General features: G+C 73.7%; 49 protein-coding genes (1 of these 49 cut by a window edge). 24 read left to right on the top strand and 25 right to left on the bottom strand.

Translation table 11 applies throughout. The annotated features are described in order from the left end of the window. The 3 genes from ACWCXH_RS18970 to ACWCXH_RS18960 form a co-directional block, all read left to right on the top strand. The coding region (locus tag ACWCXH_RS18970; RefSeq protein ID WP_449802588.1) for a chaplin at nt 1-117 on the top strand (117 nt) is incomplete at its 5' end. Nucleotides 118-226: 109 nt separating this feature from the next. After that, entirely contained in the window at nt 227-499 is a 273-nt protein-coding gene (locus ACWCXH_RS18965; protein ID WP_449802562.1) for a chaplin, read from the top strand. Between the two features lie 113 nt (nt 500-612). Further along, on the top strand, nt 613-1,002 hold the full coding sequence (locus tag ACWCXH_RS18960) for a hypothetical protein (RefSeq protein ID WP_449802561.1): 390 nt from the start codon (nt 613-615) through the stop codon (nt 1,000-1,002). Between the two features lie 70 nt (nt 1,003-1,072). Here the strand turns inward: ACWCXH_RS18960 and ACWCXH_RS18955 are convergent, their stop codons facing one another. Further along, a complete protein-coding gene (locus ACWCXH_RS18955) occupies nt 1,073-1,729 on the bottom strand; it encodes a hypothetical protein (protein ID WP_449802560.1) in 657 nt (218 codons plus the stop codon). Between the two features lie 315 nt (nt 1,730-2,044). Here ACWCXH_RS18955 and ACWCXH_RS18950 point away from each other — a divergent pair, with 315 nt between their 5' ends. The 3 genes from ACWCXH_RS18950 to ACWCXH_RS18940 all read left to right on the top strand — a co-directional run bounded on the left by ACWCXH_RS18950 (nt 2,045) and on the right by ACWCXH_RS18940 (nt 3,308). Next, entirely contained in the window at nt 2,045-2,389 is a 345-nt protein-coding gene (locus tag ACWCXH_RS18950; RefSeq protein WP_449802559.1) for a rodlet layer protein, read from the top strand. Between the two features lie 87 nt (nt 2,390-2,476). Next, on the top strand, nt 2,477-2,821 hold the full coding sequence (locus tag ACWCXH_RS18945) for a rodlet layer protein (RefSeq protein ID WP_449802558.1): 345 nt from the start codon (nt 2,477-2,479) through the stop codon (nt 2,819-2,821). A gap of 220 nt (nt 2,822-3,041) precedes the next feature. Further along, a complete protein-coding gene (locus tag ACWCXH_RS18940) occupies nt 3,042-3,308 on the top strand; it encodes a hypothetical protein (protein ID WP_449802557.1) in 267 nt (88 codons plus the stop codon). Between the two features lie 65 nt (nt 3,309-3,373). Here the strand turns inward: ACWCXH_RS18940 and hemB are convergent, their stop codons facing one another. From hemB to ACWCXH_RS18905, 7 genes are all read right to left on the bottom strand, one after another. Continuing rightward, entirely contained in the window at nt 3,374-4,354 is a 981-nt protein-coding gene (gene hemB, locus ACWCXH_RS18935) for a porphobilinogen synthase (RefSeq protein ID WP_449802556.1), read from the bottom strand. A gap of 71 nt (nt 4,355-4,425) precedes the next feature. Continuing rightward, on the bottom strand, nt 4,426-6,075 hold the full coding sequence (locus tag ACWCXH_RS18930; RefSeq protein ID WP_449802555.1) for a uroporphyrinogen-III synthase: 1,650 nt from the start codon (nt 6,073-6,075) through the stop codon (nt 4,426-4,428). Continuing rightward, nucleotides 6,072-7,079: a hydroxymethylbilane synthase gene (gene hemC / locus ACWCXH_RS18925; protein ID WP_449802554.1), complete on the bottom strand. Its 1,008-nt coding sequence runs from the start codon at nt 7,077-7,079 to the stop codon at nt 6,072-6,074. Before hemC ends, ACWCXH_RS18930 begins: the two co-directional genes overlap by 4 nt. Before the next feature lie 41 nt (nt 7,080-7,120). Beyond that, nucleotides 7,121-8,461, bottom strand: a complete 1,341-nt coding sequence (locus ACWCXH_RS18920; RefSeq protein ID WP_449802553.1) for a glutamyl-tRNA reductase — start codon at nt 8,459-8,461, stop codon at nt 7,121-7,123. A gap of 49 nt (nt 8,462-8,510) precedes the next feature. Continuing rightward, nucleotides 8,511-9,398, bottom strand: a complete 888-nt coding sequence (locus ACWCXH_RS18915; RefSeq protein ID WP_449802587.1) for a redox-sensing transcriptional repressor Rex — start codon at nt 9,396-9,398, stop codon at nt 8,511-8,513. Nucleotides 9,399-9,505: 107 nt separating this feature from the next. Continuing rightward, nucleotides 9,506-10,276, bottom strand: a complete 771-nt coding sequence (locus ACWCXH_RS18910; protein ID WP_449802552.1) for a 3'-5' exonuclease — start codon at nt 10,274-10,276, stop codon at nt 9,506-9,508. Between the two features lie 190 nt (nt 10,277-10,466). Next, the gene (locus ACWCXH_RS18905) at nt 10,467-10,751 is read right to left on the bottom strand and encodes a glutaredoxin family protein (protein WP_449802551.1); all 285 of its coding nucleotides are present in this window, start codon (nt 10,749-10,751) and stop codon (nt 10,467-10,469) included. A gap of 118 nt (nt 10,752-10,869) precedes the next feature. On the opposite strand from ACWCXH_RS18905, the gene ACWCXH_RS18900 reads away from it, so the two are divergent. The 3 genes from ACWCXH_RS18900 to ACWCXH_RS18890 all read left to right on the top strand — a co-directional run bounded on the left by ACWCXH_RS18900 (nt 10,870) and on the right by ACWCXH_RS18890 (nt 14,847). Continuing rightward, complete coding sequence (locus ACWCXH_RS18900; protein ID WP_449802550.1) at nt 10,870-11,877, top strand: HAD family hydrolase; 1,008 nt, start codon at nt 10,870-10,872, stop codon at nt 11,875-11,877. A 545-nt stretch (nt 11,878-12,422) separates the two neighbouring features. Then, nucleotides 12,423-13,244, top strand: coding sequence for an ECF subfamily RNA polymerase sigma factor, BldN family (locus tag ACWCXH_RS18895; RefSeq protein WP_449802586.1), 822 nt, complete (start codon nt 12,423-12,425; stop codon nt 13,242-13,244). Nucleotides 13,245-13,536: 292 nt separating this feature from the next. After that, entirely contained in the window at nt 13,537-14,847 is a 1,311-nt protein-coding gene (locus ACWCXH_RS18890) for a DUF5667 domain-containing protein (protein ID WP_449802549.1), read from the top strand. A 66-nt stretch (nt 14,848-14,913) separates the two neighbouring features. Here the strand turns inward: ACWCXH_RS18890 and ACWCXH_RS18885 are convergent, their stop codons facing one another. The 6 genes from ACWCXH_RS18885 to ACWCXH_RS18860 all read right to left on the bottom strand — a co-directional run bounded on the left by ACWCXH_RS18885 (nt 14,914) and on the right by ACWCXH_RS18860 (nt 19,541). After that, nucleotides 14,914-15,921 (bottom strand): lysophospholipid acyltransferase family protein, encoded by a 1,008-nt coding sequence (locus ACWCXH_RS18885; protein WP_449802548.1) that lies wholly within the window; start codon nt 15,919-15,921, stop codon nt 14,914-14,916. A 7-nt stretch (nt 15,922-15,928) separates the two neighbouring features. Further along, a complete protein-coding gene (locus ACWCXH_RS18880; protein WP_449802585.1) occupies nt 15,929-17,032 on the bottom strand; it encodes an NAD-dependent epimerase/dehydratase family protein in 1,104 nt (367 codons plus the stop codon). Nucleotides 17,033-17,190: 158 nt separating this feature from the next. Continuing rightward, nucleotides 17,191-17,289, bottom strand: a complete 99-nt coding sequence (locus tag ACWCXH_RS18875) for a 30S ribosomal protein bS22 (RefSeq protein ID WP_003948845.1) — start codon at nt 17,287-17,289, stop codon at nt 17,191-17,193. A gap of 188 nt (nt 17,290-17,477) precedes the next feature. After that, nucleotides 17,478-17,687, bottom strand: coding sequence for a helix-turn-helix domain-containing protein (locus tag ACWCXH_RS18870; protein WP_148644250.1), 210 nt, complete (start codon nt 17,685-17,687; stop codon nt 17,478-17,480). Nucleotides 17,688-17,914: 227 nt separating this feature from the next. Further along, nucleotides 17,915-19,111: an acetoin utilization protein AcuC gene (locus tag ACWCXH_RS18865; protein WP_449802547.1), complete on the bottom strand. Its 1,197-nt coding sequence runs from the start codon at nt 19,109-19,111 to the stop codon at nt 17,915-17,917. Nucleotides 19,112-19,166: 55 nt separating this feature from the next. Then, nucleotides 19,167-19,541, bottom strand: coding sequence for an HGxxPAAW family protein (locus ACWCXH_RS18860; RefSeq protein WP_449802546.1), 375 nt, complete (start codon nt 19,539-19,541; stop codon nt 19,167-19,169). A gap of 102 nt (nt 19,542-19,643) precedes the next feature. On the opposite strand from ACWCXH_RS18860, the gene ACWCXH_RS18855 reads away from it, so the two are divergent. Continuing rightward, entirely contained in the window at nt 19,644-20,123 is a 480-nt protein-coding gene (locus ACWCXH_RS18855; protein WP_449802545.1) for a MarR family transcriptional regulator, read from the top strand. Between the two features lie 6 nt (nt 20,124-20,129). On the opposite strand, the gene ACWCXH_RS18850 is transcribed toward ACWCXH_RS18855, so the two are convergent. The 3 genes from ACWCXH_RS18850 to proC form a co-directional block, all read right to left on the bottom strand. Beyond that, nucleotides 20,130-21,347, bottom strand: coding sequence for an MFS transporter (locus tag ACWCXH_RS18850; RefSeq protein WP_449802544.1), 1,218 nt, complete (start codon nt 21,345-21,347; stop codon nt 20,130-20,132). Nucleotides 21,348-21,455: 108 nt separating this feature from the next. Next, on the bottom strand, nt 21,456-22,109 hold the full coding sequence (locus ACWCXH_RS18845) for an HAD family hydrolase (RefSeq protein ID WP_449802543.1): 654 nt from the start codon (nt 22,107-22,109) through the stop codon (nt 21,456-21,458). A gap of 43 nt (nt 22,110-22,152) precedes the next feature. After that, the gene (proC, locus tag ACWCXH_RS18840; RefSeq protein WP_449802542.1) at nt 22,153-22,980 is read right to left on the bottom strand and encodes a pyrroline-5-carboxylate reductase; all 828 of its coding nucleotides are present in this window, start codon (nt 22,978-22,980) and stop codon (nt 22,153-22,155) included. A 176-nt stretch (nt 22,981-23,156) separates the two neighbouring features. On the opposite strand from proC, the gene ACWCXH_RS18835 reads away from it, so the two are divergent. Further along, nucleotides 23,157-23,606 (top strand): hypothetical protein, encoded by a 450-nt coding sequence (locus ACWCXH_RS18835; RefSeq protein WP_449802541.1) that lies wholly within the window; start codon nt 23,157-23,159, stop codon nt 23,604-23,606. A 122-nt stretch (nt 23,607-23,728) separates the two neighbouring features. Beyond that, nucleotides 23,729-25,078: an SCO2583/SCO2584 N-terminal domain-containing protein gene (locus tag ACWCXH_RS18830; protein ID WP_449802540.1), complete on the top strand. Its 1,350-nt coding sequence runs from the start codon at nt 23,729-23,731 to the stop codon at nt 25,076-25,078. A gap of 4 nt (nt 25,079-25,082) precedes the next feature. On the opposite strand, the gene ACWCXH_RS18825 is transcribed toward ACWCXH_RS18830, so the two are convergent. The 6 genes from ACWCXH_RS18825 to ACWCXH_RS18800 form a co-directional block, all read right to left on the bottom strand. After that, entirely contained in the window at nt 25,083-25,595 is a 513-nt protein-coding gene (locus ACWCXH_RS18825) for a hypothetical protein (protein WP_449802539.1), read from the bottom strand. A 77-nt stretch (nt 25,596-25,672) separates the two neighbouring features. Continuing rightward, on the bottom strand, nt 25,673-27,517 hold the full coding sequence (ilvD, locus tag ACWCXH_RS18820; protein ID WP_449802538.1) for a dihydroxy-acid dehydratase: 1,845 nt from the start codon (nt 27,515-27,517) through the stop codon (nt 25,673-25,675). 171 nt (nt 27,518-27,688) lie between these two features. Then, nucleotides 27,689-28,459, bottom strand: coding sequence for a class I SAM-dependent methyltransferase (locus ACWCXH_RS18815; RefSeq protein ID WP_449802537.1), 771 nt, complete (start codon nt 28,457-28,459; stop codon nt 27,689-27,691). 46 nt (nt 28,460-28,505) lie between these two features. After that, complete coding sequence (locus tag ACWCXH_RS18810; RefSeq protein WP_449802584.1) at nt 28,506-29,309, bottom strand: sugar phosphate isomerase/epimerase family protein; 804 nt, start codon at nt 29,307-29,309, stop codon at nt 28,506-28,508. A gap of 526 nt (nt 29,310-29,835) precedes the next feature. Continuing rightward, complete coding sequence (locus ACWCXH_RS18805; protein ID WP_449802536.1) at nt 29,836-30,798, bottom strand: Ppx/GppA phosphatase family protein; 963 nt, start codon at nt 30,796-30,798, stop codon at nt 29,836-29,838. Nucleotides 30,799-30,931: 133 nt separating this feature from the next. Further along, nucleotides 30,932-31,786: a glycerophosphodiester phosphodiesterase gene (locus tag ACWCXH_RS18800; RefSeq protein ID WP_449802535.1), complete on the bottom strand. Its 855-nt coding sequence runs from the start codon at nt 31,784-31,786 to the stop codon at nt 30,932-30,934. A gap of 140 nt (nt 31,787-31,926) precedes the next feature. On the opposite strand from ACWCXH_RS18800, the gene ACWCXH_RS18795 reads away from it, so the two are divergent. Continuing rightward, entirely contained in the window at nt 31,927-32,808 is an 882-nt protein-coding gene (locus ACWCXH_RS18795; RefSeq protein WP_449802534.1) for a hypothetical protein, read from the top strand. A gap of 48 nt (nt 32,809-32,856) precedes the next feature. Here the strand turns inward: ACWCXH_RS18795 and ACWCXH_RS18790 are convergent, their stop codons facing one another. Beyond that, on the bottom strand, nt 32,857-34,026 hold the full coding sequence (locus ACWCXH_RS18790; protein WP_449802533.1) for an NADH-quinone oxidoreductase subunit D: 1,170 nt from the start codon (nt 34,024-34,026) through the stop codon (nt 32,857-32,859). 46 nt (nt 34,027-34,072) lie between these two features. After that, a complete protein-coding gene (locus tag ACWCXH_RS18785) occupies nt 34,073-35,056 on the bottom strand; it encodes an SAM-dependent methyltransferase (RefSeq protein WP_449802532.1) in 984 nt (327 codons plus the stop codon). Between the two features lie 129 nt (nt 35,057-35,185). On the opposite strand from ACWCXH_RS18785, the gene ACWCXH_RS18780 reads away from it, so the two are divergent. From ACWCXH_RS18780 to ACWCXH_RS18730, 11 genes are all read left to right on the top strand, one after another. Continuing rightward, nucleotides 35,186-36,415 carry a sensor histidine kinase gene (locus tag ACWCXH_RS18780; protein WP_449802531.1) on the top strand — a complete coding sequence of 410 codons (1,230 nt, stop codon included), beginning with the start codon at nt 35,186-35,188 and terminating at the stop codon, nt 36,413-36,415. A gap of 23 nt (nt 36,416-36,438) precedes the next feature. Beyond that, entirely contained in the window at nt 36,439-37,128 is a 690-nt protein-coding gene (locus ACWCXH_RS18775; RefSeq protein ID WP_449802530.1) for a response regulator, read from the top strand. A gap of 182 nt (nt 37,129-37,310) precedes the next feature. Next, nucleotides 37,311-38,288, top strand: coding sequence for a Rossmann-like and DUF2520 domain-containing protein (locus ACWCXH_RS18770; RefSeq protein ID WP_449802529.1), 978 nt, complete (start codon nt 37,311-37,313; stop codon nt 38,286-38,288). A 131-nt stretch (nt 38,289-38,419) separates the two neighbouring features. After that, complete coding sequence (panC, locus tag ACWCXH_RS18765; RefSeq protein WP_449802528.1) at nt 38,420-39,343, top strand: pantoate--beta-alanine ligase; 924 nt, start codon at nt 38,420-38,422, stop codon at nt 39,341-39,343. An 86-nt stretch (nt 39,344-39,429) separates the two neighbouring features. Next, nucleotides 39,430-39,879: an aspartate 1-decarboxylase gene (panD, locus tag ACWCXH_RS18760; protein WP_449802527.1), complete on the top strand. Its 450-nt coding sequence runs from the start codon at nt 39,430-39,432 to the stop codon at nt 39,877-39,879. A 15-nt stretch (nt 39,880-39,894) separates the two neighbouring features. Then, the gene (locus ACWCXH_RS18755; protein ID WP_449802526.1) at nt 39,895-41,568 is read left to right on the top strand and encodes an L-aspartate oxidase; all 1,674 of its coding nucleotides are present in this window, start codon (nt 39,895-39,897) and stop codon (nt 41,566-41,568) included. A 5-nt stretch (nt 41,569-41,573) separates the two neighbouring features. After that, the gene (gene nadC / locus ACWCXH_RS18750) at nt 41,574-42,542 is read left to right on the top strand and encodes a carboxylating nicotinate-nucleotide diphosphorylase (RefSeq protein ID WP_449802525.1); all 969 of its coding nucleotides are present in this window, start codon (nt 41,574-41,576) and stop codon (nt 42,540-42,542) included. A 47-nt stretch (nt 42,543-42,589) separates the two neighbouring features. Beyond that, nucleotides 42,590-43,375 carry a type III pantothenate kinase gene (locus tag ACWCXH_RS18745; protein ID WP_449802524.1) on the top strand — a complete coding sequence of 262 codons (786 nt, stop codon included), beginning with the start codon at nt 42,590-42,592 and terminating at the stop codon, nt 43,373-43,375. An 82-nt stretch (nt 43,376-43,457) separates the two neighbouring features. Further along, a complete protein-coding gene (locus ACWCXH_RS18740; protein ID WP_449802523.1) occupies nt 43,458-44,204 on the top strand; it encodes a hypothetical protein in 747 nt (248 codons plus the stop codon). Between the two features lie 322 nt (nt 44,205-44,526). Continuing rightward, nucleotides 44,527-46,083, top strand: coding sequence for a bifunctional lysylphosphatidylglycerol synthetase/lysine--tRNA ligase LysX (lysX, locus tag ACWCXH_RS18735; RefSeq protein ID WP_449802522.1), 1,557 nt, complete (start codon nt 44,527-44,529; stop codon nt 46,081-46,083). Nucleotides 46,084-46,362: 279 nt separating this feature from the next. Next, on the top strand, nt 46,363-46,773 hold the 5' portion of the coding sequence (locus tag ACWCXH_RS18730; RefSeq protein ID WP_449802521.1) for a BlaI/MecI/CopY family transcriptional regulator. The gene runs 39 nt beyond the window's last position; the window shows 411 of its 450 coding nt (coding positions 1-411); its start codon is at nt 46,363-46,365; its stop codon lies beyond the right edge, outside the window.

Below are 46,773 nucleotides of genomic sequence, written 5' to 3'. Positions count from 1 at the left end.
TCCGGCAACCAGATCCAGATCCCGGTGCACATCCCGCTCAACCTGTGCGGCAACACCCTCGGCGCCACCGGCCTGCTGAACCCGGCCTTCGGCAACCACTGCGCCAACCTCGGCTGACCCGGCGGTCGCCGCTGCGGCGACCGCCGACTCACCGAGCCCGTGCCGCGCTCCGCAGCGCCGGGGCGCGGCACGCTCCACCCGTGTGTGATCGAGGAGATCAACCCCCATGCAGAACGTGAAGAAGGTCGCTGTCCTCTCAACCGCCGCTGCCGGCCTGGTACTGGGCGCGGCGGGCTCCGCCGCCGCCAGCTCGAGCGCGGAGGGCGTGGCCGCCGGCTCCCCCGGTGTCGTTTCCGGCAACCAGATCCAGATCCCGGTGCACATCCCGCTCAACCTGTGCGGCAACACCCTCGGCGCCACCGGCCTGCTGAACCCGGCCTTCGGCAACAGCTGCGCCAACGTGGAGGTGCACCCGAAGCCCGAGGACGACTGCCCCTGATCGGCACACGCTCCGACCGTCCTGCCCCCCGTCCAGCCGGCCGGGGGGCAGTTCGGCATCCCCGGACGGCCGGTGGCCGACCGGGGCCCCGATCCACCGAAGGGTGATTCCACATGGTTTCGATGGTTTCGAAGAAGAGCGGGGCCGGCCTCGTCGCCGCCGTCGGCACCGCGGTGCTGCTCGGCGCGGGCTCGGCGCAGGCCGCGACCACCGCGCACCCGGCGCCCGGGGGCAGCCCCGCCACACTGGCGAAGACCGACGTCGGCCAGGCGCTGAAGGGGACGACCTCCGGCCTCGGCTACGGCGTCGCGCCGATCAAGGGCCTGCGGCTGGACCCGTGGGCGAACTCCTCGGCCGACGTGCTCAACAACGGCGCGACCGTCCAGCCCGACCAGGGCCTCGCACCGGTCGGCACCGGCACGGTGACCAACCCGCTGAGCGCGGGCGGCGGCGTCAAGGACCTCCCGCTGGTCGGCGGGCTGACCGGCGTCCTGCCGGGCTGAGCCCCCGCGGACGAGAGCCCGGCTCCTTCCGTCTCGTACGGGGTGCCGGGCTCTCGTGCGTGCGGGCGGCTCAGAGCTGCGTCAGGCCCGCCAGCCCGGTCTGCTGCACGACGCCGGTGGAGGTGGCCGTGGTGGTCGCGGCCAGGTCCCTCACCTTGTCGGTGACGGAGATCCGGTGGTCCTCGTCGCCGAGGGTGGCCTTGGCGCCCGGCACCGCCTGCACCGCGCCGGTGACCAGCCGCGGGTCCACCTCGTCCACCTTCAGGCGGCCGTCGGCCAGCTGGCCGGTGCCGTCCTGGGCGAGCGACAGCGGCTTGCCGAGGGCCAGCCCCGGGGTGTCGGCGCGCAGCGGCGCGGCCGGGGCGTCCAGGACCATCCTGCCGAGGTCCGTGCTCTCGTCCACCAGCGGGACGGGCAGTTCGGCCTTGGCGCCCGGGCCCACCTCGCCGGTGCGCAGCTCGGGGATCAGCCGGTCCGGGATCAGCTCGGTGCCGGTGGTCCTGCCCGGTGCCGACGGCATGACCAGCGAGGTCGGGATGCCCGCCTTGACGTGGCTGCCGAGCGGAGCGAGCGGGATGTCCGCGGGGACCTCCCGGGTGACCAGCCCGTCCTCCAGGGCCCCGACCTGGTCGAGGCCGACCGGGGCGGCGCAGGCCGACCCCTGGGAGGCGAGCATGCCCGCACCGACCGCCAGCAGCATCGCGCCGGCCCGCTTGGAGAACTTCATGCTTTTCACCGTTCCGCCTGTCCGTCCTGGGAAGCTTCTGAGGGGGGTCGGCTGCGATACCGGGGTGCCGCAGCCGGAAAGCAATCTGTCTCAACGAGTGAGCTGGAGTGCGGATTGCGGAGATTAACCAATTCGGCCTAATAATCCGACCGCAAACCATTCCCGGACGCGCCTCCCGGACTCTTTTCAAAAATCCCCGTAACCTTCCGTGCCGTCATTCTTTGATCTGGACGTCAGTGACTGCAGACCGGGTCTGAGCGTTCTACGCGTTGTGCGCACGGAAACCAAGAGAGAATTTCAGAGAGGGATCTCCCCATGATCCAGAAGTCCTTCGCCGCCGCCGGCCTGGCCGTCGCCGCGCTGGCCGCCGCCGCCGCGCCGGCCGCTGCCATCGGTGACGCGGACGGCGCCGCCGCCTCCATCGAGGGCAACGGCGGCACCAACTTCACCGGCACCGTCGGGAACAACAGCCCGAACTTCCACTTCCTGGACAACGCGAACATCTGCCTGCCCGAGATCCACAACATCGCCGTCAGCGGCGCCGGCATCGCGCTCCCGGTCGAGATCCCGATCGCCAACAGCGGTGGCAGGCAGTACTGCACCCAGGGCCAGGGCACCCAGAGCCACGGCGACGCCGGCGTCTCCCACCTGGTCGGCTGACGCCCCCCAGAACCGCACTCCCCCGCAGGCCCCCTGAACCACCCTTCGAATCGTTCCCCGATTCACCCCTCGAGAGGAAAACCGGAAATGATCAAGAAGTCCCTCGCCGCCGCCGGCCTGGCCGCCGCCGCCATCGCGATGTCCGCCGGCTCGGCCTCCGCCATCGCCGACTCGGACGGCGCCGCCACGACGGTCCAGGGCAACGGCGGCACCAACCAGACCGGCACCCACGGCAACGGCAGCCCGAACTTCCACACCCTGGACAACCCGAACATCTGCCTGCCCGAGATCCACAACATCGCTCTCACCGCCGCCGGCGCCGCGGTTCCGATCGAGGTGCCGATCCTGAACAGCACCCCGAAGCAGATCTGCAACGTCGGCCAGAACACCCAGTCCTCGGGCGACGCGGGTGTCTCGCACCTGATCGGCTGATCCAGGGGCACGGCACGGACGGAGGGCCTGGGGAGGTTGGTCTCCCCGGGCCCTCCGGGCTGTACGGACGAGGTGTCCGGCGGGCCGCCGAACGGGTGCGGTCCGGCCGGGTGAACGGCCGTCCGGTCCGGCGTGTGGGGCGGTGGACCGGACGGCCGGGAGTGATCACGTGTCAGAGGCGGAGCGCCGGCCGAGGCGCTCCCGAAGAGAGGGCAGAACCATGAAGAGCAAGCTGGCCAAGGCCGCGCTGACCGCCACCGCCGCGCTCGCGCTCGCGGGTGCCGCCACCCCGGCGTTCGCGCACGTGGGCCTGGCGGGCGGTCGCGAGGGCATCGCCTCGGCGGACCCGGTGTTCGCGGCCGAGCGGTGGGCGGCCGTCGCCCACACCTCGCACATCGCCACCGGCGGTGAGGGCTGGGGCGCCGCCACCGCCGAGCGCCTGGCCGGCGGCGTGGAGGGCTTCGCCCACATCCACGACTCCGAGTAGGCACAGCGGCCAAAGGCCGGGCCCTCCTCGGTGGAGGGACCCGGCCTTTGGCCGTGCAGCGGTGACTACGTGAGCATCGCGGCGGCCTCGACCGCCCAGTAGGTCAGGATCTGCCCGGCGCCCGCCCGGCGGATCGAGGTGAGCGTCTCCATGATCATCCGCTCCCGGTCGATCCAGCCGTTCGCCGCCGCGGCCTCGACCATCGCGTACTCGCCGGACACCTGGTACGCGGCGACCGGTACCGGGGAGGCGTCGGCGACCTGGCGCAGGATGTCCAGGTAGGCCATGGCGGGCTTGACCATCACCAGGTCGGCGCCCTCGGCGAGGTCCTGCTCCAGCTCGCGCAGCGACTCGCGGGCGTTGGCCGGGTCCTGCTGGTAGGTCTTGCGGTCGCCCTTGAGCGAGGAGCCGACGGCCTCGCGGAACGGGCCGTAGAACGCCGAGGCGTACTTGGCGGTGTAGGCGAGGATGCCCACGTCCTGGTGCCCGGCCTCGTCCAGCGCCCTGCGGACCACCGCGATCTGGCCGTCCATCATCCCGGACGGGCCGACCAGGTGGACGCCGGCGTCGGCCTGCACGCGGGCCATCTCGGCGTACCGCTCCAGAGTGGCGTCGTTGTCCACGCTGCCGTCGGCGGCCAGCACGCCGCAGTGGCCGTGGTCGGTGTACTCGTCCAGGCAAAGGTCGGACATGACCACCAGGGCGTCGCCGACCTCAGAGACCACGTCCCGGATCGCCTGCTGGAGGATGCCGTCCGGGTTGGTGCCCTCGCTGCCGACGGCGTCCTGCGTCGCCGGCACGCCGAACAGCATGACGCCGCCCAGGCCGGCCTCGGCCGCCTCGACCACGGCCTTGCGCAGGGTGTCCCGGGTGTGCTGGACGACGCCCGGCATCGAGGGGACCGGGACGGGCTCGCTGACGCCCTCGCGGACGAACAGCGGCAGGATCAGCTCCGCCGGGTGCAGCCGGGTCTCGGCGACCAGGCGGCGCATCGCCGGGCTCTGGCGCAGCCGGCGGGGGCGAACGTACGGGAATTCAGCGGACACGGCTTCTCTCTCCGAACGGTGGTGCAGCGCCGGGGGCGACTGGATCGTCGCCCCCGGGTCCCGAAAAGGGGTCAGCGGGCCTTGCGGCGCGAGCCCGGACGGCGCTCGCTGGGCCGGTAGACCGGCTCACCGGCGGCGGTCGCGGCATCGCGGCGCCTGGCCCCGAAGTCTGCCAGCGCCTGGGCCAGCGCGGCCGCCGACGGGGCCGGGGCCATCACGTCGACCCGCAGGCCGTGCTCCTCGGCGGTCTTGGCGGTGGCCGGGCCGATGCAGGCGATGACCGTGACGTTGTGCGGCTTGCCGGCGATGCCGACCAGGTTGCGCACGGTCGAGGACGAGGTGAAGAGCACCGCGTCGAAGCCGCCGCCCTTGATCGCCTCGCGGGTCTCGGCCGGCGGCGGCGAGGCGCGCACCGTCCGGTACGCCGTCACGTCGTCGACCTCCCAGCCGAGCTCGACCAGGCCGGCCACCAGGGTCTCGGTGGCGATGTCGGCGCGCGGCAGCAGCACCCGGTCGATCGGGTCGAACACCGGGTCGTAGGGCGGCCAGTCCTCCAGCAGGCCGGCCGCGGACTGCTCCCCGGAGGGCACCAGGTCCGGCTTCACGCCGAAGTCCACCAGGGCCTGCGCGGTGGTCTCGCCGACCGCCGCGACCTTGATGCCGGCGAACGCGCGGGCGTCCAGGCCGTACTCCTCGAACTTCTCCCGGACCGCGCGGACGGCGTTCACCGAGGTGAAGGCGATCCACTCGTAGCGGCCGGTCACCAGGCCCTTGATGGCCCGTTCCATCTGCTGCGGGGTGCGCGGCGGCTCGACCGCGATGGTCGGCACCTCCTGCGGTACCGCGCCGTACGAGCGCAGCTGCTCGGACAGCCCGTGGGCCTGCTCCTTGGTGCGCGGCACGAGGACGTTCCAGCCGAACAGCGGCTTGGTCTCGAACCACGAGTGCGAGGCGCGGTGGACGACCTGCTCGCCCACCACGGCTATCACCGAGGTGGCCGGGTCGACCGGGGCGGAGACCGGCGAGGGCAGCACCCGGGCGGCCTTCAGGTCGGCCGCGATGCCGGACAGCGTCGAGGTGAAGGTGCGCTGGCGCGTGGTGGTGCCGGAGAGCGTCGCGCTCAGCGCCGCCTCCGGCTTGCGGCCGCCCGAGACCAGCGCGCCGGCGGTGGCGGGCAGCTGGCCCAGCGTCGTGCGGACCACCAGGGTGGTCTCCGGCGCGCCCAGGTCGACCGGGCCGCCGGCCAGCAGCGCCGCGCCGTCGACGAAGCGGACGTCCGTACCGGCGGAGCCGCGCAGCGGGACACCGGCGTAGGCCGGCACGCCGACCGACTGGGCGACGCCCGGGACCACCTCGAAGGCGATCCCGTCGCCCGCGCAGTTGAGCATCTCCTCGGCGGCGCAGCCGTCCAGGCCCGGGTCGCCGTCGACGGTGCGGACCACGTGCTTGCCGGCCCGAACGGCCTCGGCGACCAGCTTGGCCAGGTCGAACCCGGCGCCCTCGGCGCCCGGGGTGTGCACCTGCACGCCGGCCGGGCAGTGGCTGCGCACGGCGGCGGCGGTCAGCGGGTCGGCGACCAGGACGTCGGCCGAGGACAGCACCTCGACCGCGCGCAGGGTCAGCAGCCCCGGGTCCCCGGGGCCCGCGCCCAGGAAGGTGCACCGTCCGTCGGCGGACTGGCCGGCCGGGAACGGGGTGTCGGTGGCGGCGGTGGGGCTCATCGGGCTCGCTCCCCCATCAGGGCGGCCGCGCCCGCGTCGAGCAGCCGGGCGGCCAGCGCGCGGCCGAGGGCCGTCGCCTGCTGCTCGGCGGTCTCGTCGAGGACGATCGGACCGTTGGCGGACATCTTCAGCAGGGTGGCGCCGTCGGTGGTGGCGACCACGCCCTCCAGCCGCAGTTCGTTCGGCCGGCCCCAGGTGGCCAGCCCGGCCACCGGCGCCGAGCAGCCGGCCTCCAGGGCGGCCAGCAGCGCGCGCTCGGCGGCCACCGCGACCCGCGTGGGGGCGTGGTCGAGGGCGGCGAGCGCGGCGGTGAGTTCGGTGTTGCCGGTGGTGCACTCGATCGCGAGCGCGCCCTGGCCGGGGGCCGGGATCATCAGCTCGGGGTCGAGGTGCTGGGAAATCTCGGCGCTGCGGCCGAGCCGGTTCAGGCCGGCGGTCGCGAGCACCACGGCGTCCAGCTCGCCGTTGGTGACGTAGCCGATCCGGGTGTCCACGTTGCCGCGGATCGCGACGGTCTCCAGGGCGGCGCCGCGGGCGGCGGCCCAGGCGTTCAGCTGGGCCATCCGGCGCGGGGAGCCGGTGCCGATGCGGGCCGGGCGGCCGGCGCCGGCCAGCTTCTCCACCAGCTCGTCCAGGGCCAGGCCCTCGCGGGCGACCAGGGCGTCGCGGACGTCCTCGCGCTCGGGAACGGCGGCCAGCACCAGGCCCTCGGGCGCGGCGGTGGGCAGGTCCTTCAGCGAGTGCACGGCGAAGTCGATCCGGCCCTCCAGCAGCGCGTCGCGCAGCGCGGAGACGAACACGCCGGTCCCGCCGATCTGGGCCAGTGCCTCGCGCGAGGTGTCGCCGTAGGTGGTGATCTCGACCAGCTCGACAGCGCGCCCGGTGAGCCTGGTCACCTCGCGGGCGACCATGCCCGACTGGGCCATGGCGAGCGCGCTGCGCCGGGTGCCGAGCCGCAGTGCGGTGGCGGCCGGAGCCTGCTCCGTGATCGGTTGACCATTCATGAGGTGATCGTCCCGGTGGTACTCGTGGGATGGCTGACGGTTCATCCGGCGCTCCCGCCCGAGGGCTGGGGCCGGCCGCCGACGGGCGTGCCCGACACGGCGTGCACGGCCGCCGGGTCGAGGTCGAACAGTTCGCGCAGGGCGTCCGCGTAGGAGGCACCGCCGGGCTCGGCGGCGAGCTGCTTGACGCGCACGGTCGGCGCGTGCAGGAGCTTGTCGACGACGCGCCGGACGGTCTGGGTGATCTCCGCGCGCGAGCGCTGGTCCAGGTCCGGCAGCCGGGAGTCCAGCCGGCCGAGCTCGGCGGCGACGACGTCGGAGGCCATCGCCCGCAGCGCGACGACGGTCGGCGCGATCCGGGCGGCCCGCTGGGCGGCGCCGAACGCGCTGACCTCGTCCGCGACGATCCGGGTGACGGCGTCCACGTCGCCCGCGCCGGGGCTGGCGGCGTGCGCGTGCGAGAGGCTCTCCAGGTCGACCAGCAGGGCGCCGGGCAGCTCGTGCACGGCGTGGTCGACGTCGCGCGGCATGGCGAGGTCGAGCAGGGCGAGCGGCTGGTCGGACCGGCGCAGGGCGACCGCGGCGGCGACGTCCTCGGCACGGATCACCACGCCGGCCGCGCCGGTGCAGGAGATCACCAGGTCGACGTCGGCCAGCGCCTGCGGCACCTTGGCCAGGTCCAGGGTGCGGGCCACGGCCGGGCCGAGGATCTCGACCAGGCGCTCGGCGCGCGCGGGCGTCCGGTTGGCGACCAGCAGGTCGGTGACGCCGCAGCGGACCAGGGTCGCGGCGGCCAGCGAGCTCATCGAGCCGGCGCCGACCACCAGGGCCCGCTTGCCGGCGATCTCGCCCGCCCCGGCCGCGACCTGTTCCAGGCCGAAGGTCACCAGCGACTGGCCGGCCTTGTCGATGCCGGTCTCGCTGTGCGCCCGCTTGCCGACCCGCAGCGCCTGCTGGAACAGCTCGTTCAGGCCGCGCCCGGCGGTGTGCTCCTCCTGGGCCTTGGCCAGCGCGTCGCGCAGCTGGCCGAGGATCTGGCCCTCGCCGACGACCATCGAGTCCAGGCCGCAGGCCACCGAGAAGAGGTGGTGGACGGCGCGGTCCTCGTAGTGGACGTACAGGTGGGCGGTCAGCTCCTCCAGGTCCACCCCGCTGTGGTGGGCCAGCAGCAGCGACAGCTCGGCGACGCCGGCGTGGAACTTGTCGACGTCCGCGTACAGCTCGATCCGGTTGCAGGTGTTGAGCAGCGCGGCCTCGGCGACGGTCGCGGTGGCCGCCGCGTCGTGCAGCAGCCGGGTCGGCGCGTCACTGGTCAGCGCGGCGCGCTCCAGCACGCCGACCGGGGCCGTCCGGTGGCTCAGTCCTACGACGAGAAGACTCACGCCCGCCCCCTGGTGCCACGGTTCTCACTGCTCATGGAGACAACGCCGTTCATGCGGGCATCACCGCGGACAGGTCGCCCTCGCCGCCCTTGGCGGTCTTGCCCTTGGCCTGCTCGGCCTGCTCCTTGGCCACGGCCTCGGCACGGCCCTTGCCGTTGCCGCCGGCCGCGCGGCGCAGCTTGGCCGCCGCGGCGCGGACCGGGCCCGGGGCGCGGTCCAGCACCGACTCGGTGCGGTCGGGCTCCTCGCCGGCCTTGCGCTGCTCGTGGAAGGCCAGGATCTGCAGCTCGATGGAGAGGTCCACCTTGCGCACGTCCACGCCGTCCGGCACGGTCAGCACGGTCGGGGCGAAGTTGAGGATACTGGTGACGCCGGCCTCGACCAGGCGGTCGCAGACCTGCTGGGCGGCACCGGGCGGGGTGGTGATGACGCCGATCGAGACGTGCTGGCTCTCGACGATCGACTCCAGCTCGTCCATGTGGCGCACCGGAAGTCCGGCCGCGGTGGAGCCGACGACGTTCGGGTCGGCGTCCAGCAGGGCGGCCACCCGGAAGCCGCGCGAGGCGAAGCCGCCGTAGTTGGCGAGGGCGTGGCCGAGGTTCCCGATGCCGACGATGACGACCGGCCAGTCCTGGGTCAGGCCGAGCTCGCGGGAGATCTGGTAGACGAGGTACTCGACGTCGTAGCCGACGCCGCGGGTGCCGTAGGAGCCGAGGTAGGAGAAGTCCTTGCGCAGCTTGGCCGAGTTGACGCCGGCCGCGGCGGCCAGCTCCTCGGAGGAGACGGTCGGCACCGAGCGCTCGGAGAGCGCGGTGAGGGCTCGCAGGTAGAGGGGCAGGCGGGCGACGGTCGCCTCCGGGATGCCCCGGGCACGCGAGGGTCGGCGCGCGGCGCCCTGCTCGGGCGTCTGCGAACTGCTCTGTGGTGATCGGCCGATTGCCACGGTGCTCCTGTGGGTGAAGCTGGGCTTTGACAGCCAGGCTATGCGTTTGTGAACGTGTGCACAAAGATGGTGTCCGTTTTGTCCCCGCACAGTGATGCGCATCACGCCGTCGAGCCCATAGCACCGCACTCCGTCAGCACCACCGCCGGGGCCGGTACCCCTGGCAGCCACGGGCCGTACGGCGCCTCCCGGCGCAGCAGCGGGACGGCCGCCCCGAACGGGCGGGGGCGGGCCCGGCCCAGCCGCGGCCACGGCACCCGGGCCGCCTCGTGGAGCACCCCCTCCACGTCGTCCGGCGCCCGGTCGTCCGACGGGCGGCCCGGGACGCCCACGCAGTGCCGCAGCAGTTCGGCCGTCACCCGGGCGTCGCCGAGCGCGGTGTGCGCCGGGTACCAGCCGAGACCGGCCGCCTGCACGCAGGCCGCCAGGCCGTGGCCGCGGGCCTCCGGCAGGTGGGCGCGGGCCAACCGCATCGTGCACAACAGCGGGACGGGCGGCAGCGGCACCCCGATGCGGGCGAACTCGCGGTCCAGGAACGCGTGGTCGCAGCTCACGTGGTGCCCCACCAGCACCCGGCCGGCCAGCAGCTCCAGCAGCCGCGGCGCGATCTCCCGGAAGCGCGGGGCGCCCTCGACGTCCGTCTGGCTTATCCGGTGCACGTGGGTCGGGCCGACCGGGCCCAGCGGGTCGAGCAGGGTGGCGAACTCGCCCTCCGGGCGCAGCTCGCCGTCCAGCAGGACCACCGCGATCTCGACCACCCGGTGCCGCCACGGGCTGCGGCCGGTCGCCTCCACGTCCACCACGGCGAAGCCCCTCGGACCCTGCGGGGCCTGCGGGACCTCGGGCGTCCCAGGGGTCGGGCCGGGAAGCATGGCGGCACTCCTCGTGTGCTCAGCCCCCCACGGGCGCAAACGAGTTCGATCGTAAGCCGACGGACACGCTCCGACGCACGCCGGATCGGAGTGCATTTGGCAACGATTCGGTGACTCGCCCCCGCCGGTCGACGGGGCGGGCCGGGAGTCGGTGCGGGGCACCCCCGACGAGTCGCCCGCCGCGCTCGCTTCAGGCGCCCAGAGCGGCGCGCAGGCGGCGCTCGTCGACCCGCCAGAAGTCGTGCTGGCGGCCGTCGATCAGGGTCACCGGGATCTGCTCCCAGTACTTGCGGTACAGCTCCTCGTCCCGGGTGATGTCCTTCTCCTCGAAGGCCGCGCCCAGTTCGCCCGTCACCCGGACGATCACCTCCCGGGCGTCGTCGCACAGGTGGCACCCGGGCTTGCCGACCAGGGTCACGGTACGGTCCGCCGGGGACGGCTTCGGGCTCTTGTCACGTCGCAGCAGTGGGCTCACCCGGCCATTGTGCGCCCCGCCCGCACCGGCCCCGCGCCCGGCCGCGCAGCGCGGTGTTCACCGCACGGGCACGGCGTCGTCACGGCCGCTCCGCGCCCGGCTGGCTATGCTCGATGACATGGCCGTGCTCCGAAGGCTCACCCACGCAAGGCGTTCCACCACCGAGCGGACCGCCCTGGCGGGCGAGGCCGCGGCCGAGGCGGCGGAGGCCGCCCTGCGCGCCGAGCCCGCACCGGCCGGAGCCCTTCCGGGGGCCGTCGCCGGCCCCCCGGGAGCTCCGGCTCCGGCCACCGGCAGACCCGGTAAGGCCCCCAAGGCGCCCGCGGGGAACCACACCCCCGAGCCCGGCGACCCGCACGCCGCCGCCTTCTTCGACTGCGACAACACCATCCTGCGCGGCGCCGCCATCTTCTACCTCGGCGTCGGCCTCTACCGGCACGGTTTCCTCACCCGCCGCGACATCGCCCGCTTCGCCTGGCAGCAGGCCTGGTTCCGGCTGCACGGCGCCGAGGACCCGGACCACATCTCGGACGCCCAGCACACCGCGCTCGGCCTCGTCGCCGGCAAACGGACGGCCGACCTGGAGGCGCTCTGCGAGGAGGTCTTCGAGCACGTCGTCGCCGACAAGATCTGGCCCGGCACCCGCGCCCTGGTCCAGATGCACCTCGACGCCGGCCAACGGGTCTGGCTGGTCACCGCCGCGCCGCTGGAGGTGGCCCGGGTGATCGCCCGGCGGCTCGGCATGACCGGCGCGCTCGGCACCGTCGCCGAGGCCCGCGACGGGCTCTACACCGGCCGCCTGGTCGGCGAGCTGCTGCACGGCCCCGCCAAGGCGGCCGCGGTCTCCGCGCTGGCCCGGCGCGAGCGGCTCGACCTCGACCGCTGCGCCGCCTACAGCGACTCGGCCAACGACATCCCGATGCTCTCGATGGTCGGCCACCCGTACGTGGTGAACCCGGACGGCGCGCTGCGCCGGCACGCGCGCGCCCAGGGCTGGCGGGTGCGGGACTTCCGCACCGGACGGAAGGCGGCCCGGATCGGCCTGCCCGCCGCGGCCGCGCTCGGCGTGCTCGCGGGCGCGACGGCCGCCGGAGTCGCGCTGCACCGGCGCCGCAGCTGCACCTGAGGCGGCGTCCGGCACCTTCCGAACTCCCCCGCACGGCCTTCCCCTTCGCGGGTGACCCGACGTCAACAGGGCCGCAGGTCCGGGCCCCTCGTACGAGCGAACTCCGGCCTGCCGCACGGTCGTTCGGCCCAGCTGTCCGAACTTGCCACCCGCTGACCGGTTCTGATCGTTCGCCAGACCGGGAAAGTCGGCGATTACCGAGCCCCGGGGCAGGGAAACCGCCCGCCAGACCACCGAACCGGTCACCCTGGGCGCCCATTCGGTCACGTTGAGCTGGAAGAACGATGACACGATCGGTCAGTGTCAGCCGAATATGCATGCGAAATGGATCCCAGCCGACCACTTCGACCACAGGGTGTAGCTGTCATTGCACAAAGCGTTATTCTCTCCTGGATGTACGTCACCCGCACGCCTCGCTCGAACGGGCAGCGGAGGCGTGCTCTCCGCGCAGGCGGAGGTGATCCGTCCACAGTTCTGCCTCTGGGAGTCCCGTGTACCCACCCGTCCGGAACGACGCGCCTGCACCCTCCCGCCCGTCGTCCCCCCTGCGCCCCCGCACCGGCCTCCGCGGTCGCCCGGTCACCGCCCGGCAGCTTTCCACCGGCCTCGACCTGTTGCGCAGCCTGCTCCGCAGCCAGCTCACCGCCTCGCCCCAACTCGTCCCGGCCGGCGCGCCGTTCGATCCCCAGCCGGCCCCCGGGCTCGCGCTGCGCACCACCGCGGCCGGCTCGGCCGGCACCGGCTCCCGCGGCCGCACCGGCACCAGCGGCGTCGGCCGCGGCCGGGCCCGCACCGCGCCCAGCCCGGGCTACGAGACCGAGCACAACCCGATCATGGAGCTGGTCGAGCGGGCCCAGGCCGGCGAGAGCGAGGCCTTCGGGCGGCTCTACGACCACTACGCGGACACCGTCTACCGGTACATCTACTACCGGGTCGGCAGCCGGGCCACCGCCGAGGACCTCACCAGCGAGACGTTCCTGCGCGCGCTGCGCCGGATCGGCACCTTCACCTGGCAGGGACGCGACTTCGGCGCGTGGCTCGTGACGATCGCCCGCAACCTGGTCGCCGACCACTTCAAGTCCAGCCGCTTCCGGCTGGAGGTCACCACCGGCGAGATGCTCGACTCCAACGAGTGCGAGCGCAGCCCCGAGGAGTCGGTGCTGGAGTCGCTGTCCAACGCGGCCCTGCTCGACGCGGTGCGCCGGCTCAACCCGCAGCAGCAGGAGTGCGTCACGCTCCGCTTCCTGCAGGGGCTCTCGGTGGCCGAGACGGCACGGATCATGGGCAAGAACGAAGGCGCCATCAAGACGCTGCAGTACCGAGCGGTCCGCACCCTGGCCCGCCTGCTCCCGCCCGACGCGCGGTGAGGCGGGCGGCCGTGGCGGCCGCGCGCGGTTGCGCCGGGGAGATGCCCCGTCGGGCCGGCGCCGTCCGGCCGTCACCACCGGTGGCGGACCGACACGTCCGGGTGAACGGTCGGTCCGATGATCAGCCGTGCGTAACCGATCGCCCGCACCGCTCGTTGGCCAGCGTGCAAGTCACCATCAGGCAGACGGTCAAGCCGAATTGCGACCTGTCACCCGATGGAGTGGCTTTGGCCCGCCGGGGCAACCGTCCGGCAGGCCGGGGTGTCGACAACGACGAAGGGAGGTGTGGCCCGTGACGGCAAACGTGCTGGAGCACCGACGGGCGAAGGCCTTCGCCGAGGCGCTGGAGGCCCACCAGGCAGAGCAACGCGGCACGGCCGACGCCGAATCGGCCAACACCGCTACCACCGGCCAGAGGTCCGCCGCGATGGCGGAACTGGTCGGCCTGGCGGGCGCGTTGGGCACACTGCCCGACCCGGCACTCGACCCGGAGGTACGGACCGTCCAACGCGCCCAGCTGATGGCCGCGTTCGAACAGGCCTTCGCCGGCGGACCGGGCATCGCGGTGCCCCGCCAGCGTCGGCACCGCACGGTCCGAACGGCCCCGCGCGGCCGCTGGAGCCGCCGCTTCGCGATCGGCGGACTCGTCGCCGGCCTCGCCGTCGGCAGCCTCGCCGGTGCCGCCGCCGCCAGTACCAGCGCCCTTCCCGGGGACACGCTGTACGGCATGAAGCGCGGCCTCGAAGGGCTCCGGCTCGACCTCGCGGGCTCCGACTCCGAGCGCGGCGAACTGCTCCTCGACAACGCCGCGACCCGGCTCAAGGAGGCCAAGAGCCTGGTCGGCCGCACCGACGCCGGCAGCGCGCTCAGCCCGAGCACCGTCGAGCAGGTCCGCCGCGCGCTGGACGACATGCACGCCGACGCCCTCAAGGGCCGCGACCTGCTGCGCTCGGTCTACCGCAGCAACGGCTCGCTCGACCCGATGCGCGCCCTGGCCGGCTTCGCCCACGACGAGGACGGCCGCTGGGCCGAGCTGGCGGGCCGGCTGCCCGCCCAACTCACCCCGCAGGCCCACCTGGTGAACCAGCTCTTCGACGACATAAGCGAGGACGTCGCGCCCCTGCGCCTGGCCCAGCCCACCGCCCCGGGCGGTGGACCGGCCGGCCCGGGAGCGGGCGGCGACACCACCGGCCCGAACCCCGGCGGCACCGGCGCCGCCTCGGCCGACGGCTCCGGCACCACGCCGGGTGCCGCCGCCCGGGGCGGCGGCACGGGCACGGCGGGCGCCGGCCGGCCCGGCGGCACCGAGCACGCACCGGCCGGCGCCGGGGCGAGCGCGCCCGACGGCACCGGTGCCAAGGGCGGCGGCCTGCCGGGCAACCTGCCCAGCAGCGCCCCCGACGCCGTCAACGGGCTGGTGGGCAACCTCACCAACGGGCTCACCGGCGCCAAGCAGCCCTCGCCCAGCACCGACGCGGCGCCCAGCGGCCAGCAGCAGCCGTCCGCCTCGCCCAGCACCGCCTCCGGCGGCCAGCAGCAGGGCGTCGACGTGCCCCCGCTGGTTCCGGGCCTGCTGCCCGGACTGCGGATCCTCGGCAGCTGACGGGACGCCGGCCGAGGGCCCGACGGGGTGATCCCGCCGGGCCCTCGGCCGTTGCCGGAACAGCTGTCAGAAGAACACCGAACGCCGCTGCACCAGCAGCTTGTAGAGCGTGTGCTGGATCGTCTCCCGCACCTCGTCCGCTAGGTCGAAGACCAGCATCGGATCGTCCGCCGCCTCCGCCGGGTACCCGTCGGTCGCGATCGGCTCGCCGAACTGGATCGTCCACTTCGTCGGCAGCGGCACCGCGCCGAGCGGGCCCAGCCACGGGAACGTCGGCGTGATCGGCACGTACGGCAGGCCCAGCAGCCGGGCCAGCGTCTTCAGGTTGCCGATCATCGGGTACGTCTCCTCCGCCCCGACGATCGAGCACGGCACGATCGGCACCCCCGCGCGCAGCGCCGAGGAGACGAACCCGCCGCGCCCGAACCGCTGGAGCTTGTACCGCTCGGCGAACGGCTTGCCGATGCCCTTGAAGCCCTCCGGCCACACCCCCACGACCTCGCCGCGCTCCAGCAGCGCCTGGGCGTCCTCGTTGCAGGCCAGCGTGTGACCGGCCTTGCGGGCCAGCTCGTTGACGCCGGGCAGCACGAACACCAGGTCGGCGGCGAGCATCCGCAGGTGCCGGTGGTTCGGGTGGTGGTCGTGAATGGCCACCTGCGTCATCAGGGCGTCCAGCGGGATCGTCCCGGAGTGGTTGGCGACGACCAGCGCGCCGCCCTCGGACGGGATGTGCTCGACGCCGCGCACCTCGATCCGGAAGTACTTCTCGGCCAGCGGGCGCAGCAGCCCGAGCAGCACCTCCTCGGTGAGCTCCCGGTCGAAGCCGAACTCGTCCACCTCGTAGTCGCCGGTGACGCGGCGGCGCAGGAAGGCCAGCCGCTCGGCGGCCCGGCTCTCCCAGCCCTTGCCGAACAGCCGGGTCGCGGCCGGGCCGAGCCGCCCGGACAGCGCGCCGCCGACGGCCTCGGCGAGCCGGTCGGCCAGGGCCGGAGCGTCCTGCGATGTCCAACTCGGCGCGGACTCGATCGGGATGACCTTGGCCTCGCCCGGCACGTTCTCGGCTGCGACACTCATGGCGGGTTCAGCTCCTCGGGCGGGTGAAGCGGTCGGTGCGGTTGCGGGCGGCGGGGGCCGGCTCCGGGCCGAGCAGGCCGGTCAGCCGGTCGGTGACGGCGGCGAGCCGCTCGGGCGGCAGGAGGCCGGGGCCCCGGGCGGCGGCGAAGTCGGCGAAGGCCGCCGGGGTGGTGAACGCGGGACGGTAGCCGAAGGTCTCCCGCAGCCGGGTGGTGTCCACCACGCGTCCGTGGGTGAGCAGCCGCAGCTGCTCGGACGAGACGTCCACCAGCCGGGTCTGCCGGGCCAGTCCGGCCATCCAGCTGACCGCGGGCAGCAGCAGCGGCAACGTGGGCCGGCCGAGCCGGCGGGCGCACTGGGAGAGCAGCAGGACGCCCTCCCCGGCCACGTTGAAGGTGCCGGTGTTGACGGTGCCCGGCTCGGCCTCGCCGGCCGCCCGGCACAGCACGGCGACGGCGTCGTCCTCGTGCACGAACTGGAGCCGGGGGTCGTAGCCGAGGACGGTCGGCAGCACCGGCAGCGCGAAGTACTCGCTGAGCGGGGTGTCCGCACCGGGGCCGACGATGTTGGCGAAGCGAAGGACCGTCACCGCGACGTCCGGGCGGCGCCGGGCGAAGCCGCGGACGTAGCCCTCGACCTCCGCGGCGTCCTTGGCGAAGCCGCCGCCGGGCGGGTTCTTCGGCTGGATCCGCTCGGTGAACACGGCCGGGTCCCGCGGCGCCGAACCGTAGACGCCGGTGGTCGACTTCACCACCAGCCGGCGCACGCTCGGCGCCTTCTGGCAGGCGCCGAGCAGTTGCATGGTGCCGATCACGTTGGACTCCTTCACCGCGGAGCGGTTGGTGGAGCCCAGCCCGGTGGCGGAGACGCTGAGGTGCACGACGGTGTCCACCAGGTGCTCGGCGATCACCCGGGAGACGGCCGGGCGGCGCAGGTCGAGCTGGTGGAAGCGGTACGGCGCGGCCGGACCGTCCGGCTCCTCGACCGGGCGCCGGGGCGGCTGCACGTCGACGCCGACCACCAGGTCGACGTCGGGCCGGCGGCGGACCTCGGCGACGAAGCGGGCCCCGAGATGCCGGGCCACACCCGTGACGAGCACGACGACGCCCAAAGCGCACCCCATTTCGCAGCGTTTCCCTGGCCGGCCAACCCCGCCTGCACCGTACCGCGCCGCCCCGCCGGGCCGTGAAACGACACCGCCCGCCCGGGCCACTACGGGCCCGGGCGGGCGATGGAAGCGCGCGGCGCGCAGGGCGCGGCCGGGGGCGCTTACTTCTTGTTGCGACGCTGAACGCGCGTGCGCTTGAGAAGCTTGCGGTGCTTCTTCTTGGCCATACGCTTGCGACGCTTCTTGATGACAGAGCCCACGGAACAACCCTCGCTCACTGAGACTCTCGTCCGTGAGAGACGGAGTCCATACGACTGACGGAGGGCCTAGCCTACCGTCCGCGACGCCAGGGCCGTAATCGTGCTCCCCTGGACCGGGAAACTCACGGGAAATCTGCGGCAAACGGGTGCGGGGCCCACGGTCACGGACCCGCACCCGCGCGCCGGTCCTACGCGCTCTCAAGCCTCACGTAGGACTCCTTGAGGTACTCGTGCACCGCCTGCTGGGGCACCCGGAAGGACCGTCCGACCCGGATGGCCGGCAGCTCTCCGCTGTGCACCAGGCGGTACACCGTCATCTTGGACACCCGCATGACCGCGGCAACCTCCGCCACGGTCAGGAAGACGACTTCCTGCAGGGGCCGTTCGCCGGAACTCATGACCATCACCCGACCCTTAACCCGTGTGCAAGGCACCGGCTTCCCCTCCGGTGACTCCACCGGCACACGTGTATCCCCAGAGTAGTTATGGGTGGTACCAGTGGGAAGAGGGGGAAGCGCAGTCCTCGTACGGTGAGAGATAGTCCTGTTGCAGTACGTAGTCACTCGGCGGTTCGTAGCAGGCGGCGTGCGCACGGCCGCCCCGGGAGGCACCCGGGGCGCCGGTTTCAGGCCAGCAGGCCGTGGTGGGGGAAGACGGCGCGACGGCTGGCGAGGATGGCCTGATCCAGGCGGTCGGCCGGATCGTATCCCGCGTCGAAGTCGCGCCACACCGGGCGCGCGCCGTCGGTCATGCGCAGCGGGGCGGGGCGACGGGTACGGCGGTAGACCTCGGCGCGCCACGGTTCGGGGGTCTCGGTGGCCGGGTCGACGGGCCGTCCGGCGGCGGTGGCGACGAGGTGGGTCCAGGTGCGCGGGACGACGTCCACGACGGCGTAGCCGCCTCCGCCGGTGGCGACCCAGCGCCCGCGGGCGTGCCGGTGGGCGAGGTCGTGCAGTTCCTCGGCGATCAGCCGCTGGGCGTCGACGGTGACGGCGAGGTGGGCGAGCGGGTCCTCCAGGTGGGTGTCCGCGCCGTGCTGGGTGACCAGGACCTCGGGGCGGAAGGCGGCGAGGAGTTCGGGCACCAGGGCGTGGAACGCGCGCAGCCAGCCGGAGTCGCCGGTGCCGGCCGGGAGCGGCAGGTTGGCTGCGCCGCCGGGGGCGTCGGGGCCGCCGGTCTCGGTCGGGAAGCCGGTCTGCGGGAAGAGCGTGGCGGGGTGCTCGTGGAGGGAGATGGTGAGCACCCGGGGATCGTTCCAGAAGGCCTGCTGGACGCCGTCGCCGTGGTGCACGTCCACGTCGACGTACGCGACGCGCTCGGCGCCGAGTTCGAGCAGGCGGGCGATGGCGAGCGCCGGGTCGTTGTAGATGCAGAAGCCGGAGGCCTTGGCGGGCATCGCGTGGTGCAGCCCGCCGGCGAAGTTGACGGCGTGCGGGGTCTCGCCGCGCCAGACGGCCTCGGCGGCGGCGACGGACTGGCCCGCGATCAGGGCGGAGGCCGAATGCACCGCCGGGAAGGCCCAGTTGTCGTCGGTGCCGAGCCCGTGCCGGGGGTCGTGCCGCTCGGGGTGGGCGGCGGCGTACTTGACGGCCTCGACGTACTCGCGGGTGTGCACGAGGTGCAGCGTCGAATCGCCCGCCGGGGGCGCCGACTTGAGGCTCACGCCAGGCGCGCTCGCCAGCCCGAGGGCCTCGACGAGGCGCATGGTGAGGGCCAGCCGGGTCGGGTCCATCGGGTGGCCGGGGCCGAAGTCGTAGGCGGTGACGGCCTCGTCCCAGAAGAGGTGCAGGCCGCAGGGGAGGTCACGCTCGGCTTCGGGCATGGCCTCCACCGTAGCGGGTGGCGGTCCGCGGGCCGCCGCCGGGCCGGGGCGAGTCCTAGGGCCTGTCGGTAGCCGGTGCCGCAGTGGCGGTGGCGGTGGCCGTGGGCGCGGGTACCGGCGCGCGGCCGGTGCGGCGGCCGGCGAGGCGGCAGCCGAGGCAGTCGGGGTGGCCGTGCCGGCCGGCCGGGTCGGGGGTGCGCCAGTGCCGGTGCTCGGGCGGGCGCGGGCCGGTGGGCTTGCCCCAGCCGGCGAGGTGGAGCAGCCAGGTGGTCACCAGCCCGAGGGCGACGACCAGGCCGCCGGCCCAGAGGCCGGGAGCCGAGCCGGCCACGAGTGCCACCCCCGCGACCGCGGAGCCGAGGATCACGATGACGGACCCGGTCCAGCCCGCGACCGTGTGGCCCATGTCGTGTTCGCCGTGTGCGCCCATGTCTCCTCTTTTGGTGTGATGGACGGGTTCGCCGGGGCTCGAACCCCCGGGCAGACGTTTTATCTCACGAGATAAGTTACTTAGATGCTAAGGAGATCCCGGGTGAAGGGCAAGCCGCGCCCCCAGGCGACGCCCGAGCAGGCGCTCTACGCGATGGACCGGATGATCGCGCTCGCGCAGTTCGGGCAGCAGGACATCGCCGCGCGGCTCGGGCTCAACGTCACCGACCTGACCTGCCTCGGCTTCGTCATCGAGGCCGCCCTGGCCGGCGAGGCGCTCGCCGCCGGCGACCTCGCCGAGCGCGCCCAGCTCACCACCGGCGCCGTCACCGGCGTGCTCAACCGGCTGGAGAAGGCCGGCTACGCGCACCGGGAGACCGACCCGGCCGACCGCCGCCGGGTGCGGGTGGTGATGGCCGACGACGCGCAGGAGCGCATCCTCCAGGTCTACGGACCGTTCTACGAGCGCGTCGGCGCCCTCTTCGCCGACTACACGCCGGACGAGATCGCCGTCCTGAGCGACTGGTTCACCCGCGCCCGCGCGATCCTCGGGGAGTCCCTGGACGAGATCCGCGAGGCGTAGGGCGCCCTACGCCTCGACGGGCGTCAGCGCGGGGGCCGGGGCGAAGCGGTCGGCGAGCGGGAGGACGGCGAGCACCAGGACCATCGGGGCGAGCAGCGCCCAGCGGTACGAGCTGCCGTCCGCGATCGCCCCGACCAGCGGCGAACCGATCAGGAAGCCCACGTAGTTGAAGAGGTTGAGCCGGGCCACCGCGGCGTCCGAATCGGCCGGGAAGAGCCTCCCGCCGGCCGCGAACACCTGCGGGATGATCGCGCAGATGCCGAGGCCGAGCAGCGTGAACCCGGCGATGCCCGCCCACGCGGCGGGCGCGGCGGCGGCCGCCGCGAAGCCGAGGGCCGCCAGCGCCGCGCCGCCGCGGACCACCGGGACGGCGCCCCAGCGCTGCACCGCGCGGTCGCCGAGGGCGCGGCCGAGCAGCATCGCCACCATGTAGCCGAGGTAGGAGAGCTTGGCGAGGTCCTCGGGGCTGCCCAGCACGTCGGTCAGGTACTTGACGCTGTAGTTGGAGACCGAGGCGTCCGCGATGTACGCGAAGGCCATCGCCAGGCACAGCGGCAGCAGCGGCCGCCACGGGATGGAGCGGGCGGCGGCCTCGGCGGCCTCCCGGACGGCGTCGCCGGGTTCGGCGGGCCCGGCGGTGGGAGTCCCCCCGGCCGAAGGCTGGGGGAGGGTGCCGACCAGCAGGGTGAGCGGGGCGATCACCGCGGCGGCGGTGGCGAACAGCACCGGCAGGCCGAGGTCGTAGTGCGAGCCGAGGCCCGCGACGGCCGCGCCGAGGATGCCACCGAGGCTGAACGCGGCATGGAAGCCGATCATGATCGAGCGGCCGTAGCGGTGCTGCAGCCCCACCCCGAGCATGTTCATACTGGCGTCCAGCGCCCCCACCAGCAGCCCGAACGCCCCCAGGGCGAGGGCGAGTTGCCAGAGCGTGTCGCCCAGCCCGGCGCCCGCGAGACTGAGGCAGACGGCCGGCTGGACGACCCGCAGGACGGCCCGCGCGCCGGTGCGCTTCACCAGCTGCTCGGAGGTGATCGAGCCGACGCCCGCGAGGATCGGCACGGCGGCCAGGAACACCGGCAGGAGCCCGTCGCTCAGCCCGTACCGGTGCTGGATCTCCGGGATGCAGGTGACCAGCAGCGCGAAGGTCGTGCCCTGGAGCAGGAAGCTCGCGGTGAGCGCGGCCCGTCCGACGCGCAGGCGGGGCGGGATCTCGGTACTGCTCATACGGGAACCTCGCTACCGGCCGGTACGACGATGTCGGCGAGAGCGTAGGTGCCCGAGCGGACTTTGGGGAGAGGGCGTGCAGCGCTTTCCGCGATCAGTGCGCCGCGCTCAGCCCAGCAGCGTCGGCACCTCGGCGAGGTCGGCGATCAGCCCGGTGGCCCCGGCGGCGGTCAGCTTCGCCGGGTCGGTGAGCGCGGTGTAGCCGTACACGTCCATGCCGGCGGCGCGGGCGGCCAGCACGCCGTTCGGGGAGTCCTCCAGCACCAGGCAGCGCGACGGGTCGACGCCGAGGGTGCGGGCGGCGTGCAGGAACAGGTCCGGCGCGGGCTTGCCGACGCCGACGTCCTGCGCGCTGAATATCCGCTCCTGCGCGAAGTGCCCGCGCAGGCCGGTGACATCGAGCGCGGTGCGGATCCACGCGTGGTGCGCCGAGGAGGCCAGGCAGTACGGCACGGCGCGCTGCTGGAGCTCCTTCAGCAGCGCCTCCGCGCCCCGGACGGCGACGAGTTCGGTGCCGAACGCGTCGAAGACCCGGCCGTGGAAGAGGCCGTCGAAGCCCGCGGGCAGCGTCGCGCCGTCGTACCGCTCGGCGATCACGTCGTGGATGCGGTGGGCGGCACAGCCCATGAACTCCCGGTAGGAGTCCTCGATCGTCGTCGGGTAGCCGAGTTCGGTCAGGTACTCGGCCAGCACCCGGTTGGAGAGCGGTTCGCTGTCCACCAGGACGCCGTCATTGTCGAAGATCACCAGGTCGTAGGCCATGCCGCCGAGCCTAACCCGGCGGCCGGCGCCCCCTGCCGGACGGCTACTTCCCGCCGGAGGCCAGCTCGCGCGAGCGGTCCCGGGCCGCCTCCAGGGCGCCCAGCAGCGCGGCCCGCACGCCGTGGTTCTCCAGCTCGCGGATGGCCGCGATGGTGGTGCCCGCCGGGGACGTGACGGCCTCGCGCAGCTTCACCGGGTGCTCGCCGGAGTCGCGCAGCATCACCGAGGCGCCGATCGCGGACTGGACGATCAGGTCGTGCGCCACCTGCCGGGGCAGGCCGAGCAGGATACCGGCGTCCGTCATCGCCTCGACCAGGAAGTAGAAGTAGGCCGGGCCGGAGCCGGAGAGCGCGGTGGCCGCGTCCTGCTGGGCCTCGGGCAGCCGCAGTGCCTTGCCGACCGAGCTGAAGATCTCCTCGGCCCGCGCCAGGTGCTCCTCGGTGGCGTGCGAGCCGCCGGAGATGACGCTCATCCCCTCGTCCACCAGGACGGGCGTGTTGGGCATCACCCGGACCACCGGGGTGCCGGCCGCCAGCCGGTCCTCGAACCACGCGGTGGGGATGCCGGCCGCGGCCGAGATCACCAGCCGGTCCGGGCTGACGTGCGGGGCGAGTTCCTCCAGCAGGGCGCCCATGTCCTGCGGCTTGACGGCGAGGATCAGGGTGTCGGCGAGCTTGGCGGCCTCGGTGTTGGAAACGGCCACGACGCCGTGGCGGGCGGCCAGTTCGGCGGCGCGCTCGGGCCGACGGGCGGTCACCAGGACGTCCGCCGGGTCCTTGCCGGCCCGCAGCAGACCGGAGAGCAGGGCCTCGCCGATCTTGCCGGTGCCCAGGAAGGCGATCTTCTGTCCGTGTGCTGCGCTGCTGCCCATGGCCGCTCCTAACCTCGGTACTGCCGCCATCCTCGCACCGCGCGGCACCGGGCGGCGGGACCGTCCGACCCATGGTCCCCCCGCCGGGCGGCTGTGGCCCCCCTACCGAGCGACTAGGGAGAAACTCGGGGGTTTCCCCTATGGCCTCCGGCCGTCCGCGGGAGCACCGTGAAGGCATGGCACACGACGAAATGTCCCGACGTGAGAACCGGCAACTCGCCGTCGCCTCCGCGACGATGGGCCCGTGGCGGGCGGCCGCGGGGGTCGGTGCGGTGGTGGGGGCGACGGCCCTGGGGATCGACGCGATCACCGGGCACTGGTCGCTGAGCATGCTGGCCGGACCGGCCGGCTGGGGTCTGTTCTTCTTCTTCCTCGTCGGCACGCTGGGGGGCCAGTTGCGGCGCGACACCGGAGACCGGCGGCTGCGGCGGTGGGCCGACGAGCACCCGTGGCAGTCGGCGCTCCCGGCAGCCGGCGGACTGCTGCTGCTGAACACGCTGGCGCAGTTGTTCCTCGGTGACGCGGGCCTGTTCGGCGCGTTCTTCGAGTCGCTCGTCCCGGCCGGCATCCTGCTGGCGATCGCCGGGGTGGTGGGGTCGGTGAAGCAGGCCCGGGGCAAGGGCTGAGCCCCTGGTCACACCTCCCCGACCTGGGCAAATGGGGTAAACGTCCGCACTTCGCACACGAGTTCACCACAGGGTGTGCCCCCGATCGATGAATCGTCACACCCCGTCGGCATACTGGCGCGATGCCGATCGCCGAAGATCCAGAACCGCGCCCCTCGGAGGGCGGTGAGCCGGGCGGGTCCGCCCCGTCCGGAGCGGGCGGGAAGGACCCGTTCGCGGACCTCGTCCTCGACGACGAGTTCGTCAGGAGCGCCACCGTCAAGGAGCAGTCCGGCCGCACCCGGATGCTGACCGCCCGGTGGAAGCACACCCCGCCGGTCGACCCCGGCGGCCGCCGCTCGGTCAATGACGGCCCGGCCGCGCCCAAGCGCCGGTTCGGCCGCAGGCCGAAGCTCCAGGTGGTCGATCCCTGGGGCAACCCGCGTCCGCCGAAGCGCCGGGGCGGCCTGGAGTGGCGCACGCCGCTCTTCGTCCTGCTGACCATCGTGGTGCTGCTGGCGGCGCTCAACATCGACGGCTTGCGGAACTGGTACCACGGCGACGACTCCGGCACCGCCCGTCCGGTCCCGACCGTGGCACCCGAGACGGCCAAGCCGACCGCGGCGCCCTCGACGGCCGCCAAGCAGCAGCCGACCGTCGACCACCCGTGGGTCGGCTCCCCCTCCGAGGGCTGGCCGACATCGATGGCCTCCTTCGAGCCGAAGGGCACGCAGGGCGCGATCGGGGTGTTCAGCGCGGAGCAGGTCGCGGCCCAGGTCAAGCTGGTCAAGGACTACCTGGCCGCGGCCAACATGGACCCGAAGGTGATCGCGGGGGCCCGGCCGGACGCCGCGCTGGCCTTGCTGAGCCGGGAGAGCCAGGACCTCCTGAACACCGCGCTGGCCAACCCGTCCAAGGAGCACGACCCCACACTGTGGTTCGCCCGGTTCGACCCGCGCGAGGCGATCCAGATCGGGGACACCGTCAAGGTACAGGGCCTGATCACGGTGGAGGGCGACGGCGACAAGGGCGTCCTGGTGCACACCGACTTCACCTACGTCTACGCCCTGCGCCCCGGCCCGGACGCCGCCAAGCGGGCCATGACGCCCCGGCCGACCGCCGGCGCCCCGCAGCCGACGAAGCCGGCCGCACCACAGGACGGCACCGCCAAGCCGGTGGGGCTCCTGGTGCCGGCGGACGACGTGGCCGGGGACACCTGGACCACCCGCACCGTCGTGCGCAAGCAGGAGGACTTCCGCTTCTACGACCCGGCCAGGTACCACGTCAACCCGGCGAAGCTCATGGTCGACAAGTCCGCGACGGACATCGGCAACAGCGCGTGCGATGTCTACGACGGCCTCCTGCACCCGCAGTTCGACCAGTTCGCGAGCCCCGATCCGGACCCGACCGGGCCCCAGAGCGACCCGTACGACCGCAGCCGGGACCTGCCCACGAGCGGCGATGGCAAGTGCGGCACGGTCAGCCGCTACTGACCCGTCAGCGCTTGCGCTTCCCGCCGGGCCGGCCGCTGCGGCCGGCCCGGCGCTTCTCGTACTGGGCGACGGCCCGCTCGTACGCGGCCCGCCGGACGCCCTCGCCCGGGGCCTCGGTGAGGCTGCGGACGAAGTAGGCGAGCAGGGAGCCGACCCCGCCGATGATCCAGACCGCGCCGAGCGAGCGGTCCTCGGTCATCCAGCCGGTGAGCCGGTCCCTGCCCTCGGCGAGCACCTTCCAGGTGCGCATGGCGGCCAGCAGCGAGCAGACCGCGACGGCGAGGACCAGCAGCGTGTTGAGGAACCCGCCCTGGGCGGAGAGCGCGACGCCCTCGACGCCCAGGCGCAGCACGAACGCGGCGGCCGCCGCCGTGACCAGTGCCCCGGCCGACACCACGACGCGGCGCGGCCAGTAGCCGTTGTCGCGGTGCACCCAGCTGGTGCCGAACCAGCGGATCGGCTCCGGCTCGGGGGCGTCGGCGGGCTTCGGGGTGGGGGTGGGGGGCTGCTCGCTCACGGCACCGATTATCCCCCGGCCCCCGCACACGGCGGAGGGGCCGTCCCGACCTGCCGGACGGCCCCTCCACACGCCGATCAGCCGAGCTTGGTGACGTCGCGGACGGCGCCCTTGTCGGCGGAGGTGGCCATCGCGGCGTAGGCGCGCAGGGCCTGGCTGACCTGGCGGTCGCGGTTCTTCGGCCGGTACCCGCCCGCGGCCTCCAGCGCCTGGCGGCGCTCGGCGAGCACCTCGTCCGGGACCTCCAGGGAGATCGTCCGGCCGGGGATGTCGATGGCGATGGTGTCGCCGTCCTCGACCAGGGCGATGGTGCCGCCGGAGGCGGCCTCCGGGGAGGCGTGGCCGATGGACAGGCCCGAGGTGCCGCCGGAGAAGCGGCCGTCGGTGACCAGGGCGCAGGCCTTGCCGAGGCCGCGGCCCTTGAGGAAGGAGGTCGGGTAGAGCATCTCCTGCATGCCGGGGCCGCCCTTGGGGCCCTCGTAGCGGATGACGACGACGTCGCCCTCCTTGACCCGCTTGGCGAGGATCGCCTCGACGGCGTCCTCCTGGGACTCGACGACGACGGCCGGGCCGCTGAAGGTCCAGATCGACTCGTCGACCCCGGCGGTCTTCACGATGCAGCCGTCCTCGGCGAGGTTGCCGTACAGCACGGCGAGGCCGCCCTCGACGGAGTAGGCGTGCTCGACGCTGCGGATGCAGCCCCGGGCGGCGTCGGTGTCGAGCGACTCCCAGCGCTCGGACTGCGAGAAGGCCTCGGCGGAGCGGACGCAGCCGGGGGCGGCGTGCCACAGCTCGACGGCCTCGGCGGAGGGCGAACCGCCGCGCACGTCCCAGGTCTTGAGCCACTCGGCGAGCGAGTCGGCGTGCACGGTGTGGACGTCCTCGTTGAGCAGCCCGGCCCGGTACAGCTCGCCGAGGATGGCGGGGATGCCGCCGGCCCGGTGGACGTCCTCCATGTAGTACGAGCCGTTGGGCGCGACCTTGGACAGGCAGGGCACCTTGCGGGAGATGGCGTCGATGGCCCGCATGTCGAAGTCCAGCTCGGCCTCCTGGGCGGCGGCGAGCAGGTGGAGGATGGTGTTGGTCGAGCCGCCCATGGCGATGTCGAGGGCCATGGCGTTCTCGAACGCGGCGCGGGTGGCGATCGCGCGGGGCAGGACGGAGGCGTCGTCCTGGCCGTAGTGGCGGTTCGCGATCTCGACGACCGTCCGGCCGGCGTTCTCGTAGAGGGCCCGGCGGGCGGTGTGGGTGGCGAGGACGGAGCCGTTGCCGGGCAGCGAGAGGCCGATCGCCTCGGTGAGGCAGTTCATCGAGTTGGCGGTGAACATGCCGGAACACGACCCGCAGGTGGGGCAGGCGTTCTCCTCGATGATCGCGATGTCCTCGTCGGAGACGTTCTCGTTGACGGCCTGGGAGATCGCGTCGACGAGGTCCAGCTTGCGCACGGTGCCGTCGACGAGGGTGGCCTTGCCGGCCTCCATCGGGCCGCCGGAGACGAAGACGGTCGGGATGTTGAGCCGCAGCGCGGCCATCAGCATGCCCGGGGTGATCTTGTCGCAGTTGGAGATGCAGATCAGCGCGTCGGCGCAGTGCGCGTTGACCATGTACTCGACCGAGTCGGCGATCAGGTCGCGCGAGGGCAGCGAGTAGAGCATGCCGCCGTGGCCCATCGCGATGCCGTCGTCGACGGCGATGGTGTTGAACTCGCGCGGGATGCCGCCGGCCTGCTTGATCGCCTCGGAGACGATCCGGCCCACCGGCTGGAGGTGGGTGTGGCCGGGGACGAACTCGGTGAAGGAGTTGGCGACCGCGATGATCGGCTTGCCGAAGTCCTCGCGGGCTACGCCGGCGGCCCGGAGAAGCGCCCGGGCGCCTGCCATGTTGCGACCGTGGGTGACCGTACGGGACCTCAGCTCGGGCACTGTGCTCCACTCCTTCGGGGCTGGCGCGCGGCCCCGCGGGTGGGAGGGTGCGGGAGCCGCTGTGGCTACCGAGCCTACGCCCGCCGTCCGGGCGGCGGACGGTCCGTCCGCGATGCGGTCAGCGGGCGGGCGGCCCCGGACGGGGGTGGCGCCTCATGCAGGCGTGACGGCTCATACAGGCGTGACGGCGACGACCAGCTCCAGGGTGAACGGCTCGACCACCCAGCCGTCGGGGAACTCGGCGAGCATGGCCTCGCGCTCGACGGCCAGGACCGGCGCGCGCTCGGCGGGGTCGAGCGCGGCCAGGTACGAGCGCGAGGTGAGGTCGGTGACCACGTGGTCGACGGTGACCCGCCGCTCCCAGCGCAGCAGCGCGCGCTCGACCGCGAGGCCGGCCGGGGCGAAGTGGCTGGTGTGCTCGCTGATCCCGCCGTAGCCGTGGTAGCGGTCGGGCAGGGCCGCGGCCATCCGCTCGGCCCGGGCCCGGATCCACGGGACGGTCTCGTCGTGCACGTTCCACCAGGTGGCGAGCGCGCCGCCGGGGCGCAGCACCCGGACCGCCTCGGGGACGGACGTCGCGGGGCGGGTCCAGTGGAAGGCCTGGGCGTAGGTGATCAGGTCGGCGGAGCGGTCGTGGAAGGGCAGGTCGTCGCCGGTGGCCTTGACCAGGGGGAGGCCGGGCGAGGAGGCCAGGAACTGGGCGGCCATGCCCCCGCTGGGCTCGACCGCGACGACGTCGGCGCCGCGGCCGGCGAGCAGCCGGGTGGCGATGCCGGTGCCGGCGCCGACGTCCAGGACGCGGGCGCCCTTGAGGCTGCGGCCGGAGAGCCGCTCCAGGGCGTCGAAGAGCTCGTCGGGATAGGTCGGGCGGCCCCGGTCGTACTCGGCGGCGACCCCGCCGAAGCACTGAGCGAGCGTCCGGAAGTCCTTTTTCTCCGTCATGTCTCCCACTCTGCGCGGCAGTTGGTGCTCGATGGGCACGAGGGGTTCAGCGTACGCGCGAGGGGGTGGCCAGGTGCAAGCGGGTGAAGGCGAGCGCCTCGGCGAGGTCGGCCTCGCGTTCGGCGGGGGACGCGGAGCGTCGCGTGTTGACCTCCAGCACGACGTGGCCGTCGAAGCCGGTGCGGGCGAGGTGTTCCAGCAGCTCGGCGCAGGGCTGGTTGCCGCGGCCGGGGATCAGGTGCTCGTCCTTGCCGGAGCCGCTGCCGTCGGCGAGGTGGATGTGGGCGAGCCGGTCGCCCATCCGCTCGACCATCTCGAACGCGTCGATCCGGGAAGTGGAGACGTGCGAGAGGTCGATGGTGTAGTGCCGGTACTCCTCCTCGGTGACGTCCCAGCCGGGCGCGTAGGCGAGCATCTCGCGGTCCCGGTAGCGCCACGGGTACATGTTCTCGACCGCGAACCGGACGTCGGTCTCGCCCGCCATCCGGTTGATGCCCTCGACGAACTCGCGGGCGTACTGGCGCTGCCAGCGGAACGGCGGGTGGACGACGACGGCGCTCGCGCCGAGCTTCTCGGCCGCCGCCCGGGCGCGGACCAACTTGGTCCACGGGTCGGTGGTCCAGACCCGCTGGGTGATCAGCAGGCAGGGCGCGTGCACGGCGAGGATCGGCAGGCGGTGGTGGTCGGAGAGGCGGCGCAGGGCGTCGATGTCCTGGCTGACCGGGTCGTTCCAGACCATGACCTCGACGCCGTCGTAGCCGAGCTTCGCGGCGAGTTCGAAGGCGACGGAGGTGCTCGCCGGGTACACCGAGGCGGTGGAGAGCGCGACCTTGGTCTCCGGGATGTGCAGGGCCGGGTGCGGGGGCAGCACGAGCCGGTCGGTGGTGCGCAGGAGGGGCGCCCGGGCGGCCTCGCGCTTGGCGGCCTTGACCGACTTCACGGACTGGACGGCGGCCTTGGCGGCTCCCGCGGCGCGGGCGGTGCGGGTCTCCTTGGTGCCTGTCGCAGCGGCGGCGGTGGCCTTCGGCGCGGGTTTCGGCGCGGCCTTCGGGGCGGCCTTCCCGGCCGCCGCCTTCTTGGCGCCCTGCGCGGTGCGCTGGGCCGCCTTGACGGCCTTGGCGGCCTTGGCGGCCTGCGCGGCGGTGGCGCCCTTGACCGCCTTGCCGAGCGCGCGGCGCGGGCCGTCCGGCCGCGGCTGCCCGCCGCCGGAGGCGCGGCCCTCCCGCGTCCCGTCGTCGCCCGCTGGTTGCACCACGGGAGACAGCGTAAGCGGACGGGCTCGGGAACGGCACCGAACCCCGGGCGAACGAGACACGGCTCTCAGACCTCCCGGTGGCCTCCGGGACGGCGTGCCGGGTGGCCTCCGGGGCGGCCGCTCAGGTGGTCAGCGCGGACGGGCGGCGGTCGGCGGGGCTGTCCATGGTGTCCAGGCGGCGCAGGATGATGCCCTCGCGCAGGGCCCACGGACAGACGTCGAGCTCCTCCAGCCCGAAGAGGTCCATCGCGGCGTCGGCGACCAGCGCGCCGGCCAGCAGCTGCTTGGCCCGGCCCTCGGAGACGCCGGGGATCTGCGCCCGCTCGGCGACCGTCATGGTGGACAGCCGGGGCAGCCACGCGGACAGGCCGGCGCGGGTGAGCCGGCGGTCGGCGTACGGGCCGGCGTCGGCGGGGGCGGCGCCGGTCATCCGGGCGAGCTGCCTGAAGGTCTTGGAGGTGGCGACGGCGTGCTGCGGCGCGCCGAGCCGGGAGATCTCGCCGACGACGGTGGCCATCTCGGCGCGGATGTGGCGCCTCAAATCGCGCAGTCCGTCCGCGTCGGCGACGTCGCCAGGCAGCCAGCGGGCGGTCAGCCGGCCGGCGCCGAGCGGCAGCGAGCAGGCGACGTCGGGCTGTTCGTCCAGGCCGCAGGCGATCTCCAGCGAGCCGCCGCCGATGTCCAGGTTGAGCAGCCGGCCGGAGGACCAGCCGAACCAGCGGCGCACCGCGAGGAAGGTGAGCCGGGCCTCGTCCTGCCCGGACAGGACCCGCAGCTCGACGCCGGTCTCGGCGGCGACGCGGCGCAGCACCTCCTCGCCGTTGGCGGCCTCGCGCACGGCGGAGGTGGCGAACGGCAGGATGTCGACGACGCCCTTGTCCTCGGCGACGCGCAGCGAGGACGCGACGTGGCCGACCAGCCGCTCGATGCCGGCCTCGCTTATCGCGCCGCGGTCGTCGAGCAGCTCGGCGAGGCGCAGTTCGGCCTTGTGCGAGTAGGCGGGCAGTGGGGCGGCACCCGGATGGGCGTCCACCACGAGGAAGTGGACCGTGTTGGAACCTACGTCGAGCACACCGAGTCGCATAACTCTCCACGCTACGCGATCCGGCCGCACGGATGATCGGTCGCGGCGGTACTGCGGCGGTGCTCACGCCGGGCGCGGTGCCGGGGGCGGGCGGGACGCGGACGGGCGGGCGCCGGCGGACCGGCGGGCTCCGTCATTGCCCGCGCGGGCCGGCCGAGCGGTCGGTGCGGCAGTTGGCGTCCACCCAGCGGCGGGCCGGGCCGGGGGTGTCGGTGATCAGCCCGTCGGCGTCGCGGGCGGTCATCAGCTGCCAGGCCTCCTCGTCGTCGAGGGTCCACACGTACACCTTGTGCCCGGCCTTGCGCTCGGCGGCGATCCGGGAGGCGCTGGCCAGGGTGGTGTCCAGGGCGACGCCGCTCAGCGGCAGGTCGCCGGGGTCCTCGGCGATCGCGGCGCCCTGGATGAGGACGATCGGCAGGTTGGGCGCGGCGGCGTGGGCCACGCGCAGGTGGTCGGCCGAGAAGGAGTACATGATGACCCGGGCGCCGCTGGCGGCCGCGAGCTTGGCGATCCGGGTGACGTCCTCGGGCCGGCGCTGCCACTTGATCTCCATCAGCAGGGTGGCGTCGCTGCCGGCCAGCCGTTCGAGCAGCTGTTCCAGGGTGGGCACGGGCTCGGCGGGGCCCGGTCCGACGGTCACCCGCAGGGCGGCTATCTGTGCGGCGGTCAGGTCGCCGATGGCGCCCTTGCCGTTGGTGGTGCGGTCCACCGAGGGGTCGTGCATGAGTATCGGGACGCCGTCGCGGGTGGTCTGGACGTCGGTCTCCAGCCAGTCGGCGCCCTGGCGCAGCGCCGTCTCGAAGGAGGCCATGGTGTTCTCCGGCGCGTTCTGCGGCGCGCCGCGGTGGCCGATCACCACCGGCGCCGCGCACAGCGGCGGCGTGACGTCGGCCCGGGCCCGCAGCGCGGGGCCGGACGCGCAGCCGCAGGCGAGGACCGCGAGGGCGGCGAGGACGGCGGTCCGGGAGGCACGGGGCGGGGCGGTCACGGCTCGGGGCTCCAGATCGGACGTCGGACGCCGCGGGCACGGGCGCTCGGAGCATCCAACACACTGCGGCTCGGAATCATCAAACCGAACTGACTGCCCGACACGGCCGCCGGTTCCCCCGGAGGCTCTACCCTTGCCGGGTGGCACCAGCAGAAACGTCCAAGAAGAAGTCCAAGGCGAAGGCCCCGGCCGCTCCGGCCCCGGTCGACCTGGCCATGCCGACCCTGCGCGCCGAGGTCCCGCTCGACTTCCCGCGCGCGTGGGTCGAGTTCACCGACCCGGCCGACGAGGAGCAGGTGTTCCGCTGCGACCTCACCTGGCTGACCTCCCGCTGGTCGTGCATCTTCGGCCGGGGCTGCCACGGCATCCGCGAGGGCCGCGGCGCGTCGGACGGCTGCTGCACGCTGGGCGCGCACTACTCGGACGAGGACGACGAGAAGCGCGTCGTCGGCCACGCGGCCCGGCTGACGCCGGACATCTGGGAGAACTTCGCGCACGGCACCGACGCCAAGGGCCGGATCAGGACCGACGGCGGCATCACCATGCTCGACGAGGACGGCGACCGCCAGACCCGCCGGGTGGGCGGCGCGTGCATCTTCGTGAACAGCCCCGGCTTCGCGGGCGGCGCCGGCTGCGCGCTGCACGCGCTGGCGCTCAAGGAGGGCCGCGAGCCGCTGGAGACCAAGCCGGACGTCTGCTGGCAGCTGCCGATCCGCCGCACCTACGACTGGATCGACCGGCCGGACGACACCCGCTACCTCCAGGTGACGATCGGCGAGTACGACCGCCGTGGCTGGGGCCCGGGCGGCCACGACCTGCACTGGTGGTGCACCGGCAGCCCGGAGGCGCACGGCGGCCCGGACCCGGTGTACGTCAGCTACCGCCCCGAGCTCACCGAGCTGATGGGCAAGGCCGCCTACGACGTGCTGGCCGGCCTGTGCGAGGAGCGGATCGCCACGAAGGGCGACCGCAAGGTGGCCCCGCACCCGGCCGACCCGGTCAAGCCGAAGAAGAAGGTCTGACCCCTCCGCCCGGGGCCGGCTCGGCCCCGGGCCCGGCGCTGCTCGGCGCTACTTGTCGATGTCACCGACGACGAAGAACATCGACCCGAGGATCGCGACCATGTCGGCGACCAGGGTCCCGGGCAGCAGCTCGGTCAGCACCTGGATGTTGTTGAAGGACGCCGAGCGCAGCTTGAGCCGCCACGGCGTCTTGTCGCCGCGCGAGACCAGGTAGTAGCCGTTGATCCCGAGCGGGTTCTCGGTCCAGGCGTAGGTGCTCCCCTCGGGGGCCTTGAGCACCTTGGGCAGCCGCAGGTTGACCGGTCCGGGCGGCAGGGTGGCGAGCTTGTCGAGGCACGCGTCGGCGAGGTCCAGCGAGTTGAGGGTCTGCTCCAGCAGGCACTCGAAGCGGGCCAGGCAGTCGCCCTCCTCGCGGGTGACCACGGTGAGCACCTGGCGCAGCTCGTCGGAGCCGTACGCGAGGTAGGGCTCGTCGCGGCGCAGGTCGAAGTCGAGGCCGCTGGCGCGGGCGATCGGGCCGCTGACGCCGTACGCCTCGGCCTGGGCCCTGGTGAGGACGCCGACGCCGGCGGTGCGGGCCCGGAAGATCTCGTTGCCGAGGACGAGGTCCTCGAAGACCGGCATCTGGGAACGGACGGTGGCGACGGTGGCGCGGACCCGGCCGAGCCAGCCGGCCGGCAGGTCCTCCTTGAGGCCGCCGACCCGGTTGAACATGTAGTGCATCCGGCCGCCGGAGGCCTCCTCCAGCACGTGCTGCAGGTCCTCGCGGCCGTGGAAGGAGTGGAAGATCGGGGTGATCCCGCCCAGCTCCAGCGGGTAGGAGCCGAGGAACATCAGGTGGTTGAGCACCCGGTTGAGCTCGGCGAGCAGGGTGCGGATCCACACCGCCCGCTCGGGCACCTCCATGCCCAGCATCCGCTCGACGCCGAGCACGACGCCGAGTTCGTTGGAGAAGGCGGAGAGCCAGTCGTGCCGGTTGGCCAGCATGATGATCTGCCGGTAGTCACGGGCCTCGAAGAGCTTCTCCGCGCCCCGGTGCATGTAGCCGATGACCGGCTCGGCGGTGACGATGCGCTCGCCGTCGAGCACCAGCCGCAGCCGCAGCACGCCGTGCGTCGCGGGGTGCTGCGGGCCGATGTTGAGCACCATGTCGGTGGTGCCCGCCTCGCCCGTGACGTTCTCGGCTCCCGCCCCGATGCCGACCGTGGTCTCCCTCATGAACCCAGAGTCTGCCATCCCACCAGGGGTTCCGAGCCCGGCGCCCCTACCAAATCTCAAGGGGTGGCATGCGGACGGTCTGGACGAGCCAGCCGAAGGCGCCGAGCCCGGCCGGGTCGGTGAGTTCGGCGCCCTCCCCGGCGCCGCCGAGGGCGCGCAGGTAGGCCGCCGGGTCGGTGGAGGCGAGGGAGAGCGCCGGGCGGGCGCCGGTCACGCCGAGGGCGCGCAGGGCCTCGCGCTGCGTCGTCCACAGGCTGTGGAAACCGGGGACGGCGATCGAGTCGAGCGCGACGTGCGCGGTGACGTCGCACGAGCCGTCCGGCACGGGGGCCACCTCGCGGCCGTCCCGGAAGCCGGCTCGGGTGCCGAACGCCGGACGGCGGTCGGCGGTGTGCCCGTAGTCGACGGCGACGGCCAGGCCGCGCTCCAGCCCGGCGACCGCGTGCGCCCAGGCGGCGTCCCGGGGGGCGCCGAACTCCGTGAAGTCCCCGGGGTGTTCGACCGGCCACCAGCGGGCCGCCCAGGCGGCGTCGGCGGCCGAGGCGGGCTCGCCGAGCCGCTCCCTGCCGGTCGCGGTGTCCACCTCGACGTAGCGCAGCACCCCGTCCTCGTCCACCTCGCCGGCGTCCAGCGGCACGTTGTCCAGCCACTCGTTGGCGAACAGCAGGCCGGTGACGCCGCGCGGCAGCTCGCTCGTCCACAGGGCTGTGGACGGCAGTCCGGCCGGGCGGTCCGCGATCTCCACGGCGTACGGGCGCAGCCGCACACGCACGTCCTCGGGCACGGCGTCGAGCACCCCCGTGAGGAGTTCCCCCCGCCCGGCCCCGACGTCGACGAAGGCCAGCTCCTCCGGACGGCCGAGGGCCGCGTCAACCTCCAGCAGCAGCCGCGCCACCGCACGGGCGAACCTCGGCGAGGCGTGCACCGAGGTGCGGAAGTGCCCGGCCGGGCCCTCCGGCCTGCGGTAGAAGCCGGCTTCCGGGTCGTACAGGGCCCGTTCCATGGCGGGCGCCCACCGCATCCACGTCATGGGGCGGGACGCTACCGGCAGCCGCGGGCGCTTCCCCAATCGGTGCCGGGGCTTCTCCGACCTACGGAGTAGAGCGGATCGCCCTACCGGCGGACCTGGACGGGTCGTGCGACTGCCTACGCTTGAGACGTGCATCGACTCAACGCCTGGCTCCGCCGTCACCCCATGGTGGTCGACGCCGCCTGGGCGGCGATCGTGCTCCTCTTCGGCCTCCTGCCGAACGACAACATCACCGGGGGCTGGCGGTTCGACGCCCAGATCGTCACCGCGGTCCTGCTGCCCGCGCTGATGGTCTTCCGCCGCCGCTTCCCGGACTTCACCGTGGCTGTGGCCACCGTGATCGCCCTGGGCCAGGTCGCCTTCAACGTCGACCCGGCCGCCTCCTCCGTCGCCTACCTGGTGTTCGCCTACACCGGCGCCGCCTTCGGCCGCACCTGGACCTCCCGGCTGGCCCTGACCGCCGGACTCGCCGCCGGACCGCTCGCCTACTGGCGGATGAACCCCGTCAAGACGCACTTCGCCGAGGACGGCGTCACCGCCGTCCGCACCCCGTACAGCGTCGGCGAGGCGCTGCTCATCATGCTGCTGATGAGCACCCCGTTCATCCTCTGCTGGGCCTGGGGCCGGCTGACCCGGGTGCGCCGCGCCTACCTGACCGAGCTGGAGGACCGCGCCGCCCGGCTGGAGCGCGAGCGCGACGCCCAGGCCAAGGTGGCGGTCGCCGCCGAGCGGGCGCGGATCGCGCGCGAGCTGCACGACGTGGTCGCGCACAACGTCTCCGTCATGATCGTCCAGGCCGACGGCGCCGCCTACGTCCTCGACAACTCGCCCCAGCAGGCGAAGGAGGCGCTCGGCACGATCGCCTCCACCGGCCGCCAGGCGCTGGTCGAGATGCGCCGCCTGCTCGGCGTGCTGCGCACCTCCGACACCGCCGAGGAGTACGTGCCGCAGCCGGGCGTCGAGGAGCTGCCCGAGCTGCTGGAGCAGGTCCGCACCGCGGGCCTGCGGGTCGACTACGCGACCTCCGGCCACCCGCGCGAACTGCCGCGCGGCGTCGAGCTCACGGTCTACCGGATCGTCCAGGAGGCGCTGACCAACGTCCGCAAGCACGGCGGCCCCGACGTGCACGCCCGGGTCGCGGTCGACTTCGGCGAGCGCGAACTCGCCGTCCTGGTCGAGGACGACGGCCGCGGCACCACCGACGAACAGCTCACCGCCGGCGGCGCGGACGGCCTCGGCCACGGCCTGATCGGCATGCGCGAGCGGGTCGGCATGGTCAGCGGCAGCCTCGACGTGGGCCCCCGCCCCGGCGGCGGCTTCCGGATCCGAGCCGTCCTGCCGCTCAAGGCCGCCCACTGAACCCCTGCCCCTTAGGAGCCACCTTGACCATCCGCGTGATGCTCGTCGACGACCAGGAGCTGTTGCGCACCGGCTTCCGGATGATCCTGCAGTCCCAGGGCGACATCGAGATCGCCGCCGAGGCCGGCGACGGCGCCCAGGCCCTGGAACTGCTGAAGCACACGCCGGTCGACGTGATCCTCATGGACGTCCGGATGCCCCGCCTGGACGGGGTGCAGACCACCCGCCGGATCTGTCTCGCCGACGACGGCAGCCCGCTGCCGGGCGCCCCGCACGTGCTCATCCTCACCACCTTCGACCTGGACGAGTACGCCTTCGCCGCGCTCAAGGCCGGCGCCAGCGGCTTCCTGCTCAAGGACGTGCCGCCGACCGAGCTGGTGGCCGCGATCCGCGCCGTGCACGGCGGCGACGCCGTGGTCGCGCCGACCACCACCCGCCGCATGATCGACCGCTTCGCCGAGGTGCTCCCCACCCCGCAGAGCACGCCCGGCTCGAACGTCCTCGGGCCGCTCACCGACCGCGAGCGGGAGGTGTTCCTGCTGGTCGCCCAGGGCCTGTCGAACGGCGAGATCGCCGCCCGGCTGGTGCTCTCCGAGGCCACCGTGAAGACCCACGTCGGCCGGATCCTGGCCAAGCTCGGCCTGCGCGACCGGGTCCAGGCCGTGGTGCTCGCCTACGAGGCCGGGCTCATCCGGGCCGGGGCGGCCGACTGACGCGCCCGTACACTGGGGCGGTACGTCCGGTACCCGAGGTGGACCGGAACGGAGATCAGGGACAAGGGTGGGCGCGTGAGCGAGCGCAGCGAGCGAACCATCAAGAGGTGCGGGTGGGCGAATGCCCCAGCCGAGCGGTGGGGGTACCTCCCGGCCGCCAAGGCTGGGGGAGGGGCGGGCGCATGAGCCCGTCCGACTTCGCCGGGTACGGCGAGTTCGCCCCGCTCGCCGACGGCTTCGGCGACCCGCGCGACCCCGGCAACCGCCCGGCCCGGCTCGCCGTCGGCGTGGTCGGCACCGGCCGGGTCGGCCCCGCCCTGGGCGCCGCCCTGCAGCTCGCCGGGCACACCGTGGTCGCCGCCTCCGGAGTCTCCGCCACCTCGCGCCGGCGCGCCGAGGCACTACTGCCGGGCGTGCGGATCGTCACCCCGCCGCAGGTGCTCGCCGCCGCCGACCTCGTCCTGCTGACCGTCCCCGACGACGCCCTGGCCGACCTGGTCGCGGGCCTCGCCGCGACCGGCGCCGTCCGCCCCGGCCAGCTGGTCGTGCACACCTCCGGCGCGCACGGCGTCGCCATCCTGGAGCCCGCCACCCGGGCCGGGGCGCTGCCGCTCGCCCTGCACCCGGCGATGACCTTCACCGGCACCTCCGTCGACCTGGACCGGCTGGCCGGCTGCCCGTTCGGCGTGACGGCGCCCCCGGAGCTGCGGCCGGTCGCCGAGGCGCTCGTGGTGGAGATGGGCGGCGAGCCCGAGTGGGTGCCCGAGGAGGTCCGCCCGCTCTACCACACCGCCCTCGCGCACGGCGCGAACCACCTGGTCACGCTGGTGGCACAGGCGATGGACCTGCTGCGCACGGCCGGCGTGGCCGAGCCCGGCCGACTGCTCGGCCCGCTGCTCGGCGCGGCCCTGGACAACAGCCTGCGCTCCGGCGACGCGGCCCTCACCGGCCCCGTCGCCCGGGGCGACGCGGGCACCGTGCGACGCCACCTGGCGCAGCTCAGTACGGTGTCCCCGGACATTCCGGCGGCCTACCGGGCGATGGCCCGCGCCACCGCCCAGCGGGCGGTGGCGAGCGGGACTCTCTCGGCCGACGCTGCGGCCGCTGTGCTGGACGCCCTCTCAACGGGGAGAAGCCCTGGTGACTCCTCCCCGGCCTGAGCCGGGGCTTCTCGCTCGGCCGCCGGAGCGGCCTCATGACGGACAAGCCCCGCCCGGTGCGTGACCGCACGGAACAGAACGCAACAAGACGGCGGCACAGTGCGCAGCCGAATGAACGAAGGAGCGCAGGAATGGCGGGCAAGGCCCAACGAAGCAAGCCCCAGCGGACGCCGAAGGTCCGCCGGGCCGTCGTCACCCGCACCGTGGACGACTTCGAGGCCGCGTTCTGGCCGGACGAGCGGCCGGTCGACAACGCCGTCGTGATGACCATGGGCGCCCTGCACGAGGGCCACGCCGCGCTGATCCGGGCCGCCCGCAAGCAGGTCGGCCAGGAGGGCCGGGTCGCGGTGACGGTCTTCGTCAACCCGCTGCAGTTCGGCCCGGCCGAGGACCTGGAGCGCTACCCGCGCACCCTCGACGCGGACGTGAAGCTGGCCGAGGAGAACGGCGCCGACGTCGTCTTCGCGCCGTCCGTCGACGAGGTCTACCCGAACGGCGAGCCGCAGGTGCGCCTGGCGGCCGGCCCGATGGGCGAGCGCTTCGAGGGCGCCACCCGGCCCGGCCACTTCGACGGCGTGCTCACCGTGGTCGCCAAACTGCTGCACATCACCGACCCGGACTTCGCCTTCTTCGGCGAGAAGGACGCCCAGCAGCTGGCGGTCATCCAGCGGATGGTCGCCGACCTGGACTTCGACGTCGAGATCGTCGGTGTGCCGACCGTCCGCGAGGAGGACGGCCTGGCGCTGTCCTCGCGCAACCGCTACCTCTCGGAGGAGGAGCGCACCCACGCCCTCGCCCTGTCCAAGGCCCTGTTCGCCGGCCGCGACGTCGCCGCGCAGGGCCCGAAGGCCGTCCGCGAGGCCGCCGCGGCCGTCCTGGACGGCGCCGAAGGTGTCACCCTTGACTACCTCGCCCTGATCGACCCGCACGCCTTCACCGAAATCGATTGCAGCACGGAGGCGGCGGACGGTTTCCAGGGCGAGGCCGTGCTGGCCGTCGCCGCGAAGGTGGGCACCACCCGCCTGATCGACAACGTCCGCGTCATCTGCCGCTAGGCGGACGACCACCGAGCACGGAATCGTTCGGCAATCCGGCAGCCAGAACCCCCTTAGGCATGCACTCACAGGAGGCGTGACCCGCAATGCTCCGCACCATGCTCAAGTCCAAGATCCACCGGGCCACCGTGACCCAGGCCGACCTGCACTACGTCGGTTCGGTCACGGTGGACGAGGACCTGCTCGACGCCGCCGACCTGCTCCCCGGCGAGCTGGTCCACATCGTCGACATCAACAACGGCGCCCGGCTGGAGACCTACACCATCGCCGGCCCGCGCGGCACCGGCGTGATCGGCATCAACGGCGCCGCCGCCCGCCTGGTCCACCCCGGCGACCTCGTCATACTCATCGCCTACGGGCAGATGGACACGGCCGAGGCCAAGGGCTACGAGCCGAAGATCGTCTTCGTCGACGAGCGGAACCGCATCACCGGCCTCGGCGGCGACCCCGCGGAAGCCGGGGAGGGCACCGGACTCCTGCGCGGTGACCAGGCGTACCGTGGCGCCGACGGCGCGGCCACGACGGCCACGCGCTGAAGGAGCCACTGAGCCATGCCCGTTAAGCACCGCCTCACCGCCCCCGCCCCCGGCTGGACGACCACCGCCGACGTGGTCGTGGTCGGCTCCGGGGTGGCCGGTCTCACCGTCGCCCTCAACGTCCGCAAGGCCGGCCTGCGGGCCATGGTGGTCACCAAGGCGATGCTGGACGACGGCTCCACCCGCTGGGCCCAGGGCGGCATCGCCGCCGCCCTGGGCGAGGGGGACACCCCCGAGCAGCACCTGGACGACACCCTGGTGGCCGGCGCCGGGCTCTGCGACGAGGAGGCCGTCCGCACCCTCGTCACCGAGGGCCCGGACGCCGTCCGCCGGCTGATCGCCACCGGCGCCGCCTTCGACCGCGGCGAGGACGGCGAGATCCTCCTCACCCGCGAGGGCGGCCACCACCGCCGCCGGATCGCGCACGCCGGCGGGGACGCCACCGGCGCCGAGATATCGCGCGCCCTGGTCTCCGCCGTCCGCAGCGACCCCGGCATCGAGCTGATCGAGCACGCGCTCGTCCTCGACCTGCTCACCGACGCCGACGGGCACGCCGCCGGCCTCACCCTGCACGTCATGGGCGAGGGCCAGCGCGACGGCGTCGGCGCCATCCGGGCCCGCGCCGTGGTGCTCGCCACCGGCGGCATGGGTCAGGTCTTCTCGGCCACCACCAACCCGGCGGTCTCCACCGGCGACGGCGTGGCGCTCGCGCTGCGGGCCGGCGCCGCCGTCACCGACCTGGAGTTCGTCCAGTTCCACCCCACCGTGCTCTGGCTCGGCCCCGAGGCCGAGGGCCAGCAGCCGCTGGTCTCCGAGGCGGTCCGCGGCGAGGGCGCCCACCTGGTCGACGCGGACGGCGTCCGGTTCATGGTCGGGCAGCACGAGCTGGCCGAACTGGCCCCGCGCGACATCGTCGCCAAGGCGATCACCCGGCGCATGCAGGAGCGGGGCGCCGAGCACATGTACCTGGACGGGCGGCACTTCGGCGCCGCGATGTGGGAGCAGCGCTTCCCGACCATCCTCGCCTCGTGCCGCGCGCACGGCATCGACCCGGTCACCGAGCCGATCCCGGTCGCCCCGGCCGCGCACTACGCCTCCGGCGGCATCCGCACCGACCGGCACGGGCGCACCACCGTCCCCGGCCTGTACGCCTGCGGCGAGGTCGCCTGCACCGGCGTGCACGGCGCCAACCGGCTGGCGTCCAACTCGCTGCTGGAGGGCTTGGTCTTCGCCGAGCGGATCGCCGCCGACCTGGCCGGCCGGCACCGGGCCGACGACCTGCCCGAGCGCTCGGTGGACGTCGCCGCGGCGCGCGCCGCGCACCCGGTGCCACTGCCGCCGTCCGAGGCGCGCGCCGAGATCCAGCGGCTGATGTCGCGCGGCGCGGGCGTCCTGCGCTCGGCCGCGTCGATGGCCGGCACCGCGGCGGGACTCGCCCTGATCGCCGGGCAGGCCTACGCGCACGTCGCCGAGGAGAAGCCCGCCGACCCGCGGGTGGAGACCTGGGAGGCGGCCAACCTGCTGCTGGTCGCCAGCGCCCTGGTCGCCGCCGCCGCGCAGCGCGAGGAGACCCGCGGCTGCCACTGGCGCGAGGACTTCCCCGAGCGCGACGACGCCCACTGGCGGCGTCACCTGATCACCGAGCTGACCGCCACCGGCGACCCCGTCAGCACCCCTGAGGAGCGTTGAGAAACATGTCCCACTCCCACGACGAACTCCCCCTGGCCGACCAGGGCGGCTGCGGCGACGGCTGTGCCTGCGGGGACGGCGAGGGCTACGAGACCGGGCTCGACCCGCGGCTGGCCGAGCTGCTGGAGCAGGCCGGGCTGGACCCGATCGAGGTCGAGGACGTCGCCACCCTGGCGCTGGCCGAGGACCTGGCCGGCGGCGAGGACGTCACCTCGGTCGCCACCGTGCCCGCCGACGCCGTCGCCACCGCGGACTTCACCGCCCGCGAGGCGGGCGTGGTGGCGGGCCTGCGGATCGCCGAGGCGGTCGTCTCGCTGGTCTGCGAGGAGGAGTTCGAGGTCGAACGGCACGTCGAGGACGGCGACCGGGTCGAGGCCGGCCAGGTGCTGCTGTCGGTCCGCTCCCGCACCCGGGACCTGCTGACCGCCGAGCGCAGCGCGCTCAACCTGCTCTGCCACCTGTCCGGCATCGCCACCGCCACCCGCGCCTGGGCCGACGCCCTGGCGGGCACCGGCGCCGTCGTGCGGGACACCCGCAAGACCACCCCGGGCCTGCGCGCGATGGAGAAGTTCGCGGTGCGCTGCGGCGGCGGCGCCAACCACCGGATGGCGCTGTCCGACGCCGCGCTGGTCAAGGACAACCACGTCGTCGCGGCCGGCGGCGTGGCCGAGGCCTTCCGGGCCGTCCGGGCCGCCTACCCCGACCTGCCGGTCGAGATCGAGGTGGACACCCTGGAGCAGATCCCGCCGGTGCTGGAGGCCGGGGCGGACCTGATCCTGCTGGACAACTTCACGGTCGAGCAGCTGAAGGAGGCCGTCGCGCTGGTGGCCGGCCGGGCCCGGCTGGAGGCCTCCGGCGGCCTCACCCTGGCCACCGCGCGCGAGGTCGCCCAGACTGGTGTCGACTACCTGGCCGTGGGCGCGCTCACGCACTCCTCGCCGATCCTGGACATCGGCCTGGACCTGCGCGCCTGACCGTCAGGAGAAGACGCAGCCTCGCCCCGACTCGCAGAAAGCGCCCCATGCTCCTCACCATCGACGTCGGCAACACCCAGACCACGCTCGGCCTGTTCGACGGCGAGAACGTGGTGGAACACTGGCGGATCTCCACCGATCCGCGTCGCACGGCCGACGAACTGGCGGTGCTGCTGCAGGGGTTGATGGGCAACCACACCGCGGTGCGCGAGGCCGCGGTGGAGGGCCTCGCGATCTGCTCGTCCGTTCCCGCCGTGCTCCACGAGCTCCGCGAGGTGACGCGCCGTTACTACGGCGACGTCCCCGCGGTGATCGTGGAGCCCGGCGTGAAGACCGGCGTGCACGTCCTGATGGACAACCCGAAGGAGGTCGGCGCCGACCGGATCGTCAACGCGCTGGCCGCCAACCACCTGTACGGCGGCCCGTGCATCGTGGTCGACTTCGGCACCGCCACCACCTTCGACGCGGTCAACGCCCGCGGCGACTACGTGGGCGGCGCGATCGCCCCGGGCATCGAGATCTCGGTGGAGGCGCTCGGCGTCCGCGGCGCCCAGCTGCGCAAGATCGAGCTGGCCCGCCCGCGCAACGTGATCGGCAAGAACACCGTCGAGGGCATGCAGTCCGGCATCCTCTACGGCTTCGCGGGGCAGGTCGACGGCCTGGTCGACCGGATGGCCCGGGAGCTCGCCAAGGACCCGGACGACGTCCAGGTGATCGCCACCGGCGGTCTGGCCCCGCTCGTCCTCGGCGAGGCCGGCAGCATCGACGTCCACGAGCCCTGGCTCACCCTCATCGGCCTGCGGCTCGTCTACGAACGCAACCGCCCGAGCTGACCGGGCCGCCACGTCGGGCCGAACGTGGGGCGTCGGCGCGACGTTACCGACAAATCGGATATTCCTCACGTAGTGTCAACCCATGCCTACGCCACACGGATCGCGCGGCGGCATGGCCTTCAGCGCCGACGAAGTCCGCGTGCTGCGCCGCGCCCTCGCCCAAGCCCTGCACCCCATCATCCCCGTCCACTTCCAGGCACCCGACCGGACGGCCTACGCCGGCCCGGGCGCCGAGCTGTGGGCCGAGGACGTCCAGGACGCGCTGCGTCTGACCGAAGCGATCGACGAGGCCGTCCAGGAGGGCGGCCGACTGCGCGCCTTCCTGCTCGCCGACCTCGGGCGCTACCGGGCCGCTCTGCCCGGCAGCGCCAGCGGCTACCTGGAGCGCCTGGAGGAGGCCGTGACCGACGGCTACCTTCCCGGGCCCGAGGACCTCACCGCGCTGCGGGGGCTCACCCGGCAGCCCTGCGGCCAGCTGGAGCGCTCCCGCCGCTCCCGGCTGGCCGGCCGCTGCCACGCGCTGGCCGAGGCCGCGGTCCGCGAGCGGCTCGCCCTCACCGTCGGCCAGCCGCGCCACCTGGTGGCCGTACCGAACCCCGCCGCACCCCCGAGCAGTCTCCCCACCCCTGTTGGAGGACGGATCACGATGAGCAGCACCGACTCCCCCGCCGAGCGGCCCGCAGCCCCGCAGGACCCGCCCAGCCCGCGCCGGATGCCCACCCCGGCGGAACTCTTCGGCCGCCGCCCCAAGCCCCCCGCCCGGCCGACCCCGCCCGCGACCCCCGCGCCCGCCCCGGAGGACATCGAACTCGCCACCGGCACCGGCTGAGCCGGACGGCGCCGGACAGAGGGAGGCCGCAACGAGCGGCCTCCCTCATCCATGTGTCGACATCCACGTGTCGACATTCCTGCGGCAATTCCCCCACCGAATTCCAGTCGCATCTTCACGACCTCCACGGCGCACGCCGGAGCATTCGGGCCGGTAGCCGCCGCCGTGGTGCTCGGCGGTGCCGCCCTGATCACCGCACGCCGGCTCCGGGCCCGCCGGAGCGGCTGCGCCGTCCGCACCCGTGCGGGGAGATCGCCCGACGCGCTCTCCCGCGCGGTTATCCCGTGGCGGAGCACGGTGTGTGGCTGGCTACCCTTGTGGGGTGAGCGATCAGAGCCTTTTTCCCGCGACCGACGACCTTCCCGAGCAGATGCGCGTCCGGCGCGAGAAGCTGGACCGGCTCCGGGCGGCCGGTGTCGACCCGTACCCCGTCGGCTTCCCCCGCACCACCACCATCGCGGACCTCCGCGCCAAGCACCCGGACCTGGAGCCCGACACCGCCACCGGCGAGCGCGCCGGCGTCACCGGCCGGGTGATCCTCTCCCGCACGGGCGGCAAGCTCTGCTTCGCCACCCTGCGCGACGGCACCGGCGACCTCCAGGTGATGTTCTCCCTGGACAAGCTGGGCGCGGAGCGGCTGGCGGCCTGGAAGTCGGACATCGACCTCGGCGACCAGGTCGGCGTCGAGGGCGAGGTGATCACCTCCAAGCGCGGCGAGCTGTCCGTCATGGTGGACCGCTGGGAGCTCACCGCCAAGTGCCTGCGCCCGCTGCCGGACAAGCACAAGGGCCTGACCGACCCGGAGGCCCGGGTCCGCCAGCGGTACGTCGACCTGATCGTCAACCCCGAGGCCCGCGAGATCCTGCACCTGCGCAGCAAGGTGGTCCGCTCGGTCCGCCGCACCTACGAGGACCGCGGCTACATCGAGGTCGAGACCCCGATGCTGCAGCCGGTGCACGGCGGCGCCAACGCGCGTCCGTTCAAGACCCACATCAACGCGTACGACATCGACCTCTACATGCGGATCGCCCCCGAGCTGTACCTCAAGCGGCTCGTGGTCGGCGGCGCGGAGAAGGTCTTCGAGATCAACCGCAACTTCCGCAACGAGGGCGCGGACGCCACCCACAACCCCGAGTTCACCTCGCTGGAGTCGTACGAGGCGTACGGCGACTACAACACCCAGGCCGAGCTGATCCGCGAGACGATCATCAACGCGGCCCGGGACGCGCTGGGCACCACCGTGATCAAGGGCCTGGACGCCCACGGCGTCGAGCACGAGATCGACCTGGCCGAGCCGTGGGAGGAGGTCGGCGTCTACCCGGGCATCTCCGCCCGCCTCGGCGTCGAGGTCACCCCGGAGACCAGCGTCGAGGAGCTGCGCAAGCTGGCCTCCGACCACGACATCCCGTTCGAGAAGAACTGGGGCCACGGCCAGATCGTGCTGGAGATGGTCGAGCGCCTGCTGGAGGAGAACGCCGTCCGGCCGACCTTCATCAAGGACTACCCGACCGAGGTCTCCCCGCTCACCCGCCAGCACCGCTCGATCCCGGGCGTGGCCGAGAAGTGGGACCTGGTGATCTTCGGCACCGAGATCGGCACCGCCTACTCGGAGCTGATCGACCCGGTCGAGCAGCGCACCCGCTTCACCGCGCAGTCCCTGCTCGCGGCCGGCGGCGACGTCGAGGCCATGCAGCTCGACGAGGACTTCCTGCGGGCCCTGGAGTACGCGATGCCGCCCACCGGGGGCCTCGGCCTCGGCGTGGACCGTCTGATCATGCTGCTGACCGGCAAGAACATCCGGGAGACCGTGCTCTTCCCGCTGGTGAAGCCGGAGCCGAAGGCATCCGCCGCAGCGGCGGAGAAGACCGAGGAGGAGTGACCCGATGAACTACGTCAGCGCGATCGTCCCGCCGCTGGTCATGGCGATCGGTTTCGGTTTCCTGGTGCGCGCCATCGTCCGCAGCCAGGGCGGGGCCCAGAAGGTCAAGGAAGACGTCGACTGATCCGCGGGCGAGCGACCCGCGGGCGAACCCTCGTCCGACGCCGTCCGCCGCTCACGCACCCGCCGCGCCGCCATTCCCGATTCCGGGGGTGGCGGCGCGCCGGTTTGGCGCACTTCACAAGATTTGCCCCATTCACTCCCTATCCTGGCCGCACTATGGTCCGGCAACTCGGCGAACTTGAGAACGCCATCATGACCCGGGTGTGGCGGTGGAACCGACCGGTGACGGTTCGCGAGGTTCTCCAGGATCTGCAGTCGGAACGCGATATCGCCTACACCACGGTGATGACCGTCCTGGACAAGCTGCACAGAAAGGGCTGGCTGCGCCGCGAGCGCGCAGGCCGGGCCTATCGATATGAACCGGTCTCGTCCCGCGAGGCGTACACCGCGGCACTCATGAACGACGCGTGGGCCACCAGCGACAATCCCGCGGCGGCCCTGGTGCACTTCTTCGGCCTCATGTCGCCCGAGCAACGCGAGGCGCTCCGGGACGCCTTGCGGGTGGCAGCGCTGTTCCCACCCGATCCGGCGGCGGATCCCGCCGCGCCGGATTCCCCGGACCGCGGA

This window comes from Kitasatospora sp. NPDC001660 (assembly GCF_053596725.1).
Note: the sequence above shows the minus strand (reverse complement) of the source record. Positions and strands in the feature narration are given on the sequence as shown.

Coding starts and splice junctions, on each gene's coding strand:
- ACWCXH_RS18940 (WP_449802557.1), top strand. CDS start 3,042: ATGAAGAGCAAGCTGGCCAAGGCCGCGCTGACCGCCACCGCCGCGCTC.
- ACWCXH_RS18740 (WP_449802523.1), top strand. CDS start 43,458: ATGCCTACGCCACACGGATCGCGCGGCGGCATGGCCTTCAGCGCCGAC.
- ACWCXH_RS18845 (WP_449802543.1), bottom strand. CDS start 22,109: ATGGCCTACGACCTGGTGATCTTCGACAATGACGGCGTCCTGGTGGAC.
- ACWCXH_RS18815 (WP_449802537.1), bottom strand. CDS start 28,459: ATGACGGAGAAAAAGGACTTCCGGACGCTCGCTCAGTGCTTCGGCGGG.
- ACWCXH_RS18965 (WP_449802562.1), top strand. CDS start 227: ATGCAGAACGTGAAGAAGGTCGCTGTCCTCTCAACCGCCGCTGCCGGC.
- ACWCXH_RS18950 (WP_449802559.1), top strand. CDS start 2,045: ATGATCCAGAAGTCCTTCGCCGCCGCCGGCCTGGCCGTCGCCGCGCTG.
- ACWCXH_RS18870 (WP_148644250.1), bottom strand. CDS start 17,687: ATGAGTTCCGGCGAACGGCCCCTGCAGGAAGTCGTCTTCCTGACCGTG.
- ACWCXH_RS18745 (WP_449802524.1), top strand. CDS start 42,590: ATGCTCCTCACCATCGACGTCGGCAACACCCAGACCACGCTCGGCCTG.
- panD (WP_449802527.1), top strand. CDS start 39,430: ATGCTCCGCACCATGCTCAAGTCCAAGATCCACCGGGCCACCGTGACC.
- ACWCXH_RS18955 (WP_449802560.1), bottom strand. CDS start 1,729: ATGAAGTTCTCCAAGCGGGCCGGCGCGATGCTGCTGGCGGTCGGTGCG.
- ACWCXH_RS18830 (WP_449802540.1), top strand. CDS start 23,729: ATGCCGATCGCCGAAGATCCAGAACCGCGCCCCTCGGAGGGCGGTGAG.
- ACWCXH_RS18805 (WP_449802536.1), bottom strand. CDS start 30,798: ATGCGACTCGGTGTGCTCGACGTAGGTTCCAACACGGTCCACTTCCTC.
- ACWCXH_RS18865 (WP_449802547.1), bottom strand. CDS start 19,111: ATGCCCGAAGCCGAGCGTGACCTCCCCTGCGGCCTGCACCTCTTCTGG.
- panC (WP_449802528.1), top strand. CDS start 38,420: ATGGCGGGCAAGGCCCAACGAAGCAAGCCCCAGCGGACGCCGAAGGTC.
- ACWCXH_RS18945 (WP_449802558.1), top strand. CDS start 2,477: ATGATCAAGAAGTCCCTCGCCGCCGCCGGCCTGGCCGCCGCCGCCATC.
- ACWCXH_RS18885 (WP_449802548.1), bottom strand. CDS start 15,921: ATGAGTGTCGCAGCCGAGAACGTGCCGGGCGAGGCCAAGGTCATCCCG.
- ACWCXH_RS18910 (WP_449802552.1), bottom strand. CDS start 10,276: ATGCTTCCCGGCCCGACCCCTGGGACGCCCGAGGTCCCGCAGGCCCCG.
- ACWCXH_RS18900 (WP_449802550.1), top strand. CDS start 10,870: ATGGCCGTGCTCCGAAGGCTCACCCACGCAAGGCGTTCCACCACCGAG.
- ACWCXH_RS18770 (WP_449802529.1), top strand. CDS start 37,311: ATGAGCCCGTCCGACTTCGCCGGGTACGGCGAGTTCGCCCCGCTCGCC.
- ACWCXH_RS18790 (WP_449802533.1), bottom strand. CDS start 34,026: ATGAGGGAGACCACGGTCGGCATCGGGGCGGGAGCCGAGAACGTCACG.
- ACWCXH_RS18850 (WP_449802544.1), bottom strand. CDS start 21,347: ATGAGCAGTACCGAGATCCCGCCCCGCCTGCGCGTCGGACGGGCCGCG.
- ACWCXH_RS18930 (WP_449802555.1), bottom strand. CDS start 6,075: ATGAGCCCCACCGCCGCCACCGACACCCCGTTCCCGGCCGGCCAGTCC.
- ACWCXH_RS18860 (WP_449802546.1), bottom strand. CDS start 19,541: ATGGGCGCACACGGCGAACACGACATGGGCCACACGGTCGCGGGCTGG.
- nadC (WP_449802525.1), top strand. CDS start 41,574: ATGTCCCACTCCCACGACGAACTCCCCCTGGCCGACCAGGGCGGCTGC.
- ACWCXH_RS18785 (WP_449802532.1), bottom strand. CDS start 35,056: ATGACGTGGATGCGGTGGGCGCCCGCCATGGAACGGGCCCTGTACGAC.
- ACWCXH_RS18835 (WP_449802541.1), top strand. CDS start 23,157: ATGGCACACGACGAAATGTCCCGACGTGAGAACCGGCAACTCGCCGTC.
- hemC (WP_449802554.1), bottom strand. CDS start 7,079: ATGAATGGTCAACCGATCACGGAGCAGGCTCCGGCCGCCACCGCACTG.
- ACWCXH_RS18960 (WP_449802561.1), top strand. CDS start 613: ATGGTTTCGATGGTTTCGAAGAAGAGCGGGGCCGGCCTCGTCGCCGCC.
- ACWCXH_RS18755 (WP_449802526.1), top strand. CDS start 39,895: ATGCCCGTTAAGCACCGCCTCACCGCCCCCGCCCCCGGCTGGACGACC.
- proC (WP_449802542.1), bottom strand. CDS start 22,980: ATGGGCAGCAGCGCAGCACACGGACAGAAGATCGCCTTCCTGGGCACC.